At 63.1% G+C, this 53,637-nt stretch carries 63 protein-coding genes, 1 tRNA gene and 1 pseudogene (1 of these 65 only partly in view); 24 read left to right on the top strand and 41 right to left on the bottom strand.

Going from position 1 to position 53,637, the window contains the following annotated elements:
• Nucleotides 1-12 precede the first annotated feature (12 nt).
• The 5 genes from L6D89_RS25065 to L6D89_RS25045 are packed head-to-tail and all read left to right on the top strand — an operon-like array spanning nt 13 to nt 4,633.
• Complete coding sequence (locus tag L6D89_RS25065) at nt 13-441, top strand: TIGR03757 family integrating conjugative element protein (protein WP_051879419.1); 429 nt, start codon at nt 13-15, stop codon at nt 439-441.
• Nucleotides 438-1,373, top strand: coding sequence for a TIGR03756 family integrating conjugative element protein (locus tag L6D89_RS25060; protein ID WP_043273878.1), 936 nt, complete (start codon nt 438-440; stop codon nt 1,371-1,373). The genes L6D89_RS25065 and L6D89_RS25060 overlap by 4 nt, the downstream gene beginning before the upstream one ends.
• Nucleotides 1,374-1,395: 22 nt before the next feature.
• Complete coding sequence (locus L6D89_RS25055; RefSeq protein ID WP_043273877.1) at nt 1,396-2,751, top strand: integrating conjugative element protein; 1,356 nt, start codon at nt 1,396-1,398, stop codon at nt 2,749-2,751.
• 5 nt (nt 2,752-2,756) lie between these two features.
• Nucleotides 2,757-3,113 (top strand): hypothetical protein, encoded by a 357-nt coding sequence (locus L6D89_RS25050; RefSeq protein WP_043273876.1) that lies wholly within the window; start codon nt 2,757-2,759, stop codon nt 3,111-3,113.
• Nucleotides 3,110-4,633, top strand: a complete 1,524-nt coding sequence (locus L6D89_RS25045) for a conjugal transfer protein TraG N-terminal domain-containing protein (protein ID WP_043273875.1) — start codon at nt 3,110-3,112, stop codon at nt 4,631-4,633. Before L6D89_RS25050 ends, L6D89_RS25045 begins: the two co-directional genes overlap by 4 nt.
• A gap of 57 nt (nt 4,634-4,690) precedes the next feature.
• Here L6D89_RS25045 and L6D89_RS25040 read toward each other — a convergent pair whose 3' ends face one another.
• The gene (locus L6D89_RS25040) at nt 4,691-5,041 is read right to left on the bottom strand and encodes a hypothetical protein (RefSeq protein ID WP_043273874.1); all 351 of its coding nucleotides are present in this window, start codon (nt 5,039-5,041) and stop codon (nt 4,691-4,693) included.
• A gap of 114 nt (nt 5,042-5,155) precedes the next feature.
• Between L6D89_RS25040 and L6D89_RS25035 the strand changes: the two genes are divergently transcribed.
• Both L6D89_RS25035 and L6D89_RS25030 read left to right on the top strand, forming a co-directional pair.
• Nucleotides 5,156-5,437, top strand: coding sequence for a type II toxin-antitoxin system ParD family antitoxin (locus tag L6D89_RS25035; RefSeq protein WP_043273872.1), 282 nt, complete (start codon nt 5,156-5,158; stop codon nt 5,435-5,437).
• Nucleotides 5,434-5,799: a type II toxin-antitoxin system RelE/ParE family toxin gene (locus L6D89_RS25030; protein ID WP_043273871.1), complete on the top strand. Its 366-nt coding sequence runs from the start codon at nt 5,434-5,436 to the stop codon at nt 5,797-5,799. The genes L6D89_RS25035 and L6D89_RS25030 overlap by 4 nt, the downstream gene beginning before the upstream one ends.
• Before the next feature lie 118 nt (nt 5,800-5,917).
• On the opposite strand, the gene L6D89_RS25025 is transcribed toward L6D89_RS25030, so the two are convergent.
• A complete protein-coding gene (locus L6D89_RS25025) occupies nt 5,918-6,205 on the bottom strand; it encodes a hypothetical protein (RefSeq protein ID WP_141678358.1) in 288 nt (95 codons plus the stop codon).
• Between the two features lie 145 nt (nt 6,206-6,350).
• Between L6D89_RS25025 and mobH the strand changes: the two genes are divergently transcribed.
• Together mobH and L6D89_RS25015 are read left to right on the top strand one after the other, a co-directional pair.
• Nucleotides 6,351-8,252, top strand: a complete 1,902-nt coding sequence (mobH, locus tag L6D89_RS25020; RefSeq protein ID WP_141766084.1) for a MobH family relaxase — start codon at nt 6,351-6,353, stop codon at nt 8,250-8,252.
• On the top strand, nt 8,249-9,505 hold the full coding sequence (locus L6D89_RS25015; protein ID WP_236201522.1) for a site-specific integrase: 1,257 nt from the start codon (nt 8,249-8,251) through the stop codon (nt 9,503-9,505). The genes mobH and L6D89_RS25015 overlap by 4 nt, the downstream gene beginning before the upstream one ends.
• A 346-nt stretch (nt 9,506-9,851) precedes the next feature.
• On the opposite strand, the gene L6D89_RS25010 is transcribed toward L6D89_RS25015, so the two are convergent.
• From L6D89_RS25010 to L6D89_RS24935, 16 genes are all read right to left on the bottom strand, one after another.
• A tRNA-Lys gene (locus L6D89_RS25010) sits at nt 9,852-9,927 on the bottom strand.
• 59 nt (nt 9,928-9,986) lie between these two features.
• A complete protein-coding gene (gene queC, locus L6D89_RS25005; protein WP_236171983.1) occupies nt 9,987-10,661 on the bottom strand; it encodes a 7-cyano-7-deazaguanine synthase QueC in 675 nt (224 codons plus the stop codon).
• A gap of 38 nt (nt 10,662-10,699) precedes the next feature.
• Nucleotides 10,700-11,347, bottom strand: a complete 648-nt coding sequence (gene queE / locus L6D89_RS25000; protein ID WP_236201521.1) for a 7-carboxy-7-deazaguanine synthase QueE — start codon at nt 11,345-11,347, stop codon at nt 10,700-10,702.
• A gap of 194 nt (nt 11,348-11,541) precedes the next feature.
• Nucleotides 11,542-12,384, bottom strand: coding sequence for a tol-pal system protein YbgF (gene ybgF, locus L6D89_RS24995; RefSeq protein ID WP_236171597.1), 843 nt, complete (start codon nt 12,382-12,384; stop codon nt 11,542-11,544).
• Nucleotides 12,385-12,390: 6 nt separating this feature from the next.
• Nucleotides 12,391-12,897: a peptidoglycan-associated lipoprotein Pal gene (gene pal / locus L6D89_RS24990; protein ID WP_017522099.1), complete on the bottom strand. Its 507-nt coding sequence runs from the start codon at nt 12,895-12,897 to the stop codon at nt 12,391-12,393.
• A gap of 52 nt (nt 12,898-12,949) precedes the next feature.
• Nucleotides 12,950-14,248, bottom strand: coding sequence for a Tol-Pal system beta propeller repeat protein TolB (gene tolB, locus L6D89_RS24985; protein WP_236171599.1), 1,299 nt, complete (start codon nt 14,246-14,248; stop codon nt 12,950-12,952).
• On the bottom strand, nt 14,245-15,300 hold the full coding sequence (gene tolA, locus L6D89_RS24980) for a cell envelope integrity protein TolA (protein WP_236171600.1): 1,056 nt from the start codon (nt 15,298-15,300) through the stop codon (nt 14,245-14,247). The genes tolB and tolA overlap by 4 nt, the downstream gene beginning before the upstream one ends.
• Entirely contained in the window at nt 15,297-15,761 is a 465-nt protein-coding gene (gene tolR, locus L6D89_RS24975) for a protein TolR (protein ID WP_024763368.1), read from the bottom strand. The genes tolA and tolR overlap by 4 nt, the downstream gene beginning before the upstream one ends.
• A gap of 23 nt (nt 15,762-15,784) precedes the next feature.
• Nucleotides 15,785-16,480 (bottom strand): protein TolQ, encoded by a 696-nt coding sequence (tolQ, locus tag L6D89_RS24970; protein WP_045210353.1) that lies wholly within the window; start codon nt 16,478-16,480, stop codon nt 15,785-15,787.
• Nucleotide 16,481: 1 nt separating this feature from the next.
• Nucleotides 16,482-16,928, bottom strand: coding sequence for a tol-pal system-associated acyl-CoA thioesterase (ybgC, locus tag L6D89_RS24965; protein ID WP_192430549.1), 447 nt, complete (start codon nt 16,926-16,928; stop codon nt 16,482-16,484).
• A 52-nt stretch (nt 16,929-16,980) separates the two neighbouring features.
• Nucleotides 16,981-18,039 carry a Holliday junction branch migration DNA helicase RuvB gene (gene ruvB, locus L6D89_RS24960; RefSeq protein WP_236201520.1) on the bottom strand — a complete coding sequence of 353 codons (1,059 nt, stop codon included), beginning with the start codon at nt 18,037-18,039 and terminating at the stop codon, nt 16,981-16,983.
• Nucleotides 18,040-18,049: 10 nt separating this feature from the next.
• Entirely contained in the window at nt 18,050-18,655 is a 606-nt protein-coding gene (gene ruvA, locus L6D89_RS24955) for a Holliday junction branch migration protein RuvA (RefSeq protein WP_236171604.1), read from the bottom strand.
• A gap of 34 nt (nt 18,656-18,689) precedes the next feature.
• Nucleotides 18,690-19,214, bottom strand: a complete 525-nt coding sequence (gene ruvC, locus L6D89_RS24950; protein ID WP_236201519.1) for a crossover junction endodeoxyribonuclease RuvC — start codon at nt 19,212-19,214, stop codon at nt 18,690-18,692.
• A 116-nt stretch (nt 19,215-19,330) separates the two neighbouring features.
• Nucleotides 19,331-20,077, bottom strand: a complete 747-nt coding sequence (locus L6D89_RS24945; protein WP_236171606.1) for a YebC/PmpR family DNA-binding transcriptional regulator — start codon at nt 20,075-20,077, stop codon at nt 19,331-19,333.
• Nucleotides 20,078-20,150: 73 nt separating this feature from the next.
• Nucleotides 20,151-21,929: an aspartate--tRNA ligase gene (gene aspS, locus L6D89_RS24940; protein WP_139092983.1), complete on the bottom strand. Its 1,779-nt coding sequence runs from the start codon at nt 21,927-21,929 to the stop codon at nt 20,151-20,153.
• Between the two features lie 43 nt (nt 21,930-21,972).
• Complete coding sequence (locus tag L6D89_RS24935) at nt 21,973-22,242, bottom strand: FmdB family zinc ribbon protein (RefSeq protein WP_017522110.1); 270 nt, start codon at nt 22,240-22,242, stop codon at nt 21,973-21,975.
• A 240-nt stretch (nt 22,243-22,482) separates the two neighbouring features.
• Between L6D89_RS24935 and L6D89_RS24930 the strand changes: the two genes are divergently transcribed.
• The 3 genes and pseudogenes from L6D89_RS24930 to L6D89_RS24925 all read left to right on the top strand — a co-directional run bounded on the left by L6D89_RS24930 (nt 22,483) and on the right by L6D89_RS24925 (nt 23,764).
• Complete coding sequence (locus tag L6D89_RS24930; RefSeq protein ID WP_236201518.1) at nt 22,483-22,953, top strand: Dps family protein; 471 nt, start codon at nt 22,483-22,485, stop codon at nt 22,951-22,953.
• Nucleotides 22,954-23,167: 214 nt separating this feature from the next.
• Nucleotides 23,168-23,431: pseudogene (locus L6D89_RS32700) on the top strand (cold shock domain-containing protein membrane protein); the annotation flags it as partial.
• Between the two features lie 93 nt (nt 23,432-23,524).
• Complete coding sequence (locus L6D89_RS24925) at nt 23,525-23,764, top strand: cold-shock protein (RefSeq protein WP_192430913.1); 240 nt, start codon at nt 23,525-23,527, stop codon at nt 23,762-23,764.
• 67 nt (nt 23,765-23,831) lie between these two features.
• On the opposite strand, the gene L6D89_RS24920 is transcribed toward L6D89_RS24925, so the two are convergent.
• Together L6D89_RS24920 and L6D89_RS24915 are read right to left on the bottom strand one after the other, a co-directional pair.
• Complete coding sequence (locus tag L6D89_RS24920; RefSeq protein ID WP_236171610.1) at nt 23,832-24,038, bottom strand: SlyX family protein; 207 nt, start codon at nt 24,036-24,038, stop codon at nt 23,832-23,834.
• A 3-nt stretch (nt 24,039-24,041) separates the two neighbouring features.
• Complete coding sequence (locus L6D89_RS24915) at nt 24,042-24,467, bottom strand: HIT family protein (RefSeq protein ID WP_236171612.1); 426 nt, start codon at nt 24,465-24,467, stop codon at nt 24,042-24,044.
• A gap of 713 nt (nt 24,468-25,180) precedes the next feature.
• Here L6D89_RS24915 and L6D89_RS24910 point away from each other — a divergent pair.
• Nucleotides 25,181-26,527 carry an OprD family porin gene (locus L6D89_RS24910; RefSeq protein ID WP_236171613.1) on the top strand — a complete coding sequence of 449 codons (1,347 nt, stop codon included), beginning with the start codon at nt 25,181-25,183 and terminating at the stop codon, nt 26,525-26,527.
• Between the two features lie 84 nt (nt 26,528-26,611).
• Here the strand turns inward: L6D89_RS24910 and L6D89_RS24905 are convergent, their stop codons facing one another.
• Nucleotides 26,612-26,974 (bottom strand): PaaI family thioesterase, encoded by a 363-nt coding sequence (locus L6D89_RS24905; protein ID WP_089285724.1) that lies wholly within the window; start codon nt 26,972-26,974, stop codon nt 26,612-26,614.
• Between the two features lie 156 nt (nt 26,975-27,130).
• Between L6D89_RS24905 and L6D89_RS24900 the strand changes: the two genes are divergently transcribed.
• Nucleotides 27,131-28,846, top strand: a complete 1,716-nt coding sequence (locus L6D89_RS24900) for a proline--tRNA ligase (protein ID WP_236201517.1) — start codon at nt 27,131-27,133, stop codon at nt 28,844-28,846.
• A gap of 8 nt (nt 28,847-28,854) precedes the next feature.
• Nucleotides 28,855-29,811 carry a YceB family lipoprotein gene (locus L6D89_RS24895; protein ID WP_236171615.1) on the top strand — a complete coding sequence of 319 codons (957 nt, stop codon included), beginning with the start codon at nt 28,855-28,857 and terminating at the stop codon, nt 29,809-29,811.
• Nucleotides 29,812-29,814: 3 nt separating this feature from the next.
• On the opposite strand, the gene L6D89_RS24890 is transcribed toward L6D89_RS24895, so the two are convergent.
• The gene (locus tag L6D89_RS24890; protein ID WP_236171616.1) at nt 29,815-30,090 is read right to left on the bottom strand and encodes an acylphosphatase; all 276 of its coding nucleotides are present in this window, start codon (nt 30,088-30,090) and stop codon (nt 29,815-29,817) included.
• Nucleotides 30,090-30,560, bottom strand: a complete 471-nt coding sequence (locus L6D89_RS24885; RefSeq protein ID WP_236171618.1) for a TlpA disulfide reductase family protein — start codon at nt 30,558-30,560, stop codon at nt 30,090-30,092. Before L6D89_RS24885 ends, L6D89_RS24890 begins: the two co-directional genes overlap by 1 nt.
• A gap of 30 nt (nt 30,561-30,590) precedes the next feature.
• Between L6D89_RS24885 and L6D89_RS24880 the strand changes: the two genes are divergently transcribed.
• A complete protein-coding gene (locus L6D89_RS24880) occupies nt 30,591-32,000 on the top strand; it encodes a PilZ domain-containing protein (RefSeq protein WP_236201516.1) in 1,410 nt (469 codons plus the stop codon).
• A gap of 186 nt (nt 32,001-32,186) precedes the next feature.
• Nucleotides 32,187-32,582: a hypothetical protein gene (locus L6D89_RS24875; protein WP_236201515.1), complete on the top strand. Its 396-nt coding sequence runs from the start codon at nt 32,187-32,189 to the stop codon at nt 32,580-32,582.
• Nucleotides 32,583-32,586: 4 nt separating this feature from the next.
• On the opposite strand, the gene L6D89_RS24870 is transcribed toward L6D89_RS24875, so the two are convergent.
• Together L6D89_RS24870 and L6D89_RS24865 are read right to left on the bottom strand one after the other, a co-directional pair.
• Nucleotides 32,587-32,781 (bottom strand): hypothetical protein, encoded by a 195-nt coding sequence (locus tag L6D89_RS24870; RefSeq protein WP_236201514.1) that lies wholly within the window; start codon nt 32,779-32,781, stop codon nt 32,587-32,589.
• Between the two features lie 157 nt (nt 32,782-32,938).
• Entirely contained in the window at nt 32,939-34,168 is a 1,230-nt protein-coding gene (locus L6D89_RS24865; RefSeq protein WP_236171625.1) for a YihY family inner membrane protein, read from the bottom strand.
• A 124-nt stretch (nt 34,169-34,292) separates the two neighbouring features.
• Between L6D89_RS24865 and arsC the strand changes: the two genes are divergently transcribed.
• From arsC to L6D89_RS24850, 3 genes are read left to right on the top strand one after another with little or no spacing between them, the layout of a single operon-like run.
• Nucleotides 34,293-34,646: an arsenate reductase (glutaredoxin) gene (gene arsC, locus L6D89_RS24860; protein WP_236201513.1), complete on the top strand. Its 354-nt coding sequence runs from the start codon at nt 34,293-34,295 to the stop codon at nt 34,644-34,646.
• Nucleotides 34,643-35,239 carry an NAD(P)H:quinone oxidoreductase gene (gene wrbA / locus L6D89_RS24855; RefSeq protein WP_236201512.1) on the top strand — a complete coding sequence of 199 codons (597 nt, stop codon included), beginning with the start codon at nt 34,643-34,645 and terminating at the stop codon, nt 35,237-35,239. Before arsC ends, wrbA begins: the two co-directional genes overlap by 4 nt.
• A complete protein-coding gene (locus tag L6D89_RS24850) occupies nt 35,240-35,689 on the top strand; it encodes a DUF2069 domain-containing protein (protein WP_236201511.1) in 450 nt (149 codons plus the stop codon).
• A 27-nt stretch (nt 35,690-35,716) separates the two neighbouring features.
• Here L6D89_RS24850 and hda read toward each other — a convergent pair whose 3' ends face one another.
• Together hda and L6D89_RS24840 are read right to left on the bottom strand one after the other, a co-directional pair.
• On the bottom strand, nt 35,717-36,421 hold the full coding sequence (gene hda, locus L6D89_RS24845) for a DnaA regulatory inactivator Hda (protein WP_024764559.1): 705 nt from the start codon (nt 36,419-36,421) through the stop codon (nt 35,717-35,719).
• 145 nt (nt 36,422-36,566) lie between these two features.
• Nucleotides 36,567-37,607, bottom strand: coding sequence for a DUF2066 domain-containing protein (locus tag L6D89_RS24840; protein WP_236201510.1), 1,041 nt, complete (start codon nt 37,605-37,607; stop codon nt 36,567-36,569).
• Nucleotides 37,608-37,818: 211 nt separating this feature from the next.
• Here L6D89_RS24840 and purM point away from each other — a divergent pair, with 211 nt between their 5' ends.
• The 3 genes from purM to L6D89_RS24825 are packed head-to-tail and all read left to right on the top strand — an operon-like array spanning nt 37,819 to nt 40,257.
• On the top strand, nt 37,819-38,880 hold the full coding sequence (gene purM / locus L6D89_RS24835) for a phosphoribosylformylglycinamidine cyclo-ligase (RefSeq protein WP_236201509.1): 1,062 nt from the start codon (nt 37,819-37,821) through the stop codon (nt 38,878-38,880).
• Nucleotides 38,880-39,530: a phosphoribosylglycinamide formyltransferase gene (purN, locus tag L6D89_RS24830; RefSeq protein WP_236201508.1), complete on the top strand. Its 651-nt coding sequence runs from the start codon at nt 38,880-38,882 to the stop codon at nt 39,528-39,530. Before purM ends, purN begins: the two co-directional genes overlap by 1 nt.
• 10 nt (nt 39,531-39,540) lie before the next feature.
• A complete protein-coding gene (locus tag L6D89_RS24825; RefSeq protein WP_236171636.1) occupies nt 39,541-40,257 on the top strand; it encodes a DUF3108 domain-containing protein in 717 nt (238 codons plus the stop codon).
• Between the two features lie 160 nt (nt 40,258-40,417).
• Here L6D89_RS24825 and L6D89_RS24820 read toward each other — a convergent pair whose 3' ends face one another.
• The 5 genes from L6D89_RS24820 to L6D89_RS24805 form a co-directional block, all read right to left on the bottom strand.
• Complete coding sequence (locus L6D89_RS24820) at nt 40,418-41,347, bottom strand: DUF2167 domain-containing protein (protein WP_236201507.1); 930 nt, start codon at nt 41,345-41,347, stop codon at nt 40,418-40,420.
• A gap of 273 nt (nt 41,348-41,620) precedes the next feature.
• Nucleotides 41,621-42,172, bottom strand: coding sequence for a glutathione peroxidase (locus tag L6D89_RS24815; protein WP_236201506.1), 552 nt, complete (start codon nt 42,170-42,172; stop codon nt 41,621-41,623).
• A 48-nt stretch (nt 42,173-42,220) separates the two neighbouring features.
• The gene (locus tag L6D89_RS32650) at nt 42,221-42,343 is read right to left on the bottom strand and encodes a hypothetical protein (RefSeq protein WP_275094689.1); all 123 of its coding nucleotides are present in this window, start codon (nt 42,341-42,343) and stop codon (nt 42,221-42,223) included.
• The gene (locus L6D89_RS24810) at nt 42,340-43,533 is read right to left on the bottom strand and encodes an MFS transporter (RefSeq protein ID WP_236201527.1); all 1,194 of its coding nucleotides are present in this window, start codon (nt 43,531-43,533) and stop codon (nt 42,340-42,342) included. The genes L6D89_RS32650 and L6D89_RS24810 overlap by 4 nt, the downstream gene beginning before the upstream one ends.
• A gap of 89 nt (nt 43,534-43,622) precedes the next feature.
• Complete coding sequence (locus L6D89_RS24805) at nt 43,623-44,039, bottom strand: MarR family winged helix-turn-helix transcriptional regulator (protein WP_236171641.1); 417 nt, start codon at nt 44,037-44,039, stop codon at nt 43,623-43,625.
• Nucleotides 44,040-44,213: 174 nt separating this feature from the next.
• Here L6D89_RS24805 and L6D89_RS24800 point away from each other — a divergent pair, with 174 nt between their 5' ends.
• The gene (locus L6D89_RS24800; RefSeq protein WP_236201505.1) at nt 44,214-46,034 is read left to right on the top strand and encodes an acyl-CoA dehydrogenase C-terminal domain-containing protein; all 1,821 of its coding nucleotides are present in this window, start codon (nt 44,214-44,216) and stop codon (nt 46,032-46,034) included.
• A gap of 174 nt (nt 46,035-46,208) precedes the next feature.
• Here the strand turns inward: L6D89_RS24800 and L6D89_RS24795 are convergent, their stop codons facing one another.
• From L6D89_RS24795 to L6D89_RS24755, 9 genes are all read right to left on the bottom strand, one after another.
• Nucleotides 46,209-47,027: an adenosylcobinamide-GDP ribazoletransferase gene (locus tag L6D89_RS24795; RefSeq protein WP_276574839.1), complete on the bottom strand. Its 819-nt coding sequence runs from the start codon at nt 47,025-47,027 to the stop codon at nt 46,209-46,211.
• 11 nt (nt 47,028-47,038) lie between these two features.
• Complete coding sequence (cobC, locus tag L6D89_RS24790; protein ID WP_236201504.1) at nt 47,039-47,626, bottom strand: alpha-ribazole phosphatase family protein; 588 nt, start codon at nt 47,624-47,626, stop codon at nt 47,039-47,041.
• Entirely contained in the window at nt 47,623-48,678 is a 1,056-nt protein-coding gene (gene cobT, locus L6D89_RS24785; RefSeq protein ID WP_236201503.1) for a nicotinate-nucleotide--dimethylbenzimidazole phosphoribosyltransferase, read from the bottom strand. The genes cobC and cobT overlap by 4 nt, the downstream gene beginning before the upstream one ends.
• Entirely contained in the window at nt 48,675-49,196 is a 522-nt protein-coding gene (gene cobU, locus L6D89_RS24780) for a bifunctional adenosylcobinamide kinase/adenosylcobinamide-phosphate guanylyltransferase (protein WP_236201502.1), read from the bottom strand. Before cobU ends, cobT begins: the two co-directional genes overlap by 4 nt.
• Before the next feature lie 169 nt (nt 49,197-49,365).
• Complete coding sequence (locus L6D89_RS24775; protein WP_236201525.1) at nt 49,366-50,805, bottom strand: cobyric acid synthase; 1,440 nt, start codon at nt 50,803-50,805, stop codon at nt 49,366-49,368.
• Between the two features lie 23 nt (nt 50,806-50,828).
• Nucleotides 50,829-51,830, bottom strand: a complete 1,002-nt coding sequence (cobD, locus tag L6D89_RS24770; RefSeq protein WP_236171647.1) for a threonine-phosphate decarboxylase CobD — start codon at nt 51,828-51,830, stop codon at nt 50,829-50,831.
• Nucleotides 51,830-52,759, bottom strand: a complete 930-nt coding sequence (gene cbiB, locus L6D89_RS24765; protein WP_236201501.1) for an adenosylcobinamide-phosphate synthase CbiB — start codon at nt 52,757-52,759, stop codon at nt 51,830-51,832. Before cbiB ends, cobD begins: the two co-directional genes overlap by 1 nt.
• Nucleotides 52,756-53,406: a 5,6-dimethylbenzimidazole synthase gene (gene bluB, locus L6D89_RS24760; protein WP_236201500.1), complete on the bottom strand. Its 651-nt coding sequence runs from the start codon at nt 53,404-53,406 to the stop codon at nt 52,756-52,758. The genes cbiB and bluB overlap by 4 nt, the downstream gene beginning before the upstream one ends.
• Nucleotides 53,403-53,637, bottom strand: partial view of a cobyrinic acid a,c-diamide synthase CobB gene (locus L6D89_RS24755; protein ID WP_236201499.1) — the end only. Its footprint extends 1,061 nt past the window's final position; only the last 235 of its 1,296 coding nucleotides appear in the window; the start codon falls outside the window, past its right edge; it ends in the stop codon at nt 53,403-53,405. The genes bluB and L6D89_RS24755 overlap by 4 nt, the downstream gene beginning before the upstream one ends.

Genomic DNA, 53,637 nt, shown 5'->3' with positions numbered 1-53,637 from the left:
AGGTGCAGCACCATGTTCAACTTCTACTCGACCGGCCTGTGGCGCGCTGTGGCGGTGCTCTGCGGAGCGATCGCCTCTGCCACCTCTCACGCCGAAACCTGGGTCATCACCGACTCAGCGCATCCAGTCAACCTTCCTGCAGGCGTCGGAATTCGGCTAATTCAGCTGGATGAACAGCATCGCCTCGAGGAGCAGCTTTCCCACCTGCTGCCGGCCAACCCTCAGATGGCCGCAGTAGCTGCGCAGAAAGTTCTGAATGGCCCGGAAGGCGCACGTATTCAGCAGGACCTGATCAAGGCCCAACAAGGCCTCACCGATGCCTGGAGTGTGGGAGTCGAGAAGCTGCCTGCAGTGGTTGTCGACCGCAAATACGTCGTGTATGGCCAACCGAATGTTGCCCTAGCCCTGCAGGCCATCGAACACTCGAGGGAGACGCGATGAAAAACTCCCCTATTCGCCTCTTGGCTGCGGCAATCGCTGCCTGTGCATCGTTTTCCACGTCGGCCGCGATCAACTCAGCAGCGATCATCAGCTCGTCGCTATCTCCCGACTGCCTCGAGTACAAAGTCGTTGGGATTTGCTACTGGCTGTTCTGCACCCCCTACGGCTGTAAGGTCAGAACCTCCACCAAGGTCCGTCACTACATCCCTGACGTCGTGGTCTCTGCTTACGCCAACACTGGCGACAACCCCTGGACGGAGATGAGTTCGCTCGGCGCGCCCAATGCGTCTGCGCAGGCCGGTAACGATGGCACCACGAACCACAACAACGAGAACAACAACATCAAGTTCAAGGAGGCAGATGTCATCGGCCACCCAGGTGGCTCCCTCTTCAGCCGATTTGCCAGCGCCTCGGGATACGCATGCAAGGGGGCAACCACTCCGTTCATGCCCTACATGCTCAGCACGCTGGATACGATTGCCTGGCGATACGGCATTCCAGAGTCGGTCTATCCGGAATCGCTCACTCCGGGGATGCGTGAGGTCGGCGGAATGCTTTCTGGGGACCTCTGGGGCAGTGTCTATCCACGCAGCGGCTTCCTACACCAGAGCGACGACCACAAGGCCGGCGCGGTAATCGCTCAGCGAGCAGGCGATGTCACCACGCGCTACGGCCAACCTCATCTGTACATGCCTATCCGAGCCACACCAGAGGAAGGCTACTGGCCCGCCGGCGAGCTCCTCGAGGGCGACGCCACCACTGGCAAGTGGCAGGAACTGACTCCGACGCTGTCGACGACGTGCGCGGTGTTCCCCAACGGCGGTCCGCAAGTTCAGGCCGAAGACGAAGCCTACGCCTGGGCGCTGTGGCGCCCCTACTCCTGCTGTCAGCGTCGCGGCCAGACATTCCTGGGCAGCACCGATTTCCAATGAGCATCAGTCACTGGAGCACCATATGAAACACATCACCAAAGCAATTGGAATCGCCCTCAGCTTGAGCAGTACCGCAGCACTCGCCGTTGACCCCATCAAGGTTGAATCGCAGGGCAGCGTGATCGGAGACGACGTGCTTTACAGCATCGGCGGCGGAAGCGCGGTGACAATGGGTAGCGCCGGTCAGATGGAGAGCATCACGGTCGGCGCCGGCTGGCAGAACAACCTGGTCTGCGGAAACATGAGCCTGAACAACACTCTGGAGAACCAGCTGAACGGCGCTACTCAAGGCTTCCAGAACATCATGGGCTCCGTCATTCAGAACGCTACCGGAGCAGTTTCATCGCTACCTGCACTCATCCTGCAACGCGCCAATCCGGCCCTCTACAACCTGCTCACTAACGGTATCCTGCAGGCCCGCCTCGACTACGACAGATCGAAGGGCAGTTGCCGTGCCTTAGCCGAAAGCATGGCCGACATTGCAGGTAACCAGATGGGGTGGGGCAAAGTCGCCGAAGGCCAAAAGATGGGCCAGGAACTGACTGCAAACTCCGACGCCGTCGCCGTCATGGAGAAGACCGAGAGCGCTTACGGCAATTCCGGAGTCACTTGGGTTGGAGGATCTCAGGCTGGCGGCTCGGGCCAGCAGCCTATCCGGGTTGTAAGCGATGTAACCAAAGCTGGCTACAACCTGCTCAACAGTCGGTCGGTAACCGATACCTCAAGCATTCCGAAGGATGCCTGCTCCAATGGGCTGGTCTGCGGCTCCTGGGAATCCCCGGCCAAAGCCGCAGAGTTCGCCACACGCGTACTCGGTGAGCAGCAGATCCAGACCTGTGAAAACTGCTCCAGCGCATCTTCGCCTGGTGTCGGACTTGCCCCCCTGATTCAGGAAACCTACGAGACCAAAATCCAGGCCCTGCAGGAGTTGCTCAAACCAGGGGCAACGATCACTGCTGAGAAATTGCGTGATGCTGGCAGCGATTCCTTGCCTGTCACACGCGGCGTAATCATGGCGCTGCGCGACGAACGCGACCAGTCGGTATTGGCCCAACGCCTGGCTTCAGAGGTCGCCCTTGCGGACGTACTCGAAAAGAGCCTGCTGCTCCAGCGAATGCTGATCACCGGCAGCAAGGAACCCAACGTCAATATGAACAAGCTAGCGGTGGATGCTGTTCTCGGAAGCACGGACACGTTGCAACAGCTGATCACCAACTTGAAGACAGAACTCGATATGAGGCAGCAACTCGCCAAGAACTCGCCGATGGCCATCGTCGAGCGCGGCCAATCTCGCGCCGAGAACTCCAGAGCGGTGCTTCCTGGAGCTCCTGAAACCGATCGCCTGCAGCAGTTGCAGAAACCCGCGACCAAGGAGTGAGCCCGATGGACCAGCAAATCACCAAAAAGGCCGGACTGCTCAAGGGGGTGGCCATCAGTCTGGCGTTCACCTTGGGCCTCGTCCTGGTGAGCATCGTGCTCAGCATGATCGTCATCAACCACCTGGGCGGTGTAGAGCTCTGGCTGAACTGGCGACAAGACAACTACCTGTGGCTGCTGGCCTGGAGGATCTGTCTATACGTGATGCTCGCCACCTTCTGGTTGAAGTTGAAAAGCCGAATGCCCCCTCTTGAGGATGGCCAAACAAAGAACCGCATGCTTCGCATCGAGCTCCTGGTAGTGTTCCTTGCTGTGATCATCGAGCTCGTCAAAGCCCCGGTAAGCTGGGGTGACCTGCTATGACCCTCTACACCAACGATTACCTTGAGTATTACCTCACGCTGGTCGGCTGGATCATAAACAACGGCATCTGGAACATGATCTCGGACACCGGCCTGTTTGCCCTTCCCTTTCTGATCATCATCGTCCGGGAATGGCTGAAGGTTCGTGGGGAAGGGGCCGACGAAGGCAACAAGGGTGTCCTGTCCCTCGCCCGCATCGAGACGCAGATCTACGTCGGATACGTGGTGGTCTGCCTCGGGGGGATTCCCACGGTGTCGGTGGGGCTGGACACCATCCAGTTCGACCAGGAACGCGCCCAGCAGTGCCAAGTCACCTTGCCGAAGCCAACTGACACCGGCTGGAACACCACATTCAGTTCGATAGCTGGCAAGAGCGCGGAGCTCCCAATCTGGTGGGCTTTCATGCACGCGCTCTCCAAGGGCTTCACGAACGGCGCTATCGCTGCCATTCCCTGTGGCACAGACCTTCGCCAGATGCGCATGGATGTCGACTCGACGCGGATCAACAACCCACTCCTCGCCCAGGAGGTGGCGGACTTCACCCATGACTGCTTCGGCCCCTCGCGCGCGCGGCTGTTCATGAGGCAGCCAGACTTAGGCTCGATGGCCGAAGACAAGAAAGCGCTCCAGGACCTCAACTGGATCGGTTCGCACTACTTCCTGAACAACAGTGGTTACTACGACACCGATTACTCGAGGACGCCCCGGGCTGCGTGGCCTTATGATTCTCAGCGTGATGCCGGCATGCCGGAGGTCACAGGCGGAGGCGGCTATCCCAAATGTAAGCAGTGGTGGTCCGACAGTAGCATCGGCCTGCGCGATCGGCTGAAGGCCCAGGTCGATCCGGACCTTCTGACCCAGTTTCTCGGATGGGCAAAGTGGCTATCGCAGGAAGAGGTAACTGACTCGCTGATTCGACAGTTGGTGTCACCATCCAACCAAGTTAACGGCGACGTCTATACGGACTATGGCGGCCAGGTAGGAGGGACACTCTGGAACGGACTCTCACGTGCAGGCGGAACCTTGGGTATAGCAGTCGGCTCGTTAGCCTACTTCCCAGGAATGGATATGGTTCGTCAAGCGTTACCGATGGCCATGGCGTTCTTGAAGATGGCCTTGGTTATTTGCATCCCTATAGTTCTAGTAATTGGCTCATACCAGTTACAAGTCGCCATGACAGTCTCAGTCATTTTCTTCGCAATGATATTCGTTGATTTCTGGTTTCAACTTGCCAGATGGATCGATAGCACCATTATTGATGCTATGTATGGCTCCGGCTCACCCCATCTATCGTTTGACCCAGTGATGGGAATAAACACGGCAACTCAAGATACCATCTTGAACTTTGTTATGGGGGCAATGTTCCTCATACTTCCTGCCTTCTGGATTGCGGCAATTGGTTGGGCCGGAGTGAAAGCGAGCGGTGCTTTAGATGGCCTGGCGAGCGCCACTAGGGACGTCAAGAAATCAGGAGAGAACGCGGGGGGAATCGCCCAAGACGGAATCAAATCCTTTAAATAGGGAACTGAAGATAGCTAGCCTTGGAGATCAGGCCAGAGCCCCCTCTAGGGCTAGATATCAGTCATCACTGCTGTGCAGATACTCGCCATCGATGTTCCCCCAGCTGTCCAGCTCCCGACCAAAGACATCGCGACCGTAAGGGGCATCTTTATCTTCAGAAAAGACACCTTTGAGGACGTCAGCATCACCCCTCACCAAGGCATACAGAGCAAGACCAAGACAGCCAACAGTCAACAATGAGCCGAGAAGCCAGCTGAAGGAGTTCACAAGAACCACCAGCAGCGCCGTTACGAGGAAAGCCCTTTTTACCCAACGAAGACCGACTTTCCGATCGTTCATGAAGAACCGCAGGGTGCGTCCAACACCGAAGCCAAGGCGGCTGGCAAATCCTTTGGTCACTGCAGTCATGGTCGTTCTCCTCGCCTTCGGGAAGGCACCGTGATATCAGATATACGCCGTTTTTTGCATTTCCGCAAGCATCATGGCATAAAACGCCATACCAATCTTTACCCGGAGATCGTCATGGCCACCCATAACGTCGTACTGCCTCAGCCCATGGAGAAATCCATCGATGACCTCGTGAGCGAAGGTCGGTACCAGAATTTCAGCGAAGTCGTCCGCGCCGGCTTACGTCTGCTCCTCGAGCGCGAGGCGGAAGAGTCAGCCAAGCTCGTTGCGCTACGCAACGCAACGTCAAGCGGCATCATGCAACTAGATGCCGGCCAGTTCGTCGAGATTGCATCCGATACTGAGCTCGAGCAGTACCTGGAAGAACTGGGCCAGCTGGCGAGCACGAAGCAGTGAGCTCGCCCGCATTTCGCCTATCTCTCGACGCTCAAACTGACCTGATCGACATCCTCCGATACACCCAAGCGAAGTTTGGCGAGAACGCTCGGCGTCGCTACCAAGGGCTAATCCAGGCTGCCTTCGTCTCAGTTGCTGCAGAGCCTGAGCGAATCGGCAGCCTTGATCGCAAGCAGTTAGCAGCAGGCTTGCGCAGCTTGCACCTACTCTACTGCCGCACCGAGTCGCAGAGCGGCCGTGTAGATAGGCCACGGCATGTCGTCTTCTATAGGCTAGGCAACGACCAGGTCGTCGAGATCGTCCGCATTCTCCACGATGCCATGGAGGTTGAAAGGCACCTGCAGCAGGTTCCCGCAAGCTAAATGGCCCAAAGGGGAAATGGGTTGGAATAGATAATGGAATGGTTCAGAAGGGTAAAAGCCCTACCCGAAAGGGCGACCTCCGGCCGGGAAGGGCTTTTCAGAGTGGATCTATTATTTACTATGAGAAGCTAATTAGCTCACCAATCCGCAGCCCTGTTTCAACAGGGAATACTTTCAAATTGTACACGACATTATTTTCAATCGTGACAAACCCAACCATTTCTATATGCTCAGACCTTTCAACTTTAAAGCTAAGACTGCCATAGACTGGAGCTCCAGTATCTTTATCTACAAGCTGCCAAGCTCGGCCATCAGACGCTGGAACTCTCTTGACATACAACGTATGCCGTAGTCCATTGTCACCGCATATTAAAACTTTTGTCGGCTGATCCTTCGTTAGTTCCATAAACCTCTCCTTACATGAGCTCAACTGGCCACGGTGATGGCATTTTGCCTCAAAATCACCGAGAAAGGAGAATACGCTTTTCTATGGATAACCCGCTGTCAGTTGGTAGAAAACCCTGCTCCATGCATATGCCTTGGAGCCCCGCATGCCCCTCCTCGCCTGGTTCAGCCGGAAACCAAAATCCGCTGAGCCACCGTCAGAAGCCTCCCCGCAGGGCTTCCACTTACCCGCGCGCGCCTCTGACCTCTTGAGCCTGCCTCGTCGACAGCAGCTTCTGGAGAACATCTGGCGCCGCGCTTCGCTGTCACGCCAGCAGTATGACGCCCTCTACCGACAACCGCTCGAGCGCTTCGCCGAACTGGTCCAGTTACTCCCTGCCTCGGAGAATCACCACCATGCCCATCTTGGCGGCCTACTGGATCACGGCCTGGAAATCGTCGCATACGCCCTGAAGATCAGGCAGACCTATCTCCTCCCGATCGGAGCTCCGCCGGAGTCCCAGTCAGCTCAAGCGGAAGCCTGGTCTGCAGCAGCGGCCTACGGGGCGTTGATCCACGACCTCGGGAAGATCGCCGTCGACGTGATCGTCGAACTGCAGGGCGGCGGGACGTGGCACCCCTGGCACGGCCCGATCACCAAGCCTTACCGTTTCAGATATGTGAAAGGCCGTGAATACCAGCTGCACGGAGCTGCCTCCGCACTCATCTACGCGCAGATCCTCGACAAGGGCATCTTGGACTGGCTCAGCGGATTTCCCGAACTCTGGAAGCCACTGATCTACCTGCTCGCTGGCCAATACGAGAACGCTGGCATCCTGGGAGAAATCGTCGTGAAGGCTGACTCAGCCTCCGTCGCGCAGGAACTCGGCGGCAATCCCGACCGCGCGCTGGCAGCGCCCAAACAGTCACTGCAGCGGCAACTGGCGGAAGGACTGCGCTACCTGGTGCGTGAGAAATTCAAGCTGAACCACCCTGATGGCCCTGCCGATGGCTGGCTGGCCCAGGATGCGTTGTGGCTCGTCAGCAAACCTGCGGCTGATCAGCTTCGAGCTTACCTTCTGGCCCAGGGCATTGAGGGAATCCCCAGTTCGAATGCCCCATTCTTCAACATGCTCCAGGACCAGGCTGTTATTCAGACAAACTCCCAGGACAAGGCAATCTGGAAGGCTACCGTCGACAACGGGCGTGGCTGGAAGAACACCTTCACGATGCTGAAAATCGCGCCCGCCTTGATCTGGCCAGACGCAAAAGAACGGCCAGAGCCCTACGTGGGAAGCCTCACCCTGGAACACGAGGACAGCAGCTCCGCTACCGCGGAGGAAACTACCTGCAGGATCCCTGACGAACCACTCCAGCCTGCTACCGAAGGCGATGTAACTGGCGAGCAATCCCCTCCGCCGGCACCCCGTAGAAAAACGTTACAGCCGGCTCCCAACGATGCGTCAAATATCCGTCCATCAGAAGTAGACGAATTATTGTCACTATTTGGTAATATCACCGCGCCATCAGAAGAGCTAGACAATAGCCCCGGCCGAACGGCCGCTCCAACCATGCCAATGGAAGACCAGGAGCAGGCTCAAGACTCTTCCGAGACCCCTGCTGGGTCTCCTGCACCAGAAGACACGACTGCAATGCCTACCAGTAGCCACTCACTGGGACAGGGATTCGTTGCCTGGCTGAAAGCAGGGATCGCTTCCCACCGAATCATCATCAACGATGCCAAGGCCCTCGTTCACACGGCCGATGGCACCGCAATGCTCGTCACACCGGGGATATTCAAACGCTATGTGCTCGAGCACCCCGACCTGGAAAGGCAGGCGACAGCGCAAGGAGTGAAGTCCTGGCAGCTGGTCCAACGCGCATTTGAGAAAGAGAAGCTGCACCGAAAGACCGCGAAGAGCCTGAACATCTGGACCTTCGATGTAGTCGGCCCGCGCAAATCCAAGCAGCTGCGCGGGTATCTTCTCCGGGATCCGCATGCAGTTTTCAATGAGGTCCCTTTCGACAACCCGAGCCTGGCCCTTCAAGCTGACGGAGCCACGCAATGAAGCCTATCGAACTGGTCGAGGAGTACATCCTCGACCACGATCTGCGCGAAGCCAGCGCAAAGATCTACAAAGCGGCCATGAAGGCGCTAGAGCGCTTCTTCGGGCCGGCAGTCGACGTCACAACCATTGAGCGCCGGCAGATCCTGGCCTGGCGCAACAAAGTCATCGATGGCGGGCTATCCAAAAGAAGCTGGAATACATACTCCAACCACCTGCGTACCGTGTGGGGCTACGCTATCGAACACAGCATCCTGCCTCAGGCGATGGTCAATCCCTTCAAGAAGACCACTGTCGTGGCGCCAAAGCGCCCAAGCAAAATCGTCGCTGGCGAGGCGATACACCGAGCGCGGCGCTGGCTGATGTCTCTTGCGGATGAAGAGCACTGCACGAACCAGCGCAGCCGGATCACCCCGGCCTGGTTCTGGCTCGCCACCTTTGAGATGTTCTACTACACCGGGATCCGCCTGAACGCCCTCCTCTGCCTGCGCCTGCAGGATGTCGACTGGAACAACCAGCTGATCCTGGTCCGAGGCGAGACCGAGAAGACGCACCGTGAATTCCGAGTGCCGATTGTGGAAGGCCTGGCTCCACATATTGAACGCCTCCTGCTCGAGGCCGAGAGGCTCGGCTTCTCGCAGAAGGATCAGTTGTTCAACGTCAACAGATTCTCCCCGCATTACAAACGCGCAGAGATGAACTCCGACCAAGTCGAAGCGATGTATAAAAAGCTGATCGACAAGCTCGGCGTCAGGATGACTCCGCACAGATTCAGGCACACGCTAGCCACCGATTTGATGAAGCAGCCTGAAAGGAACATCCACCTAACGAAGAGCTTGCTGAACCACTCGAATATCGCCACCACGATGAGCTACATCGAGGCCGACTACGACCACATGCGAGAGGTACTGCACGAACGCAGCCTGCATCAAGGTGCTCTGCAGTTGGTTCGGCACGCCGAGGAAACCGGAGCACCAGGAACCTGCGAACCTCAGGTGCGAGAGCTGCGCTCGACAGAGCAGCTGCAGCTCGAACATGGCCGAGCCGTTCTCGCGGATCCTGCTACCCAGGAGATGGCGGCCGCGCTGATGCAGCTGCAGTTCGACCGAGCAGGTACAGAGCCATCCTTGCCTCCCGAGGAATTGTTCACGCCCAGCTTGCTCTTCACCATCATGTCGAGCACTGCTACAACGCCCTATTCTCGAACTGGATCAGCAGGAAGCTCTACGCGTTTCGCGGCAAGAGCCTCGCCATAGCGCAACGAACCGACGAATGGCAAAGCGCCATCACCGGCATCCACTCGCGACATCCTCATAGGGAAAATCTGATGCAGCTCCTGGTGCTTGAATTCTGGCGCCAGGCCTCTGGCTGCGCGGATTCCACCCAGCTAGACCGCCTGCGGCATTGTCGCACCAGCGGCGCTGTCCTACGCCCAAATAGCTGATTTCACTGGCCCAGAAACGAAAAAGCCCGCCTTGGAAGGCGGGCTATTTCATATTGACATCACAAGGGAGCGAGCCTAAGGTTCGCTCCAGACGGCTGCAAGACTAGAAATCTGGCTGGCAAGCCCCCCTTCCTAGTACCGCACAACCGCTGCGATAGTGGTGGGTCGTGTAGGATTCGAACCTACGACCAATTGGTTAAAAGCCAACTGCTCTACCGACTGAGCTAACGACCCGACGTGGTGCGTATAATACTGATTTCTAACGCAAAAACAACACCCCGCGAAAACTTTTTTCAGAAATATCGCGTCGGGTCGGAAATTCCGGCGGCAGAAAAGCCCTCGGAACGCAGTCGACAGCTGTCACATTTACCACAGGCACGCCCGTCATCATCGGCCTGATAGCAGGAAACGGTCAGGCTGTAGTCCACTCCCTGCGCGATACCCGCTTCGATGATCTGCGCCTTGGACAGGAACTGCAGCGGCGCCTGGATACGGAAGCCGTCGCCCTCAACACCAGCCTTGGTCGCCAGGTTGGCCATACGCTCGAAGGCCTCGACGAACTCCGGGCGACAGTCCGGGTAGCCGGAGTAATCCACAGCGTTCACACCAATGAAGATGTCCCGTGCGCCCAGCACTTCCGCCCAACCCAGGGCAAGTGACAGGAACACGGTGTTACGCGCGGGCACATAGGTGACCGGGATACCCTCGCTAGGCCCCTCGGGCACATCGATGCTGCTGTCGGTCAGGGCCGAGCCGCCGATACCGTTCAGGTTCAGGCCGATCACCTTGTGCTCGATCACGCCCTGCTGGCGAGCGACGCGCGCAGCTGCCTGCAGCTCGGCGCGATGGCGCTGGCCATAGTCGAAGCTCATGGTGTAGCAGGCATAGCCTTCGGCCTTGGCCAGGGCGACCACGGTGGCAGAATCCAGGCCACCAGAGAGCAGGATCACGGCTTTCTTGTCATTCACGACTGTCTTATCGGACATCAACAGGGTCTCCTCCGCGCTCAGTGGCCCGGCTCATCGTTCCAGAGAATCTTGTGCAATTGCAGCTGCAGACGCACCGGCAGGTTGTCGCTGACGATCCAGTCGGCCAGCGCACGCGCATCCACCTGGCGGTGACTGGGCGAGAACAGCACTTCGCCGGCGCGCTGCTCGAGGCGATACTCGATCAGCTTGGAGACCGCCCAGTCATAGTCCTCGCGGGAGCAGATGACGAACTTCACCTGATCGTTGGCCGTCAGCTCGCCGATGTTCTCGTAACGATTGCGCGCCACTTCCCCGGAGCCCGGAGTCTTCAAGTCAAGCACCCGACTGACGCGGCGGTCGCTGGTAGAGATGTCGAGCGCGCCACTGGTTTCCAGCGACACGTCATAGCCGGCATCGCACAGTCGCTGGAGCAGCGGAATGCAGTTGGGCTGAGCCAGCGGCTCGCCACCGGTTACGCAGACATGACGCGGGCGATAGCGGGCTACCTGATCGAGGATGGCGTCGAGGCTATGAATCTCGCCACCACTGAAGGCGTAGGCGGTATCGCAGTAATTGCAGCGCAGGGGACAGCCGGTCAGGCGTACGAACACGGTCGGCAAGCCGGCGGTGCGCGTCTCCCCCTGCAACGAGTAGAAAATCTCGGTAATGCGCAGGGTCTGTTGCATATCAGCCACGGGCGTGACGGCTATACAGGCCATCCGCCTCCGTTGCGTTGAAGTCGTGGGCACACTCGGGTGCCCGGCAAGCCCGGAACGCTGCAGACATCAGCCGAGCTGAAACCACTGGCGGTTTCCGGGGGCGGCAATTCTAACGAAAAAACCCGCGACGAGCGCGGGTTTCAGACTGCGGGACAGGAAGCTTACTTCAGATTCTTCAGGTCACGCTGGGACAGCTGGGCAGCGGAAGAGCCCGGATACTGGGCCACGACCTGTTGCAGGATGCCACGGGCCTTGTCGGTATTACCAAGGCGGCGCTCGACATCAGCGAGCTTGTACAGCGAGTCCGGAACCTTGGTACTGCTCGGATAAGCCTGGCTGACGCGGGCGAAAGCCTGGCCGGCGCCCTGCAGGTCACCCTTGGCGAGGTTCACCTCACCCAGCCAATACTGTGCATTGCCTGCGTACTGGCTGTTCGGGTACTTGCGCAGGAAGGCCCCGAAGGCCTGGCTGGCCTTGTCGAAGTCCTTGGCCTTGACCAGGTCGAAGGACGCGTCGTAGTACAGCTTCTCTTTTGCCGGGTCACCCGGCTCGTTGCTGGCGGCGGGCTGCTGTTGCTGGGCGGCGGCAACGCCTGCTCCTGCGGCAGCTCCGGCACTGGCGCCGGCAGCGGGGGAATTGGGTTGAACAGCAGCACCGGCCGCTCCTGCACCTGCACCGCTGGAAAGGCGGCTGTCGATGTCCTGGAAGCGTTCCTGGTTTTCCTGCTTCATTTGCTGGATCTGGTTCTGCTGCTCTTCGAGCATGCCGCGCAGACGGGACAGCTCGTCCTGCATCTGCTGCAGCTGCATGAACAGCTGAGCCTGACCGGAGACGGGGGTAACGACCCCGCCTCCGGCGTAGGCGCCATCCGCGCCTGCGGTGCCATAACCTGAGGGCGGTGTGCTGGCATAGCCACCATTACCGTCCTGTACCGGAACAGCGGCTGCCGCCATGAGCGGCAGTCCGCATGCGATCAAGGTCAGAAAACGCAGGCGCATCGGCATCACGTCTTACTTCTTCAGCTCAACGCGACGGTTCTGGGCCCAGGACTGCTCGTCATGGCCAGTGGCAACCGGACGCTCTTTGCCGTAGGAAACCAGTTCCAGCTGAGCCGGGGACACGCCCTGCAGCACCAGGTAGCGCTGAACGGCCTTGGCACGACGCTCGCCCAGAGCCATGTTGTACTCGCGGGTGCCGCGCTCGTCAGTGTGACCTTCCAGGACTACGCGCTGGCCGGAACCTTTCAGGTCCTTGGCGTGTACGTCCAGGGCACGCATGGCTTCCGGCTTCAGGTCGGAGCTGTCGTACTCGAAGTAGAAGGTGGTGATAGCGCGCAGAGCGGCTTCGTCGCTCAGGGAGCCGTCAACGGCACCACTGTTGGCGCCGTAGCCAGCGTTCGGATCAACGCCGCCATTGGCGCCTTCACCAGTAGCATCGCCTTTCTTGGACGAGCAGCCTACGGCAACAGCCATGGCGAGGGCGATAACGGCAAATTTGCCGAATTTCAGCATTTCCATCATGTAACTCCTAATGAACCCCAGTGTATAAGTTTGAAACAGTTGGCAACCGTCAGTTCAGGTAAGGGGACCAGGAAGGCTCTCGCACGTCGCCTTGAGCGGTGGGTAGCGGTAACCGAACACGTCCGTTGATGCTCACGAGCATCAACACGCCCCGGTCCTGCTGGCGGGTGGCGTATATTAGCATCGTGCCATTTGGCGCAACAGTGGGCGAGTCATCCAGGTTGGTATTGGAAAGTACCCGGAGATTACCGCGCTGAAGGTCCTGCGCTGCGATCTGGAAGTTGGTGAAACCGTCCTGGCGGTGAACCATGACCAGGGTCTTCTCATCCGCCGACAGTTTCGGGTTGGCGTTGTAGTTGCCGATGAAGGTAACGCGGTCGGTAGCGCCCGAGTTCACATTCATCTTGTAGATCTGCGGCTTGCCGCCACGATCCGAGGTGAAGTACAGGGTCGAGCCATCCGCCCCCCAGAAGGGTTCGGTGTCGATCGCCGAGTTGTTGGTCAGGCGACGCAGTTGGCGGCTGCCCAGGTCCATCACGTAGATCTCCGGGTTGCCATCGCGCGACAGCACGAAAGCCAGGCGGTTGCCATCCGGCGAGAAGGCCGGGGCGCCATTGAGGCCTTCGAAGTTGGAGATCTGCTCGCGGCGGCCAGTGTCGACGTACTGCATGAAGATGCGCGGACGCTTCTGCTCGAAGGACACATAGGCAATGCGACGGCCATCAGGCGAGAAGCGCGGCGAGAGGATCGGCTCGCGCGACTGCAGCAGGGTCACCGGACGGGCACCGTCATAGTCGGAGCGCTGCAGGGTGTAGCGGGTGTTGTCCACCGAGAAGCGCTCCGCGGTCACGTAGAGCAGCTTGGTGGAGAATGCCCCCTTGATGCCGGTGAGCTTCTCGAACGACTGGTCGGCGATGTAGTGCGACATGTCGCGAAGCTGGTCGGTGGTGCCACCCACGCTCCCGGTCAGGACCTGCTCCTGGGTCGCCACGTTGAGCAGGGCGTACTGGATCTGCAGGCGGCCACCATTGGGCACGATGCTGCCGACCAGCACGTACTGCGCTCCGAGGGCCTGCCAGTCGCGGTAGATCACCTCACTGGCCTGGGCCGGCTGGCTGATCATGTTCTGGCGCGGAATCGGTTCGAAGTAACCGGAGTTGCGCAGGTCATTGCCGATGATGTTCGACATGTCTTCCGGCAGGACGTTACCGCCCTGCCAGCCGAACGGAACCACGGCAATCGGGACGGCCGAGTCACGACCACTGGAGATCACCAGCGGGTCGGCGGCCTGCGCTGCGCCGGCCACCAGGGCCAGGGCGAAGAGCGCGAAGCGAATCAGGGTACTCACAGATCTAAATCCTCCGGTTTGAAGACCATTCGGCGCTGACGATACAGGCTATCGAACGTGGCGCGATCCAGTTTTTGCAGTTCGGGAATACGGCCCACATTTCGGACCGCAGCCACCGCCGAATCGTCGAACGGCTTGTCACCGCTGGAGCGGGTCACACTCACATTGGTGATGGCGCCGCTCGGCAGCATCTGAATCAGCACTTCTACGCTCATTCCGTTACGAGCTGAAGGAGGACGGCTCCACTGCTGGCTTACCAGGCTGACGATCAGATCGTCAAAGTTACCCGCCACCTCGTCACCTTGCTCGTCAGCCAGGGCCTGCTGCCGTTGCGTGTCGTTGGACAGCAGATCGGCCAGGGCCTGGGCCTTCTTGTCTTCCGTCGCCTTGCGCGCTGCGGCGGCGGCTGCCGCGGCAGCCTTCTTCTTCGCAGCCTCGACCGCGGCAGCCTTCTTCTTGGCTTCATCCGCGGCGGCTTTTTTCTTCGCGTCCTCGGCGGCCTTCTTCTTGGCCTCCTCGGCAGCTTTCTTCTTCGCCTCGTCAGCGGCCTCTTTCTTGGCCTCTTCCTCAGCTTTCTTCTTGGCTATGTCAGCCTGCTGTTTCTGCTCGGCAGCCTTGGCCTCGGCCGCCTTCTTGGCGGCTGCGGCGGCATCGGCGGCCTTCTTGGCGTCATCTGCCTTCTTCGCTTCAGCCGCTTTCTCAGCGGCATCTGCAGCCTTTTGAGCCGCATCAGCCTTCTTTTGTTCCTCGGCTTTCGCAGCAGCCAATGCCTGCTGCTCAGCCTTCTTCTGCTCGAGCTGCTCCTGCTCGTATTGCTTGGCCGAAGTCTTCTTCGCCTCGCCGGCTATCTTCTGGTTGGTCTGCTGGGTTGCCTGGCTCTTGGACTTCAGCTGGTACAGGGTAGCCTGGACGATCGGCCGCGAAGGCGGCAGTTCAGGCGTACTGGCCCAGCTGACGAACAGCATGGCGAAAATCAACACATGCAGGGCCACGGCCAGGACCGTTGGCCAGAAGTAGCCTTCCGATTGAGAGCGCTCGAGCTGGTGCATCAACTACCTGGTGCCTCGGTAATCAGACCGACGTTGCCGACTCCGGCTTTCTGCAGACCGCCCATGACGGCCATGACCGAGCCATAGTCGACTGCCTTGTCCCCACGGACGAAGACCTGGACTTTCTTACCCTGGCGGCTGTTCTCGGCCATGATCCCAGTGGCAGCGTTGACCAGTTGATCGAGGTCCACGGCAGTCTGGCTGCCCTTGCCCTGATCCGGGTCCACTTCCGAGCCCATGTTCCAGTAGTAGGTCTTGTCGGCCTTGATGGAGATGGTGAGCACGCGGGAATCGTTATCCTGCGGCAGCGCTTCGCTGGAAACCTTGGGCAGGTCGACCTTGACCCCCTGGTTGAGCATGGGCGCGGTCACCATGAAAATGACCAGCAGTACCAACATCACGTCGATGTAGGGCACCACGTTCATTTCCGCGACCGGCTTGCGCTTGTGACGAACTCTTGCCATGACGGCTTACCTCTTGGTCGTCTTCAATCGTCGCTGGTGTGCACTTTGCGGTGCAGGATGGCCTGGAACTCGTCGGCGAAGGTGTAGTAGCGGCCGATGAGCATTTCCGAGCGAGCGGCGAAACGGTTGTAGGCGATGACCGCGGGAATCGCCGCGAACAGGCCGATTGCAGTGGCGATCAGCGCTTCGGCGATACCCGGCGCCACGGTGGCGAGGGTGGCCTGCTGCACGGTGGCCAGGCCACGGAAGGAGTTCATGATGCCCCACACGGTGCCGAACAGACCGATGTACGGGCTGGTGGAACCGACGGTGGCGAGGAACGGCAGGCTGGTTTCCAGCTTCTCTTCCTCACGGGAAATGGCAACGCGCATGGCGCGGGAAACGCCTTCCATCACTGCATCCGGATCGACGCCGGCCTGCTGGCGCAGACGCGAGAATTCCTTGAAGCCGGCACGGAAGATCTGCTCGACCCCCGAATCCGGATCGGGGTTGCTGCCCGCCTGACGATAGAGCTTGGACAGGTCGATGCCCGACCAGAAGCGCTCTTCGAAAGTTTCCAGGGCCTTCTTCGCCGAGCGCATCATGTTGCTGCGCTGGAAAATCATGATCCAGGAAGTGACCGATGCGGCCACCAGGGTCAGCATCACCAGCTGTACCACGACGCTGGCGTTACTGATCAAGCTCCACATGGAAGTATGGTCGACGACGTTCGGTTCCACGTTAATCTCCTGCTGAAAGGGTGTCCGGACTGCCGGCAAATGCCGCACGCAACACATCTGGGATAGCGCGGGGTTTCAGGTTGTCCGCCCGCACGCACGCCACCAGGAATCGCCCCTCGCAGAGCAAGGTCGAATCCGACGCCCGCCGAACCTGTTGACGAAACTTCAGGCTCGCGCGGTTCAATTCCTCGACTTCGGCGCTGACGAGCAGCTCATCGTCCAGGCGGGCCGGTGCGTGATAACGCGCCTCGGCCGAATGAACGACGAAAAGCAGGTTCTCCCCCGCCAGCTGTGACTGGGCGAAGCCCAGATCACGCAGCCGCTCGGTACGAGCCCGCTCCATGAACTTGAGGTAATTGACGTAGTAGACGATGCCGCCGGCATCGGTGTCCTCGTAATAGACCCGATACCGCTGCTGGAACGGCTGACCCCCGTGTTGCGCGCGCATACTCTAGAACCAAGTAGAGACTTTGCCAATCGGCAATCGTCTACAAATGCAATTAATTACCATCTTCAGGGGCGAACAGATCCGGCGTCGCCCCCTCCCCCATCCGCTTCGGCACGTTCAGGCCGAAATGCAGGTACGCGTGCCGGGTCACGACACGGCCGCGCGGTGTGCGCATGATATAGCCTTGCTGGATCAGATAGGGCTCCAGCACATCTTCAATCGTGTGTCTTTCTTCGCTGATGGCCGCCGCCAGGTTGTCGATACCCACCGGGCCGCCATCGAACTTGTCGATCATCGTCAGCAGCAGGCGGCGATCCTGGTGATCGAAGCCTCGTTCGTCCACGTCCAGCAGGTTCAGCGCCTTGTCGGCGATGTCACTGCTGATATGTCCGGTGCCGCGCACCTCGGCGAAATCCCGCACACGGCGCAGCAGACGGTTGGCGATCCGCGGCGTGCCACGTGCACGCCGGGCGATTTCGTAGGCGCCCGCAGGCTCGATTTCCAGCCCGAGGATGCTCGCCGAGCGCGCGACGATACTGGAAAGATCGTCCACACCATAGAACTCGAGACGCTGGACGATACCGAAGCGGTCACGCAGCGGATTGGTCAGCATGCCGGCACGAGTCGTCGCGCCAACCAGAGTGAAGGGTGGCAAGTCGAGCTTGATCGAGCGTGCAGCCGGGCCTTCGCCAATCATGATATCCAGCTGGAAGTCTTCCATGGCCGGGTACAACACTTCCTCGACGATGGGCGACAGGCGATGGATCTCATCCACGAACAGCACGTCGTTGGGCTCGAGGTTGGTCAGGATTGCCGCCAGGTCGCCGGGGCGCTCCAGCACCGGGCCGGAGGTGCTCTTGATCGAAACGCCCATCTCCTGGGCGATGATGTTCGCCAGGGTGGTCTTGCCCAATCCGGGCGGGCCGAAGATCAGCGTGTGATCCAGCGCTTCCTGACGCCCACGGGCCGCCTGGATGAACAACTCCATCTGCTCGCGCACCACCGGCTGACCGACGTAGTCCGCCAGCTTGAGCGGGCGGATGGCGCGGTCGAACTGCTCTTCGCGGTCGCGAGTGGAAGCGGAGGAAATCAGGCGATCGGCTTCGATCATCAGTGTCTACCTAGACCATGCCCTTGAGGGAACGGCGGATGAGTTCTTCGCTGGACAAGCCTTCCTCCTGCACGGCGGCCACGGCGCGGCTCGCCTCCTGGGGTTTGAAGCCCAGGGCGATCAGCGCGCTGACCGCATCGGACTCGGCGCTTGAGACTGCGGCTACCCGCAGGGGTTCCACCACCAATGGTGCGATGGAAGGAATATTCTCCCACGCCTTGAAGCGATCCTTGAGCTCTACCAGCAGGCGCTCGGCGGTTTTCTTGCCGACACCGGGAATCTTCACCAGGGTGGAAGTATCCTGGGCCTGCACGCAACGCACCAGCTCATCGACTTCCAGCCCGGACATCAACGCCAGCGCCAGCTTCGGCCCCACGCCATTGAGGCGGATCAGCTCGCGAAACAGCTCACGCTCACGCTTCTCGGCAAAGCCATAGAGCAGGTGGGCATCCTCGCGCACCACCAAATGGGTGTGCAGGGTCACCGGCTCGCCCAGGCTCGGCAGGCGATACAGGGTGGTCATCGGCACTTCCAGCTCGTAGCCCACGCCATTCACATCGACGATGAGGTGCGGCGGCTGCTTTTCCGCCAGGGTGCCACGCAAGCGTCCAATCACGAGTCAAAGTCCTTGAAGAAAGTTTGTCTGGATATCACAGGCGCAGGCGACCGCCGCGACGGCGGGCGCCCATCAGGCCATGTGGCACCAGGCTCTGCCGGGTATGCGCATGGCACAGGGCGATGGCCAGTGCATCGGAGGCATCGATCTGCGGCTTCTGCGTCAGCTTGAGCAGATGCATGACCATCATCTGCACCTGCTGCTTGTCCGCGCCGCCGGTGCCGGCAATCGCCTGCTTGACCTGGCTGGCGGTGTACTCGGCGATCTGCAGCCCCTCTTCCGCCGCCGCGACTATGGCCGCGCCACGCGCCTGCCCCAGCTTCAGCGCCGAGTCGGCGTTGCGCGCCATGAACACCTGCTCGATGCCCATCATGGTCGGCTGGTAGGTCTGGATGACCTCACGCACACCACGAAAGACGATCTGCAGGCGTTCGAACAGCTCGCCATTGCCGGTGCGGATGCAGCCCGAAGCCACGTATTCACAACCACGGCCGGTGTCGCGCACCACGCCGAAGCCGGTAATCCGTGAGCCTGGGTCGATACCGAGAATCAGGGTCATGTCCGTTCGATCACACCTAGTCTGCAACGCGCATTTCAGATAACAAAAACCGGAAGCGGGAGGCGCCGCTGACGACCACTCCCGCTTCCGGCTTCAGCACATCGCCGGTGGTGGGATCAGCCCAACTGGGCCATCACCTCGTCCGGGATGTCCGCATTGGAGTAGACGTTCTGTACGTCATCCAGGTCTTCCAGCATGTCGATCAGCTTGAGGACCTTCTGCGCGGTGTCCAGGTCCAGGGTCGCCACGGTCGACGGGATCATGGTGATCTCCGCCTCTTCGCCCTTGAAGCCCGCTTCGGTCAGCGCTTCGTTGACCGAGATGAAGTCGGCGAAGGTGGTGAAGACGTCGATGGAGCCATCGTCATTGACCACTACATCGTCGGCGCCGGCTTCCAGCGCGGCATCCATCAGGGCCTCTTCGTTCACGCCCGGCGCATAGCTGATCTGCCCCTTGCGCTCGAACATGTAGGCCACCGAACCATCGGTCCCGAGGTTGCCGCCGCACTTGCTGAAGGCATGGCGCACTTCGGCCGCGGTGCGGTTGCGGTTGTCGGTCATAGCCTCGACGATGATCGCCACGCCGCTGGGCGCGTAGCCTTCGTAGGTCAGCTCAGCCATGTTGTCGGCTTCGCTGGAGCCCACGCCGCGCTGGATGGCGCGGTCGATGGTGTCGCGGGTCATGTTGGCGGTCAGCGCCTTGTCCACGGCCAGGCGCAGGCGCGGGTTGTCCGCCGGAATCCCGCCACCCTGCTTGGCAGCAACGGTCAGCTCACGAATGAGCTTGGTGAAGATCTTGCCCTTCTTGGCGTCCTGACGTTCCTTGCGGTGCTTGATGTTGGCCCATTTGGAATGACCAGCCATAACTCACTCCGTATCACTTGTTTGCTTCGCACGCGGCGCCCGGTTTGCGGGCGCCGCTGCAATCCGAATCGACTTACTCGGCGGCCTTCTGCTGCTCGCGCAGGCGGATGTTCAGCTCGCGCAGAGCCTTGGCATCTACAGTGCCCGGCGCCTGGGTCATGACGTCGCCGGCGCTCTGGGTTTTCGGGAAGGCGATGACTTCGCGGATCGAGGCCGCGCCGGTCATCAGCATCACCAGACGGTCCAGGCCGAAGGCCAGGCCACCGTGCGGCGGTGCGCCGTACTTCAGGGCGTCCAGCAGGAAGCCGAACTTCTCTTCCTGCTCCGCATCGTCGATGCCCAGCACGCGGAACACCGCCTGCTGCATGGCCTTGTCGTGGATACGGATGGAACCGCCGCCCAGCTCGGTGCCGTTGAGCACCATGTCGTAGGCACGGGACAGCTTGCCGGCCGGGTTGGCCTCCAGCTCTTCCGGGGTGCACTTGGGTGCGGTGAACGGGTGGTGCAGCGAAGTCAGGCTGCCGTCGTCGTTCTCTTCGAACATCGGGAAGTCCACGACCCACATCGGTGCCCACTCCTTGGTGAGCAGGTTGAGGTCATGGCCGACCTTGATGCGCAGCGCGCCCAGGGCGTCGCAGACGATCTTGGCCTTGTCGGCGCCGAAGAACACGATGTCGCCATCGACCGCACCGACGCGATCGAGGATCTCGTTCAGGTTCGGCTCGGCGATGTTCTTCACGATCGGCGACTGCAGGCCTTCCACGCCCTTGGCGCGCTCGTTGACCTTGATGTAGGCCAGGCCCTTGGCGCCGTAGATGCCGACGAACTTGGTGTAGTCGTCGATCTGCTTGCGCGGCATGCTCGCACCGCCCGGAACGCGCAGGGCGGCAACGCGACCCTTCGGATCATTGGCCGGGCCGGAGAAGACCTTGAACTCGACATCCTTCAACTGATCGGCGACGTCGACCAATTCCAGCGGGATACGCAGGTCAGGCTTGTCCGAACCGTAGCGGCGCATGGCCTCCTCGAAGGGCATGTGCGGGAATTCGTCGAACTCGACGTTCAGTACTTCCTTGAACAGCTGGCGCACCATCTTCTCGGTGATCTCGATGATGTCGCTTTCTTCGAGGAAGCTGGTCTCGATGTCGATCTGGGTGAATTCCGGCTGGCGGTCGGCACGCAGGTCTTCGTCGCGGAAGCACTTGGCGATCTGGTAGTAACGGTCGAAGCCGGCCACCATCAGCAGTTGCTTGAACAACTGGGGCGACTGCGGCAGGGCGAAGAAGTGGCCCGGGTAGGTGCGGCTCGGCACCAGGTAGTCACGCGCGCCTTCCGGCGTCGGGCGACCGAGGATCGGGGTTTCCACGTCGAGGAAGCCGTTGTCGTCCAGGTAGCGGCGGATGCTGCTGGTGATGCGCGCGCGCAGCTTCAGCTTGGCGGCCATTTCCGGGCGACGCAGGTCGATGAAGCGGTAGCGCAGGCGGGTTTCCTCGCCCACGTCGGAGTATTCGTCCAGCGGGAACGGCGGGGTTTCCGCCTGGTTCAGCACTTCCAGCTCGTGGCCCAGCACTTCGATGGCGCCCGAAGCCATGTTCGAGTTGCGCGCACCTTCGGGGCGCAGGCGCACCTTGCCGGTGATCTTCACCACGTACTCGCTGCGCACGCGGTCGGCCTTGGCGAAGGTCTCGACGCGATCCGGGTCAAACACCACCTGGGCCAGACCCTCACGATCACGCACGTCGAGGAAGATCACCCCGCCGTGGTCGCGGCGACGGTGTACCCAACCGCAAAGAGTGACTACCTGGCCGTCCAGGCTCTCGTTCAACTGGCCGCAATAGTGGCTGCGCATCATGGTGTGTTTCGCTTCTCGAAAGTCTTGAATTCTAGGGAACCGCTCATTCGCTGGCGGAGCAGGCGCCGGCACCGCAACCGGTGGCCGGACAGGCCGCTGGGGCATCGCCGGAGGCCAGGTTCTTCTTCGCTCCGGTCTTGAAGTCGGTCTCGTACCAACCGCTGCCGCCCAGGCGGAAGCCCGGAGCCGACAACATCTTCTTCAATTCGGGAGCCTTGCAGGCCGGACAATCGACCAACGGCGCATCGCTGATCTTCTGCAGCGATTCCAGCTGATGCGCGCAGGACTGGCATTGGTACTCGTAAATCGGCATGGAACACCTTGGCTGTGTAACGCCACGGGTCCGCGTCCCGCGGCAAAGAGGCCGATTATAGCCTGAAAAATCCGCAGGTTGCAGCCGGGCTCCGGTGGCGGAAAAGCCTGCCGGGCGCACAGCCCTTTAATAGAAAAACTCAATCGATTGCCTTGATATAGACCAAGAGCTTCACACCTGCCCCGATGGTAGCCTCGAATCCAGCGTTTTAAATCATTCATGCACGATGAGGAGATCGCCATGGACATCGATATCGGAATCGCCAAAGAAGATCGCGCCGCCATCGCCGACGGCCTGTCCCGCCTGCTGGCCGATACCTACACCCTGTACCTGAAGACCCATAACTTCCACTGGAACGTCACCGGGCCGATGTTCAATACCCTGCACCTGATGTTCGAAGGGCAGTACACCGAACTGGCGCTGGCCGTGGACAGCATTGCCGAGCGCATCCGCGCCCTGGGCTTCCCGGCGCCGGGCACCTATGCCGCCTACGCTCGCCTGTCCTCCATCAAGGAAGAGGAAGGCGTGCCGGATGCCCAGGAAATGATCAGGCTGCTGGTTCAGGGGCAAGAAGCCGTGGTACGCACCGCACGCAGCATCTTCCCGCTGGCCGACAAGGTGGCGGACGAGCCCACTGCCGACTTGCTCACCCAGCGCATGCAAGTCCACGAGAAGACCGCCTGGATGCTGCGCAGCCTGCTCGCCGAGTAATCCTTCCTTTATATAGGAGGTCCGCCTTCCAGCAGGCCTCCCCCCCTACGAATGAGCTAAGCGGTTGATTTGAGAAGGCAAGTGGTTTGCTGTTAAATAACTGCCGTGCGCTTCGCGCATAGGCCGTCCGGCACGCTTTCATTTTCTTTTCCGGCGTCGCACCCAGGGACGGCTACTTCTTTTTTCGTTACCCGCTCAAGGTGAATCCGTAGCCATGTTGAAGATCGTCCATCTCGTGACGGGCGTCGCTGCACTCGTGCTGTCCCTTTTCCCGAGTCTGCGCAATGATGCCCTGCCCTACCTGCAACAAAGCGATGCTGTCTATCTGGCCTTGCTCGGCCTGACCAGCCTCCTGCTCACCCCGAGCAGCCAGCTGAAACACCCTTCAGCCCTGCAAGGCCTGGCCACCGCCCTGGTGGTACTGGCCGTTGTTCTGCAGATCCTGATCCTGCTCGCCCCGCTGCCCTTCATCGGCGATCAACCGGCCATCGTGCTGCCGCTGCTGAGCCTGGCCGGCGCCGTCGTTCTGCAGTGGATTGCCAGCCTCAACAAACCAAGCACCAGCGCTGCCATCGAAACCTTCGCCGGCGTCGACCGCGAAACCGGCACCGTGAAGTGGTTCAACACCTCCAAGGGTTTCGGCTTCATCTCCCGCGACTCGGGCGAGGACATCTTCGTCCACTTCCGCGCCATCCGCGGCGAAGGCCACCGCATCCTGATCGAAGGACAGCGCGTGGAGTTCTCGGTGGTCCAGCGCGACAAGGGGCTGCAGGCCGAGGACGTGATCGCCGCCCTGCCCAACCGCCGCTGATCGCCAGCACCATGAAAAAGCCCGCCAATTGGCGGGCTTTTTCATGGGCGCATCACTCACTCCGGCATCAATAGTGCGGCGGTGGCGCGTCATCTTCGGCGATGCCGACCTGCCCTTGCAGATCCTCCAGACGCTTGAGCAACGCCTGCATCTGCAGGCGCAGACGCTCGATCACGCGCTCCTGCTCATAGACCACATCGCTCAGGGTCTGCAGCGTGTCATCCTGGAAGGCCAGCCGGCTCTCCAGGTCGGTCACCCGGTTATCCAGTTCCATCATTCACTCCTGGCTGAAGCGAAAGCCATCGCCCAGCGCCATGCGCAGTTTCTCGCGCACCCGCGCCAATTCTTCATCTTTATAGGGAACGGCCGGATGCTTGCCCCAGACCGGGCCCGGCCAGGCGACATCATCCTGCTTGCGCACGATCACATGCACATGCAACTGACTGACGACGTTGCCGAGATTGGCCACGTTCATCTTGTCCGCATCGAAGGTGTCCTTGAGCACCTCTGCCAATTGGGTAGCCTCACGCCAGAGTTGCTGCTGATCGGCGGAGTCCAGCTGGAAGATCTCACTGACGTCTTCGCGACGCGGAACGAGGATGAACCACGGATATTGCGAGTCGTTCATCAATAGCAGGCTGCTGAGCGGGAAATCACCCACCGCGACGGTGTCCTGCTGGAGGCGGGAATCCAGGGCGAACATAAGACCTCTCCTGTTCGACGAGCCATGTTTAAGCCTAGCCCCACGAAGGAGCCGAAGGCCGCGAAGAATACTAGAGCGCCCTGCAAACGAACACGCCCAGCCGGCGCCCCGTCCCGGCGCACGCCATTTTGCCCGCCGCCCCAGCGTGGGGCATGGCGCGGATTGGCATATGCCTACAATAGGCGCGTGCAGGAATCTGCACGGCAACCACGGCCATCAGCAGCGAAAAATCGTTTAAACAGCCATATCTGTGGGATGCCGGAAAACGACATCCATGCGCGCCCATGTTGCAAATCGCCAACAGAAGCCGTGAAATGCGTCAACGCGTCGCAAGACGAACACTGTGAAAGCAGCTCCGGGCATTTGTGCACGGTTGTTGCTAGAGGCAAGGACATCGCACCGACGGCCACCCTATTCGAAGAAGTGGACGCGGAGGCGGGAGAACTTAAGAAGTGGTCAATGGAATAGAGAACCACAAAGGCTGAAGCATCAATGAAGCAATCAGGGGGCCATCTCTTTTTGCAACATGAGAACTGCTTGAATGCGACATGCGTCATGCAGCTTCGCGACAGTCCCGTAAAGTTTTTGCGCGTTTATTTGGGCAACTATCGCCAACTGAACACGCGTGCTATAAGTTAGCGCCGACAAAAAGAATGAGCCGTCACCGTTGCACTGTGATGGCAGATAACTTCAAAACCAAAGGAGCAATCACAATGAAAGTGATGAAGTGGAGCGCCATCGCCCTGGCGGTTTCTGCAACAACATCGCAACTGGCCATGGCCGAAGCCTTCGTCAGCGATCAAGCGGAATCCAAAGGATTCCTCGAAGATAGCCACCTGACCATCACTAACAAGATGGCCTACTTCAACCGCATGACTGGCGGTGACGGCCACAACGCCGAAGCGAACAACGCTCGCGATCCGCGCGACACCACCTGGGCCATCCTGACCAACTACTCGTCCGGCTTCACCCAGGGCACAGTAGGCTTCGGTGTTGATGCCTTTGGTTATCTGTCGCTGAAACTGGACGGCGGTAACGGCCACATCGGCAGCGGTTACACCCAGGTCGACAACAAAGGCGACATGCAGGACGACTTCGGCAAAGCCGGTGGCGCCGTCAAGGTCCGCATCTCCAAGACCGAGCTGAAGTATGGCGACATGCAGCCCACCGCTCCGGTGTTTGCCGCAGGTGGTACTCGCCTGGTTCCGCAAGTAGCCACTGGCTTCAACCTGCTGAGCAGCGAGATCGCCGGCCTCGACCTGGAAGCCGGTCGCTTCACCAGCTCCAGCGGCGTGACCAGCACCAACCGCGACGGTGAAATCTGGGCAACCTACGCCAACCGCCAAACCAACGCAGCCAGCTTCATCGGCGGCAAATACGCCATTACCGATAACGCCAGCGTTTCCCTGTACGGTTCCGAGTTCGAAGACCTGTGGCGCCAGTACTACATGAACGCCAACTACACCCTGCCGCTGGCTGACAGCCAGTCCCTGGGCTTCGACTTCAACATCTATCGCACCAACGACGAAGGTCGCGCCGAAGCGGGCAACATCAGCAACACCACCTACTCGCTGGCCGCTGCCTACACCCTCAGCGCCCACACCTTCACCCTCTCCTACCAGAAAGTCCACGGCGACGAGCCGTTCGACTACGCTGGCTTCGGTGACAACGGTGCCGGTGACGGTGGTGATTCGATCTTCCTCGCCAACTCCGTGCAGTGGTCCGACTTCAACGGCCCGGGCGAGAAGTCCTGGCAAGCTCGCTACGACCTGAACATGGCCGAATACGGCGTACCCGGCCTGAGCTTCATGACTCGCTACATCCACGGTGACGACATCGACGGCACCAAGGCTGACGCGACCGGCGCCTATGCTGGCAAGTACGGCAAAGACGACAGCGAGCACGAAACCAACATCGAAGCCAAGTACGTCATCCAGGAAGGCCCTGCCAAGGACCTGTCCCTGCGCGTACGCCAGGCGTTCCACTATGGCGACGACTCCACTGGCGGCCGCCAGAACGAGTTCCGCCTGATCGCCGAGTACCCGCTGTCGATCATGTAATCGACCCGCGCGCTCAAGCGAGAAAAAGCCCGGCATCCGCCGGGCTTTTTTATTGCAACTTAACTACAACTTCGAACGTATTCGTTACATCGGCAATACATAAGTCCCGGTCACATGAGCGACCAACTCCTCGGGATTACTGACCGAGTAGACAGCTACTTCGCAAACCACCTGCCGGCGCCCCAGCTTCAATATCTTCGCTTCCGCCAACAAGTCCTCCGGCTTCGGCTTGCTGAGAAAGTTGATATTGAGATTCGAAGTAACGGCCATCTCGACGTTATCCAGCTGCGCCAGGATCACCGCATACATCGCCGCATCTGCCAGCGACATGATGGTCGGCCCGGACACCGTGCCCCCCGGACGAACCATCCGCCCGTGGAACGGAACCCGCACGAAGGCGCTGCGCCCTTCCAGTGCATCGATGCGCAAATCCATGTCGTCCGCCATGGGCAATCCCGCGCGAATGAACGCCTGTACCTGCGCCGCAGTTAAACGACTCACGCCACTCCTCCCCCTCCGTCCGCCGCGCCCTGTACGCAGCCAGACCTGCACCGTACAATGCCCAGCCTATATTCCCCTTCGCAACCGACAAAACGGCCAAAGATGCGTACCAGTCAGTACCTGCTGTCCACCCTGAAAGAAACCCCTTCCGATGCGGTCGTGATCAGCCATCAGCTGATGCTGCGCGCCGGCATGATCCGCAAGCTGGCATCCGGTCTGTATACCTGGCTGCCAATGGGTCTGCGGGTGCTGCGCAAGGTGGAGACCATCGTTCGCGAAGAGATGAACGCCGCCGGCGCCCTGGAAGTGCTGATGCCAGCCATCCAGCCCGCCGAGCTGTGGCAGGAGTCCGGTCGCTGGCAACAGTATGGCCCCGAGCTGCTGCGCCTGAAGGACCGCCATGACCGCGACTTCTGCGTCGGCCCGACCCACGAGGAGGTCATCACCGACCTCGCGCGCAACGAGCTGAACAGCTACAAGCAGCTGCCGATCAACATGTACCAGATCCAGACCAAGTTCCGTGACGAGATCCGTCCGCGCTTCGGCCTGATGCGTGGCCGCGAGTTCATCATGAAGGATGCCTACTCCTTCCACACCAGCCAGGACTCGCTGCAGGCGACCTACGACGTCATGTACGGCGCGTACAGCAAGATCTTCACCCGCCTGGGCCTGGATTTCCGCGCTGTGCAGGCCGACAACGGCTCCATCGGCGGCAGCGGCTCCCACGAGTTCCACGTACTGGCCGGCTCCGGTGAGGACGACATCGTCTTCGGCGAGTCCACCGACTACGCCGCCAACATCGAGAAGGCCGAGGCCCTGCCCCGCGAAACCGTTCGCGGCGCCGCCACTGAAGAACTGCGCCTGGTCGACACGCCCGAGACCAAGACCATCGCCGCCCTGGTGGAAAAGTTCGGCCTGCCGATCGAGAAGACCATCAAGACCCTGGTGGTGCACGCCGCCGAGGAAGGCAAACTGGTCGCCCTGATCGTCCGTGGCGACCACGAACTCAACGAGATCAAGGCCGGCAACCATCCGCTGGTAGCCGCACCGTTGCAGATGGCCAGCGAAGCAGACATCAAGGCCGCCATTGGTGCCGCCCCCGGCTCCCTCGGCCCGCTGAACCTGCCGCTGCCGTGCATCATCGACCGCTCCGTTGCCCTGATGAGCGACTTCGCCGCCGGCGCCAACGTCGACGACAAGCACTACTTCGGCGTGAACTGGGAACGCGACCTGCAGGTACCGGAAGTCGCCGACCTGCGCAATGTCGTCGAAGGCGACCCGAGCCCCGATGGCAAAGGCACCCTGATCATCCGTCGCGGCATCGAAGTCGGCCATATCTTCCAGCTCGGCACCAAATACAGCGACGCAATGAAGCTCTCCGTGCTGGGCGAGAGCGGCAAGCCGGTCACCCTGATCATGGGCTGCTACGGCATCGGCGTGTCCCGCGTGGTCGCCGCGGCCATCGAGCAGAACTACGACGACCGCGGCATCCTCTGGCCGGCCGCCCTGGCGCCGTTCCAGATCGCCATCGTACCGATGAAGTACGAGAACGAAGCCGTGCGCGCCGCCACTGACAAGCTCTATGCGGACCTCACCGCCGCCGGCTTCGAGGTGCTGCTGGATGACCGCGACAAGAAGACCAGCCCCGGCGTGAAGTTCGCCGACATGGAGCTGATCGGCATCCCGCACCGCATCGTGGTCAGCGAACGCGGCCTGGACGAAGGTACCCTGGAGTACAAGGGTCGCCGTGACGCCGAGTCGCAGCCGGTCGCCCTGTCCGACCTGCAAGCCTTCATCACGGCCAAGATCCGCAACTGAGCAGAGCGATGTCCACCCGAAGTACCTCCAGCCTCGCGGCTGCCGCCCTGTGCGGCAGCCTCCTGCTGAGCGGCTGCGCGAACCAGCTGCCGCAACGCAGCGAGCATGAAGAGCGTGTCGAGCGCAAACTGCTCGACCACAGCCTGCAGATCGACGTAGGCACGCCGGGCACCCTGGAACTGCCGCAGCGTCGCATCCGCGTGCAGGAGCAGAAGACCTTCGAAGTCACCGAGTTCGAGGTCACCCGCCGCTATGATCGCTACACGCCGTACCAGGGCTGGCGCAAGGTGTACGAAATGCCGCTGGGCATCGTCGCCTTCGTCGGCGGTATCGGCGCCAACGTGGTCAACGTGTTCGCCCTGGGCAACCTGCCCGAGAGCGTCACCCGCGGCTGGATCCGTTACGGCGTCGACGGCATGAATCCGTTCATGAACGTCCAGTCCAACGGCCGCGCCGAGCAGAACCTGGCTGCGATCGACGAGCGTCAGCGCGACAAGCGTACCGAGTACTCCAGCCTGCCCTGGTCGGAGCGCCCGGTTACCGTCACCGCGGGCAAGAACTCCCAGGAACTGCTGACCGACCGCCACGGCGTGCTGCGTCTGAACCTGCTGGAAGGTCCTTTCAGCGACGACGAAGTCAGCCGTATTGGCCGCCTGCAGTTCAGCGTCCAGGACCCTTCGGACGACACCCGCGCCGACGCCAGCCTGCTGGTCAGCCGCTCGCTGCGCGGCAAGCTGCAGGAAGCCCACGCGCTGATCTATGACGACCTGGAAGGTGACGACGTGCACCATTGGGTACACCGGGTCAAGCGCCTCTCCGACCTCGGTCTGGAAGAGGAAGCCAGCGAACTGGAACAGAGCCTGATCGAGCTGACCCGCAACGATCCGGAACTGCAGAAGGAATTCCTCCACAGCCTCATGACCGACGCCGGTCGCCTGGCTGCGGACCCCGGCGCCAGCAACTGACGTCTAGCGGCGAACGATGAAACCGGTGATGCCCTGGGGCGTCATCGGCTGCAGCTCCACCGCCGCCACCTTGGCCTTTACCGGGCCACGCGCCAGCCACTTTTCCAGCTCGCGCAGCGCATCTTCCTCGCCCTCGATCAGCAGCTCCACACGGCCGTCATCGAGATTGCGCACCCAACCGTCGATATCCAGGCGCTCAGCCTGCTCCTGGGCGCTCTGCCGGAAATAGACGCCCTGCACCTTGCCGCTGATATAGCCGTGCAGACATATCCTCGCCATCACTGCTTCTCCCCGCGCAATGCGCTCAGGCGCGCCTGCAGGCCGGCGGCGGTCTGCTCGCCGAGCAGTTGCTCGCGCATCTTGCCCTCAGGATCGATGATGTAGGTTACAGGCAGCGCTTCGCTGCGGGGCAGGCTGTAGCGCGGCGCAGGGTCGTCGGCCAGCACGGTGTACTGCACGCCCAGGGCCTGCGAGGCCTTCGCCAGGTCCGCGTCGCGCAGCCCATCGAAGTTCACCCCCAGCACCCGATACCCGTTCGCCTCGCCTTGCTGCGCCAGATGATTCAGCTCGGGAATTTCCTTGCGGCACGGCGCACACCACTCCGCCCAGTAATTAATAACTAGCCACTGGCCATCCACACTCGCAGCGGGTACTTTCCGTCCGTGCTGATCGGTGCCATAGTCCGCCGAGCAGCCGGCCAGGATCAGGCCAGCCATCAAGCCCATTACAATACGGAGCCGCACTCCCATGCCTTCAATCCTCGTGTATGCGGGGTGGTCATGATGCTCGATGCCCTGCGCCTGGAGGTGCCGGACATTCTCGAAGAAGACTCCGAGGCAATGAGCAATCTGGCGGTCAGGCTCCAGGAATCGCGGCAGCAGCCCCTGCAGGAAGGTTTGCAGAAGGCCCTGGGCACGCTGTTCCGCCTCAACCGATGCGCGCTGACCTTACTGGAAAGACAACGCGCCCTGCAAAGTCTCAGCGAAGAATACCGGCATTACGAACGGCTGATACGCCAGGAACGGACGCCGCCTGCGCTGTTCGTGCACTTCTGCAGCGAGTTGGCCGCCGGCTTCAAGCGTCTGCTGCTGCAGATCCTGCACGGGCACAAGCCCGCGCGACCGCATATGGCCTGGTGCCTGTACATGGCCCAGCATTTCCTCGCCCAGGCCCTGCTGCGCCACTACCAGCAGTACCAGCAACCGCCGGGCAGCCTGTGGCGCGACAGCCACCTGCTGTATTGGATCGGCGAGCACCAGGAGTGCCTGGACGAACCGGTCGCCGCCGCTTTCGACCCGGTTCCAGCCGGCACCCTGCGTGGGCTTTACCAGCAGATACTGTTGCTGGCCCTGAGCAACCCTTTCCACCTTACCGAGGGGGAAGCGCCGCAACTGTTCAGCGCGCTGGCACCACTGGCCGCACTGGGTCGCCTGCTGCCCTGGGATGATGAGGAACAGGAAGGCTTCGTCGTCGACCTTGGCTCGGACCAGCCCTGCCTCGCAGCCGAGCAGGCCGCCGATGCCCCCGCCGAGCAATTGCGCCGCCTGGAACTGGGCGCCCTGCTGATCGCCCTGCACGACCCCGCACCGTTGCGTCGACTGGAGCAGGGTGCGTTGCTCGAGCGCGTCCGTCACCACTGGCTTGGGCACCAGGCACGCCGCCACGAGCGGGCCGAACAGAACGGCACCTGCCGTCTGGTAGTCGGTCTTGCGGCGATTCAGCAGCACCTGCTGGACAGCTCAGCCACGCCCTGCAGGGAAGCCGCACTGATGGACGCCAGCGCCGGTGGCGCGCGCATTCTGTGTCCGGGTCAACAGGCCGGGCAGCTTCCGGTCGGCCAGTTGCTGCTGATCCCCGGCAACGGCGGCACCCCGACCCTGGCCGTGGTGCGCTGGCGGCACCTCAACAGCGAAGGGCTGCATCTGGGCCTGCGCTACCTGAAGGGCCTGCCCCGTCCGGTCTGGTTGCGCCGCGCACCTGACGCGCAACGTCACCCTGGAGTCCTGCAGAGTACCCCGGAGCCAGGTAATGGCTGGTACCACGGGCTCTGGGTACCGCAGGGGAACTTCGTCGAAGGCGAGAATCTCTGGCTGCAACTGGCCAGCTTCGACAACCAGACCATCTTGCCGCTGCCCGCCGCCAACCTGGTTACGCCGCTGGTAGCGCGCCACCCTCTGCGCCTGGCCTGATTATCGATTTTGGGAGAGAAGTCACAGGCAAGATCGGCAGTAGGCCCGGAATGCCAGGTACCCGCCTCTCTATAATTCGAACGTTCGTTCTGACTTTCGGGACGATTCTCGCTCGCCGATCATTCAGCGGCCTTCAGAACGCGGCCGGCGCCATGCACGCCGGCCAACCATCGACAGGACAGCCAGATGCAGCCTACAGACCAGCTTGTCAGCAAGGTTCCCAGCCATATTGTCGCCAGCGCAAGGCCGGCCAATGCGGCCAACGGAGGACGGCTGGCGGACTTCAATGTCGCGGTCTGGCTGCATCTCCCGGGTATTGCGGATTTGCCAGTGACGCTGCTGCTCAGCTACCGCGATGGGGAGCGCCAGCGGGAAGTCGTGATCGACCACGGCACCATCAACAAACAGAGCCGCATCCTGCTGTCGGGCGTGGCTCGCCTGGCGTTTTCTCAGCGTATCGAGGATGCACAGATCAAGCTGCGCGCAGCCGTTGCGCTGTCGCGGGTAATCGCCGAGGAAGTCTTCATGCAGGCCGTGGAACAGCAAGCCGGCGCGACGCGCCCGCTGGCCACCAGCCTTTGAGCGATCAACCCAGCTGACGCACCAGGGTTTCTTCCGACGGCTCAGCCGCAACGGGCTGGGCGCAGTCCTGCACTACGGACGGCAGGAGCGATTCAGGCCAGCTGCTGAATTGCAGACCAGTAATTCTATTCAACCGCTCCAGGGCGCTCGTCAGATCGCGCTGATGCAGGTGCACTACGTTGTTCTGGTCTTTTTTCATGGTTTCGCTGGCCCTGGAGGAACTTCTGAAGGACATCTGTGTCCTGCTACCTCCATAGCCAGAACTGTGCCAATTCTGAAATAGCGAGAATTGGCGCATTTCTGAAGTGATACAAAGCGCAGACAGAATCAGAATCGCCGCAAACTGACGTTTTGCGTCACTCGGAATGTGACGGCCTCAACCATTTCGCCAGACTGTCACCAAACAACGCCTGTCGATCCGCCTGATAACGCGCCAGCGTCTCACGCAGCTCGGGGTACCAGGGCTCATCCAGCTCCGCCGGCAATGCCTCGAGACACGGCAGTGGCCACGGGCTGCGATTGAGCAGGTGATGCAGGCTGTAGCTGCCCAGGTCGCGGCACAGCACCCACGCCGCGGTGGTCGAGCCTGCGCGACAGACCAGTTGCTCGCCTTCAAGGAAATCCAGCACCTCTTCCCATTCGTCTTCCGGCAGCAGCCAGCCGGCACGATGCAGATGCGCCAGGCGCGTCGGCAGGCCGTGACGCTGGCGGTCGAAGAACACCCGCAGCACACCAAGGATCACCAGCAGACGCGGCATCGCACGGCGACGCCAGAGACGGGTCGAGGACAGGTTGCAGACCAGCTCCGCACCGAACAGCACGATCAGCCATGACAGGTAGATCCACAGCAGGAACAGCGGCACCGTGGCGAAGGCCCCGTAGATGAGCTTGTAGCCGGGGAAGAAGCTCACATAGAAGCCGAACAGCGACTTGGCCGCCTCGAACAGGATCGAAGTGAAGACACCGCCCGCCAGCGCATGCAGGAATGGCACCCGTGCGTTGGGCACCGCGGCGTAGATCAGGGTAAAGGCCGCCACGCTGGCCAGTAGCGGCATGAACTTCAGCAGCATCGCCGCCCCCGGCAGCGCATGCGGGCCGGAAAGCAGCGACAGTGACGTGATGTAGGTGGACACGGCGAAACCGGTGCCCAGCAGCAGAGGGCCCAGGCTGAGAATTGCCCAGTACAGCAGGAAGCGAGTCACACCCCGGCGCGGCTGGCGCACGCGCCAGATGGCATTGAAGGCCTTCTCGATAGTCACCAGCATGGTGAAGGCGGTCACCGCCAGGAAGGCCACGCCCAGCCAGGTCAGGTGGCGCGCCTGCACGGTGAAGTTGCGCAGGTAGGCCTCGACCGCTTCGCCGGTGGACGGCACGAAGTTGCGGAACACGAACAGCTGGATACGCTCGCCCATGCCCTCGAAGGCCGGCACGGCCGAGAGCATGGCGAAGGTCACGGTCATCATCGGCACGACCGCGAACAGCGTGGTGTAGGTCAGGGCCGCGGCGCTGTTGGGCGCTTTGTCGGCAAGGAAACGCTGGACCAGATAGCGGCCGAATTCGACCAGGCCCTGCAAGCGATCGTGCATGAAATGTCCTTTGGCTGCACTGAATAACCGTCCTCGTAGAGCACGGCGAACGACAGCGGTTCAGTCCAGTCCGAGGAGGCGGTTAGAATAGCCGCCACTTCATCGGCCTTGCGAGTCCCGGCACATGAGCCAGATTTCACTGTTTCACAATCCGCGCTGCTCCAAATCCCGTGGCGCCCTCGAACTGCTCGAAGAACGCGGCATCCAGCCAGACATCGTACGCTACCTGGAAACTCCGCCCAGCGCTGCCGAACTCAAGGCACTGCTCGGCAAGCTGGGCATCGGTGCGCGCCAGCTGCTGCGCACCGGCGAGGACGAGTACAAGGAGCTGGAGCTCGCCAACCCGGCGCTCAGCGACGAGCAACTGATCCAGGCCATGGCCAGCCACCCCAGGCTGATCGAGCGGCCGATCCTCATCGTCGGCGACAAGGCGGTGATCGGCCGTCCGCCGGAAAAGGTGCTGGAGATCCTGCCTTGAGCGCGCCATACGTCCTCGTTCTGTATTACAGCCGCCACGGCGCCACCGCCGAAATGGCCCGGCAGATCGCCCGCGGCGTCGAGGCGGGCGGCCTGGAAGCACGCGTGCGAACGGTGCCGGCGATCTCCACCGAGTGTGAAGCCGTCGCCCCGGACATCCCGGCCGAAGGTGCGCTCTACGCCACCCTGGATGACCTGAAGGACTGTTCCGGCCTGATCCTCGGCAGTCCGACCCGCTTCGGCAACATGGCCGCGCCGCTCAAGTACTTCCTCGATGGCACCAGCAGCCTGTGGCTGACCGGTGGCCTGGTCGGCAAGCCTGCAGCCGTCTTCACCTCCACCGCCAGCCTGCACGGCGGCCAGGAGACCACCCAGCTGTCGATGATGCTGCCACTGTTGCACCACGGCATGCTCATCACCGGCATCCCCTACAGCGAGCCCGCCCTGCTGGAGACCCGCGGCGGCGGCACACCCTATGGCGCCAGCCACTTCGCCACTGCCGATGGCAAGCGCAGCCTGGACGAACACGAGATCACCCTGTGCCGCGCGCTGGGCAAGCGCCTGGCCGAAGTCGCCCGCAAACTGGAGAGTTGAATGGCCCGCAAGAACAAACCGCTGCCGTCCGTGGAATGGCTCAGACCCCGGCTGGCCGCCAGCCGCGCGGTCGCCCTCGGCAGCTTCATCGGGCTGATCCTGCTCATCGTCGTCTGGGACCTGCTGTTCGCTGATGCCCACGGCGGCGCACGCTGGGTACCCTGGGTGTTCCTGGGCTTCAAGCTGCTGCCGCTGCTGGTGGTGGCGCCGGGCATCCTGATCGGCAGCGCACGTGGGCATGCCTGGGCGTGCTACGTGATCAACCTGTACTTCATCCTCGGCGTGCTCAACGCCTTCGATCCCAACCACGCCATCTTCGGCTGGGCGGAGATCATCCTCAGCGTGTCGCTGTTCTGTTCGGCGCTGATGTACACGCGCTGGCGCTTCCAGTACGACCGCAAGCTGGCCGGCGAAGGCCAGGAACCGCAGCAGGAAGCGACAAGCGCCTGACGATGGAATCAGGGGAACCTGGGCGGCTTACCAGCCCATGGTTTCCTTGAGGAAGGGAATGGTCAGCTTGCGCTGCGCCTGCAGCGAGGCCTTGTCCAGCTCATCCAGCAGGTCGAAGAGGAACTGCATGCTGCGCGCGCCGCGGGTGAGGATGAAGCGCCCGACTTCGTCGGTCAGATGCAGGCCACGGCGCGAGGCGCGCAGCTGAAGAGCGCGCAGCTTCTCATCGTCAGTCAGCGGGTGCAGCTGGAAGATCAGCGAGAGGGTCAGGCGGGATTTCAGGTCCGGCAGCTTCACCCCCAGCTCGCGCGGCGACACCGAGGCCGACAGCAGCAGCTTGCGGCCGGAATCGCGCAGGCGGTTGAACAGGTGGAACAGTGCCTCTTCCCATTCGCGCTTGCCGGCCAGGGCGTCGAGATCGTCCAGACAGACCAGCTCGCGCTGTTCGAGGTTGTCGAAGATTTCCGGACCGTAGGCCACCAGGTCGGCCATCGGCAGGTAGACGGACGGCTCACCCAGTTGCTCGGAGCGAATGCAGGCGGCCTGCAGCAGGTGGCTGCGACCCACGCCTTCGGCGCCCCAGAGATAGATCAGGCTTTCCGTCCACCCCGCCTCGGGCTCGCACAGACGCTCGACATAGCCGAGCGCCGCGGCGTTGGCACCGGGGTAGTAGTTGGCGAACGTTGCGTCATCGCGCAGACGTACGCTGAGTGGGAGCTGCATAGGAGTCATGCCGGGCCGGGCGTTTCTTCAATCGCTTGGGGTGGGCCTTGGTGACTGAAAGTTTATCCAAATCAGAAGGATAACGCAGCTACCACGTGCGACTCAGAGCCACCTAGGCCGGGAAGCGGGACCTGGCCCGCACCCGGAACGTCAATCACCAGTGGAAACGCAGGGCGTTCTGCTGCGGCACGGCCGGGTTCGGCACCGGCTGGCCGTTGGCGTCGACCGCCGCTTGCGCCGGTTCGGCCGGGGCTTCCTGCAGGCGCGCCAGCGCCAGTTGCGCACGCAGTTGTTCGGGGCTGGCGGTCACGCGATAGACGAGATTGCTGCCCTGGACCTCCACCAGCTTGGCGCCCATCGGCTCCAGCAGGCGCGAGACTTCGGCGTAACGGGCCAGGTCGGCGCCCTCGATCTGCAGCACCTGGGCCGAAGCCGAGCCCGCCGAACCGACGAAACGCTGCGACAGGCGCTGGGACACGCCGAGCATCACCGCATCGGCCAGCGCGTCCGGGGTATCGCCCTGGGCCTGGCCCTGTTCACGGCTGTCGCCCATCCACACGCGCCAGGTGGCGGTCCATTTGCCATCGGCTTCCTTGGCGTCCACCGCCAGCAGGGCATCGGCGCCATAGCGCTCGGAGGCGGCTTTCAGCGTGTCGGGCTGGGCGGCGTTGAGGTTTTCCGCGGTACCGACCTGCTGTTCGCTGAGGTCCGCCATCGGCAGACGCAGCGGCAGGCCACGGCGCTGGGCAGCACGGTTCAGCGGGGCGGAGGCTTCCTGACTATCACCCACCAGGCCACTGCCGTTGGCGCTTTCGTTCAGCCACCAGGCCAGCACGCTCGGACGGCTGGCGCCCCAGACCGGCAGGCCGGCCTGGCGCAGGGCGTTGTCGGTGGCGGTCGGGTCGAAGTCCACGACCAGCGCCATGGGCGGGCCGTTCTCGAAGCCGTACTGGCTGATCAGTTGCTGCGGGTCCTTGAAGTAGCCGGCCAGGGCGGGATTCTGCGCAGCGCCGGCATTGCCGGTCAGGCGCAGCACCAGGGTCTGCAGGGCGCGGGTCAGGCCGGCATTGCGTTCGTCCGGCTGCTGGGATGCGACCGGTTCGTGCACCTGGTACAGGTTGCCCAGCGTTTCAGCAAAAGACGGCAGGCTGAACAGCGACAGGCAGAGGATCAACAGGCGGGCGGTCAGGCGCATGGCGGGCTCTCGCGGAAAAATCAGAAAAACCGGCTGCTACGAGTCGGCAAGGAAGACCTATACCTTAAACAGCCGTCCGGCCAGCAGCAACAGCGCGAGATGGCCGCTGCCGGGCAAGCCTGATAAAATCCCGCGCCTCCCGCGCAGGCCGGGAAGCGCGAACGGCGCACCCGGCGGCAAGACGAATCATCCCTTCTATAGGCCTGGATTTATGAGCAACAAGCAACCCTCGTTGAGCTACAAGGACGCCGGTGTGGACATCGACGCCGGCGAAGCCCTGGTCGAACGCATCAAAGGCGTCGCCAAGCGCACCGCACGTCCTGAAGTGATGGGCGGCCTGGGTGGTTTTGGCGCTCTGTGCGAAATCCCGGCCGGCTACAAGCAGCCCGTACTGGTCTCCGGTACCGACGGCGTCGGCACCAAGCTGCGCCTGGCGCTGAACCTGAACAAGCACGACAGCATCGGCCAGGACCTGGTCGCCATGTGCGTGAACGACCTGGTCGTGTGCGGCGCCGAGCCGCTGTTCTTCCTCGATTACTACGCTACCGGCAAGCTCAACGTCGACGTCGCCGCCACCGTGGTCACCGGCATCGGCGCCGGTTGCGAACTGGCCGGCTGCTCCCTGGTCGGTGGTGAAACCGCCGAGATGCCGGGCATGTACGAAGGCGAAGACTACGACCTGGCCGGCTTCTGCGTCGGCGTGGTGGAAAAGTCCGAGATCATCGACGGCTCGAAAGTGGTCGCCGGCGACGCCCTGATCGCCCTGCCCTCCTCCGGCCCGCACTCCAACGGCTACTCGCTGATCCGCAAGATCATCGAGGTCTCCGGCGCCGACATCGAGTCCACCCAGCTGAACGGCAAGCCCCTGGCCGACCTGCTGATGGCCCCGACCCGCATCTACGTGAAGCCGCTGCTGCAGCTGATCAAGCAGACCGGCGCGGTCAAGGCCATGGCCCACATCACCGGCGGCGGCCTGCTGGACAACATTCCGCGCGTGCTGCCGGACAACGCCCAGGCGGTGGTCGACGTGGCCAGCTGGCAGCGCCCGGCGGTCTTCGACTGGCTGCAGGAAAAAGGCAACGTCGACGAGACCGAGATGCACCGCGTACTCAACTGCGGCGTCGGCATGGTCATCTGCGTCGCCCAGGATCAGATCGAGGCTTCCCTCAAAGCCCTGCGTGACGCCGGCGAGCAGCCGTGGGTCATCGGCCGCATCGACGCTTGCGCCGCCGACGCCGAGCGCGTGGTCCTGAACAACCTGAAAGGCCACTGATGTCCAAATCTTGCAATGTCGTGGTGCTGATTTCCGGCTCCGGCAGCAACCTGCAAGCCCTGATCGACAGTCTCGCCGGCGCTGACACGCCGGTGGTGATCCGCGCGGTGCTGTCCAACCGCGTGGACGCCTACGGCCTGGAGCGTGCGCGCCAGGCCGGCATCGAGACGCGCTTCCTCGACCACAAGTCCTACGCCGATCGCGAAAGCTTCGATGCCGCGCTGATCCAGGCCATCGACGGCTTCGACGCTGATCTGGTCCTGCTTGCCGGCTTCATGCGCATCCTCAGCGCGGACTTCGTGCGTCACTACCAGGGTCGCCTGCTGAACATCCATCCGTCCCTGCTGCCCAAGTACAAGGGCCTGCATACCCACCAGCGTGCGCTGGAGGCCGGCGACGCCGAGCACGGCTGCAGCGTGCACTTCGTCACCGAGGAACTTGATGGCGGTCCTCTGGTCGTACAGGCGGCAATCCCGGTAGAGTCTGACGACACGCCGGAAACGCTGGCGCAGCGCGTTCACGTGCAGGAACATGTGATCTATCCGCTGGCCATGCGCTGGTTCGCCGAAGGCCGAGTAAGGCTGAGCGAACATGGCGCCACGCTGGATGGCGAGCTTCTGCCCGCTTCCGGCTATTCGTACCGAACCTAGGAGATTCGCGATGCGTAGAGCTCTGTTATTCCTGATGGCCGTGCTGACCCTGCCGGCCCAGGCTTATGAGCTGGAACCGTTCGACGCCAGCTACACCGCCGACTGGAAACAGATGCCCATCAGCGGTACCGCCTCCCGCAGCCTCAAGCAAGGCGACGGTGGCCGCTGGGAGCTGAATTTCAAGGCCTCCATGCTGCTTGCCAGCCTGACCGAAAACAGCACGTTCAAGGTCGAAAACGACACCTACCTGCCACTGACCTACCGCTGGGCCCGCGAAGGCCTGGGCAAGAACAAGCAGACCGAGCTCGATTTCGACTGGGCCGAGAAGCAGGTGCTGGGCAGCGACCGCGGCGACCAGGTGCGCCAGCCGCTGAACAAGGGCCAACTGGACAAGTCCACCTACCAGCTCGCGCTGCAGCATGACGTGGCCGTTGGCAAGAAGGCCATGAGCTACCAGGTGATCGAGGGTACCGACGTCGATACCTACGACTTCCGCGTGCTCGGCGAGGAGAAGGTGCGCACCCAGGCCGGCCTGATCACCGCGATCAAGGTGGAGCGCGTGCGCGACCCCACCAAGAGCAACCGCAAGACCATCCTCTGGTTCGCCAAGGATTGGGATTTCCTCCTCGTGCGCCTGTACCAGCAGGAGTCCGACGGCAAGGAATACCAGATCATGCTCAAGGAAGGCAGCGTGAACGGCAAGACCGTACAGGGCGAGAAAGGCTGATCCTTCCGCACCAAGAAAAGCCGGGCATCTGCCCGGCTTTTTCTTGTCCGCTTGCGCTGTTGCCATGACCCTGTAGGAGCGAGCTTGCTCGCGAACCGCATGGCACCGATGCGGCCGATAAATCCGTTCGCGAGCAAGCTCGCTCCTACAGAACAGCCAATCAGCCTTCGTTCGACGGCTTGCGCTTGAAGCGACGGGCGATCCAGCCGATGGCCAGGGCCGGGACGATCCAGAGCTTCTTCAGCAGCACCAGCAGGGTCGCGAACAGACCGACCTTGGCGGCAACCTTGCCGGCGATCAGCGCGCCCAGGCCATAGGCCGCGACCTTGTCGACGCTGGGGTTGAAGTCGACGTAGCGATTGCCCGGGTTGAACTCGGTCATCGCCAGCACCTTGCCGACGTTCTTCTCGATCTCCGGCAACTGCTCCATGCCCGCAACGAAGTTCAGCACCAGCACGCCTTTGCGGCCCAGCGCGCGGATGTTGTAGTTCAGCGTGTGCTCCTTGGCGTCACCGAACTGCAGTTCCTTGGCCCAGTAGAGCTTCTTCTCGGCGGCATCATAGCGCGGCGGCGCGGCCCAGCCGATCAGCTGGATGGCCTCGAAGCCCTGCTGCTCGCGCTGCGGGTTGGCCTGCTTGAGGTCGTCCTGCATGTCCTTGAGCATCTCGGCGTAATCGATCTTCGCCGCATCCTCGTCGGACACATAGCCGCTCTCTTCGTATTGCACGGTCACCGCCCAGGACTCGGCAGCGAAGGGCGAGACGCCAGCCGGCATCAGCATGCCCAGCGGCGGATCGGAGGGCGGATTGCCCCAGGCTTCGAGAACGCGCTCAGCATCGGCGCTACCGAGGAAGACGAAGCTATCCGGCAGGTCGAAGGTGGCGAGGTTGTCGCCGACCACCACCTTGCCCTTCTGGAAATGCAGGCTGGCGACGAAAGTCTCGGGCGACATCTCTTCGTCGGACTCGGCGGCGGGAACTGCGGCAGCCGCGGGGGCTTCGCTCTGGTTGGAAGTGGCGGGAGCTGCGAACGCCGGGGCAGCGACGGCCTGGGCGAGCAAGGCAACGAGGAAGAGGGCTTTGCCATCCATAGGGGTGAATCTCCTGAATCGAATCCGTGACATTGGCGGCCCACTGGCGTGGCGCCGGGCGCGAATTGTCGCACTGACCCAGTCGGTCTGTAACAGGAAATTTCTGCAACCTTCGAGCGCACGCACAAAAAAGCCGGGCATCAGCCCGGCTTCGATACGCACGCAAGCGAGGTTTCTGTAGGAGCGAGCTTGCTCGCGAACAAATCAGCCGGCAGCACCAGTGCCAAGCGGTTCGCGAGCAAGCTCGCTCCTACGAAGAGCTGCTTCGCACGCTCACGGCTGGCTGGCGATGGCCTTTTCGATTGCCGCTTGCAGCTCCGGATCATCCGGCTTGGTCAGGCTGGAAAACTCCGCCACTACCTTGCCCTGGCGGTCCACCACGTACTTGAAGAAGTTCCAGCGCGGCACCTGGTCGGCCTGCTGGGCGAGGTCCTTGAACAACGGGATCGCCTCGTCGCCGCTGACGTGCTGCACCGACGTCATGTTGAAGGTCACGCCGTAGTTGCCGTAGCAGATCTTCGCGGTTTCGGCGGCATCGGCATCTTCCTGCTTGAAGTCGTCGGAAGGTACGCCGAGCACTTCCAGCCCCTGCCCTTTGTACTTCTGGTAGACGGCTTCGAGCCCCTTGAATTGCGGGGTGAAACCGCAATGGCTGGCGGTATTCACAATCACCAGCGGCTTGCCGGCGTACAGCTCGCACAGGTCGAGCACATCCTTGGAGCGCAACTTGGGCAGCTCGCCCTGGGTCTTGAGCAGCGCCGGGCAGTCGGCGGCTTGCGCAGCCAGGGGCAATAGCAGGGTCAGGGCGAGCAGGGAAAGACGCATGGCAGTGATCCTCGAGTTATCCCGTCACGCTACCCCGCACGCCCGGCATCAGCAACTGCCCATGCCCAACTGCATCAGCGCCAGCCCACCACGCTGCCAGCCCCACCAGGCAAGGCCGGCCACTACCAGGCCGAGGCCCAGCAGCAGGGTGATCAGCACCGGACGCTTCACGCCGCCCCCAGCACAGGGCGCTCGACCGGGCGCTCGCGCACCGGCCAGTTGAGCAGGCCGGCGAGCAGGCTGAGGAGGATGGAAATCTGCCAGACCAGGTCGTAGTTGCCGGTGTGGTCATACACGTAGCCACCCAGCCAGCCGCCGAGGAAGGCACCGATCTGGTGGAACAGGAAGGTGATGCCACCGAGCATCGACAGGTTGCGCACACCGAACAGCGTGGCAACCGTGCCGTTGGTGAGCGGCACGGTGGAGAGCCAGAGCAGGCCCATGGCGATGCCGAAGGCGTAGGCTGTCCAGACGCTAAGTGGCGCCCAGATGAAGGCGACGATCACCACCGCGCGCAGCAGGTACAGGCCGGTGAGCAGCTTGGGCTTGCTCATCCGCCCACCAAGCCAGCCGGCAAAGTAGGTACCGAACACGTTGAACAGGCCCACCAGCGCCAGCACCGTGGTGCCAACCGTGGCCGGCAGATGGCGGTCCACCAGATAGGCCGGCAGGTGTACGCCGATGAACACTACCTGGAAGCCACAGACGAAGAAGCCCAGGGACAACAGCCAGAAACCGGAATGCCCGGCCGCCTCGCGCAGCGCCTCGCCAAGGGTCTGCTCATGGCCCTGCAGGGGCAGCGGCTTGTCCTTCATCAGCGCAGCCAGCGGCACGATCAGCGCGACCATCAGGCCGAGGGCGAGCAGCGCGGCGGACCACCCGAGCCAGCTGATCAGCCCGAGTGTGCCGGGCAGCATGGCGAACTGACCGAACGAGCCCGCCGCCGCCGAAATGCCCATCGCCATGCTGCGCTGCTCCAGCGGCACCGCGCGACCGACCGCACCGAGGATCACCGAGAACGAGGTGCCCGACAGACCGATGCCGATCAGCAGGCCGGCGCTCATGGACAGGCTGAACGCCGAATCGGCATAGCCCATCAGTACCAGGCCGATCGCGTAGAGGATGCCGCCCAGCACCACTGTACGCATCGCGCCGAAGCGATCGGCAATGGCGCCGGTGAACGGCTGGGCAATGCCCCAGATCAGGTTCTGCAGGGCGATGGCGAAGGCGAAAGTCTCGCGCCCCCAGCCGAATTCGGCGCTCATCGGTGCCAGGAACAGGCCGAAGCCATGGCGAGTGCCCAGGGACAGGGCGAGAATCAGGGCGCCGGATAGCAGTATCCAGAACCCCGTACGCGACAGCTTCGACATCATTTGCTCCTGCACGGGTATATGCCCGCTTCTTATCTGTCTTCCAGAGGGAAGAGTTCAACGCTGCACGCCGGCCTGCACTAGTTTTCCAGCGCGGCCAATTCATCCAGTAAGGCTTCCAGCTGGCGGCGCTTTTCATCGCCCAGGTGACAAGCCACGTCATGCTGAGCGGCGTCCCAGGCTTCGCCGCCGCGAACGATGCGCTCCAGCCCCTCGGGAGTCAGCGCCACGATACGGTTGCGCAGGTCCTCACCCTCTTCCAGCTTCACCAGGCCGTCGGCTTCCAGCGGCTTGAGATTGCGCCCCAGGGTGCTGCGGTCCAGCCCCATGGCCTCGGCCAGCTCGGAAATGCTCGGCTGCTCCAGCCGCGACAGATGCCGCAACAGGGAAAACTGCGCAGTCGTCAGCCCGACGCCTTTCAAGGCATCGTCGTAGACGCGGGTCACGGCACGGGCCGAGCGGCGCAGTTTGGTACAGAGGCATTGGGTGGTCAGCATGGGATACGTGTATATACCCGCATTCCATCGAACGCAATGGCCGATGCGGCCGATTGTCCCATCTGCCAGCACCCCGCGTTGGCGCAGCCAAGGGCACCACGCCGCCCCAACCGTATAACTGCGGGCATCCAGCCCCGCGCTTTCGACGGGGCGCATCACGCTCCGAGGTCCCCGATGCCCGTCTACAAAGCTCCGCTGCGCGACACCCGCTTCCTGCTCAACGAAGTCTTCGATTTCCCCCGCCACTACCAGAACCTGGTCAACGGCGGCGAAGCCACGCCGGACATGGTCGATGCGATCCTCGGCGAATGCGCCAGGCTATGCGAAGAGGTGATCGCCCCGCTCTACCACAGCGGTGACGAAGAAGGCTGCCACCTGGAGAACGGCGAGGTACGCACGCCCAAGGGCTTCAAGGAAGCCTACGATGCCTACGTGGCCGGCGGCTGGCAGGGCCTGTCGCACCCGGTGGAATATGGCGGCCAGGGCCTGCCGATGAGCCTGGGAGCGCTCAAGCAGGAGATGATGGGTACCGCCAACTGGCCCTTCTCCATGTACCCGGGCCTGTCGCTGGGCGCGATGAACACCGTGATGCAGCACGGCACCGAGGAGCAGAAACAAACCTACCTCACCCCGCTCACCGAAGGCCGCTGGGGCGGCACCATGTGCCTCACCGAGCCGCAGTGCGGCACCGACCTCGGCCAGGTGAAGACCCGCGCGGAAACCAACGCCGACGGCAGCTACGCCATCACCGGCACGAAGATCTTCATCTCCTCGGGCGAGCACGATCTCACCGAGAACATCGTGCACATCGTCCTCGCCCGCCTGCCGGATGCGCCCAAGGGCACGCGCGGCATCTCGCTGTTCATCGTGCCGAAGTTTCTGCCGGCCGACGGAGGCAGCCTCGGCCCGCGCAACGGCGTGACCTGCGGTGCGCTGGAAAAGAAGATGGGCATCAAGGCCTCGGCCACCTGCGTGATGAACTTCGACGGCGCCACCGGCTACCTGATCGGCGAGCCCAACAAGGGCCTGGAATGCATGTTCACCTTCATGAACAGCGCGCGCATCGGCACCGCCATCCAGGGCGTGGCCACCGCTGAGCTGGCTTACCAGGGCGCATTGGCCTATGCCCGCGAGCGTCGCTCCATGCGTGCCCTTTCCGGCACCAAGGAGCCGGGCGAGATTGCCGACACGCTGATGCACCACGGCGATGTGCGCCGCATGCTGCTGACCCAGAAGGCCGTGGCCGAGGGCGGCCGCGCGCTGATCTACCTGGCCACCCAGTACGCCGACAAGATGATCCAGGGCCTGCTGACCAACGACAATGCCGAGTACGACCGCTGGGACGACAAGCTCGGCTTCCTCACGCCGATCCTCAAGGGCTGCCTGACTGAACTGGGCCTGGAGAGCGCCAACCTCGGCATGCAGGTGTTCGGCGGCCACGGCTACATCAAGGAACACGGCATGGAGCAGATCGTCCGCGATGCGCGGATCGCCACCCTCTACGAGGGCACCACCGGCATCCAGGCGCTGGACCTGCTCGGCCGCAAGGTGTTGTTGATGACCCAGGGCAAGGCCGTGCGCGACTTCACCGCACAGGTGGCAAAGTTTGCCGTCGACCTGCTCAAGCAGGAGCCGGCCATGCGCGGCCGCGCCCTGACACTGCTCAAGCTCTGCGCACAGTGGAACATCCTCACAATGCGCATCGCCCTCACCGCCCGCAAACAACGCGACCTGGTCAGCACCGCCAGCCACGACTACCTGATGTTCTCCGGCTACGCCGCGCTGGCCTACTCCTGGGCGCTGCAGGAGGCCGCCGCACGCAAGCGCCTGCGCCAGGGCGGCAGCGAGTCGAGCGACTTCTACAAGGCCAAGATCGCCACCAGTGACTTCTACTTCGCCCGCCTGCTGCCACGCGCCAAGGGCCACGCGTCAGCGATGGCCAAGCCGGTACGGTCGATCATGGGGTTGAAGACGGAGCATTTCGCGTTCGATTGATTGCAGGAGCGCGCCTGCCTTTCTGCTGCGGGAGAGGTCCAGCCTGTGCGTAAACGTAGGATGGGTGGAGCCTAAGCGATACCCATGCTGTGGCGACAATGCGTGATGGGTATCGCTGCGCTCCACGCCATCCTACAAAAGCGTCCAGGCCATATCTGCGGCTCCGCAGTGAAATCAGAGCGCCAACGCCACCAGCACCGCGCACTCGATCATCTCCAGCATCGCCCCGGCGGTATCCCCGGTGGTGCCACCGAGGCGGGCGATGAAGCGGCTGCGCAGCCAGGCGAACAGCACCAGCGCAACCACCAGCGCCAGCAGGCCGGTCAGGCCCGCCAGCAGCATCAGCGCCGCGTTGGCCGCGAGCATCCAGGGCATGGCGCGGCGCGGCAGGTGATCGGCCAGCGCCTGGCCCAACCCGCCCTTGCGCGCGTAATCGGTGGTGTAGAACAGCAGCGGCAACGCGCAGCGCCCCAGCCAGGGCGCCAGCAGCAAACCCCAGTGCTGGTGGTTGCCGAGAATGGCGGTGATTGCCGCGAACTTCAGCAGCAGCAACAGCACCAGGGCGACCACCGCGGCCGGGCCGCAGCGCGGGTCCTTCATGATCGCCAGCGTGCGTTCGCGATCGCCCAGCCCACCGATCCAGGCATCCGCGGTGTCGGCGAGGCCATCGAGGTGCAGCGCACCGGTGAACGCCACCCAGACCAGCAGCACCAGCGCCGCCTGCAACAGCAGGTGCACGCCGCTGAGCAATTCACCCATGGCGAACAGCACCGCACCGATCAGCAGGCCCACCAGCGGGTAATACAGCGTGGCGCGGCCGAACTGCTGCGGCGTCGGCATGTGCCCCAGGCGTACCGGCAAGCGCGTCAGGAACTGCAACGCCACCAGCGGCAGGCACCAGTCACTGAGCTGGGCGGCGCGCGAGTCATCACCACGCTCTTCAGCCGGCGGCTCGGGGTTTTCCTGGTCGCGTTCCGGGTGCAGGTTGCTCATCAGGTGTCGACTTATGGTTGCGCTATTCGGATACGCCAGCCGTCACCCTCGCGGGTCACGTCCAGCAGCATGCATTCGCCGTGGGCCACCACCACTTCCAGCAGGCGCCTGGCCGGCAGGCCGCTGGCCAGGGCGCCGAACAGGCGCATCACACCGCCATGGGTGACGACCAGTACGGACGAGCCGGCATAGGCCTGGTAGAGCCGCTCCAGCGCCGCAAAGACGCGGGATTCGAAATCGCCCATGGCCTCGCCGCCAGGTGGAGGGAAAGCGTAGGGATCGTCCCAGAAGCGCCCGAGCGCCTGAGCATCGGTCTCCATCAGCTTAGCTGGAGAAATGCCTTCCCACTCACCGAAGTCCAGCTCCTGCAAGCCCGCCTCGAAGCCCAGCGGCAGGCCGTGACGCGCCGACAGTTCCTCGGCAAACGCCGCGCAACGCTGCAACGGCGAACTGACCAGCGCCGACCAGCGACACTCCTCGCCCACCGCCGCGCGCATCTGCGCCCAACCGGCCTCGGTCAGCGCATCGTCCAGTCGTCCGCGAAAGCCACCGCCGCGCTCGGTCTCGCCATGGCGCAACAGTTCCAGGCGCAGCGTCATGCCGGGCGATCCGATACCGCCGCCTCGGCGAAGGTCGCCATCTCGCTGTGCAGCCGGCAGGCCTGGCGCAGCAGTGGCACCGCCAGCGCCGCGCCACTGCCCTCGCCCAGGCGCAAGCCGAGATCGAGCAACGGCTGCGCGTCGAGTGCCGCGAGCACACGGTTGTGCCCCGGCTCCGCGCCAGCGTGGGCGAACAGCAGCCAGTCACGGCAACCGGGATTGAGGTGCGTGGCACAAAGCGCAGCGGTGCTGCAGATGAAGCCGTCCACCAGCGCCGGGATACCTTTCTGCGCACAGGCCAGGTAGGCACCTACCAGTGCGGCGATCTCGAAGCCGCCGAGGCGGCAAAGCGCCTCGAAGGGCTCGTCGCAATGCATGCGATGCAGCGCCAGCGCGCGGTCGATCACCTCGACTTTGCGCGCCACGCCCTGTGCATCCAGCCCGGTGCCGGGGCCGACCAGCGTCCGCGCCGGCTCGTCCAGCAAGGCGCAGGCGAGCGCCGCCGCCGAACTGGTGTTGCCAATGCCCATCTCGCCACCGATGAACAACTCCGTGCCAGCCTGCTGCGCGCGGCGCACGGACTCGCGGCCAGCCTCCAGGGCGATCAGGCATTGCGCGGCGGTCATCGCCGGCTCCCTGGTGAAGTTCGCCGTACCGGCGCCGACCATCACATGCAGCACGCCCGGCAACGGCTCCAGCGGCGTCGCCGTGCCGAGGTCGATGACCTCCAGGCGCGCATCGAGGTTGCGCGCCAGCACGCTGATCGCCGCGCCGCCGCGCACGAAGTTGCGCAGCATCTCCACGGTCACTGCCTGCGGATATGCCGACACCCCCTCGGCGACCACACCGTGATCACCGGCGAACAGGGCGATCCAGATGTGTTCCAGGCCTGGCCGCTCGCGCCCCTGCAGGCCGGCCAGGCGGATGGTTTCCTCTTCCAGCCGACCCAGGGCGCCGCGCGGCTTGGTCAGCTGGTCCTGGCGCGCGGCGGCCTTGCCCTGCGCCACGCGGTCGATCGGTTGGGTGCCTTGCAGCCACCATTGCAGACTCATAACGCTTCCCCCTTCAACACCATGGGCAGGCCGGCGACGGTGAACACCACGCGCTCGCTGACCTCGGCCAGGGACTGGTGCAGCCAGCCGGCCTCGTCGACATAACGGCGGCTGAGTTCGCCCATCGGCACCACCCCCAGCCCGGTTTCGTTGCTCACCAGGATGATCCGCCCCGGCAATTGCGGCAGCGTTTCCAGCAGCGCGTCGATCTCGCCGCGCAGGCGCCAGCCGTCTTCATGGATCAGCAGATTGGTGACCCACAGGGTCAGGCAGTCCACCAGCACGCAGTGGCCGGGGGCGGCCAGGCGCTCCAGTGCGTCGGCCAGGGCCAGCGGCTCTTCCACCAGCCCCCAGTGTTCCGGGCGGCGCTCGCGGTGCTGGAGGATGCGTGCGGACATCTCGCCGTCGCCGGCCTGTGCCGTGGCGACGTAGGTGACCGGCAGGCCGCTTTCCAGCGCCAGACGCTCGGCCAGGCGGCTCTTGCCCGAGCGGGCGCCACCGAGGATCAGTTCAAGCATGGTTTCTCCATCTGTAGGAGCGAGCTTGCTCGCGAACAGAGGTTTCCGGGCACGCCAGAGTCATGCGCTTCGCGAGCAAGCTCGCTCCTACAAAAAAGCGCGGCTCCGGCGTTAATCGTCGGCATCGAGGCACAGAGAGACGGCGGATAACCGCGAACGGCTATGCGCCCTACAGTCCGCACAGCGCTCTCAATTTTTCGGTATCCAGATGCGCCTCGACCTGGTCGGCCAGGCGCTCGATGTCGCGTTCGCGCAGGGCGTGGTAATCGATGTGCTGCACCTCGCGCAGCCCCGCCCAGCGCAGTAGTGCGGCGCTGGAAGCGGAGGACTCGAAAAGCCCGTGCAGATAGGTGCCCATCACCTGGCCATCGTCGCTCAACGCACCATCGGCACGGCCATCGCTCAGGCGCACGGCGGGATTGGCCAGCGCCGGGCCTTCGGTGACGCCGGCATGAATCTCGTAGCCGCTCACCGGCGCGTCCTCCAGTACCAGCCGGCCGCTGACGTTGCGCAGTTGCTTCTCCGGCTCCAGCACGGTGCGCAGGTCCAGCAGGCCGAGCCCGACGCTTTCCCCCGCCGCACCTTCCAGGCCATGCGGGTCGGCTAGCGTATGACCGAGCATCTGCAAGCCGCCGCAGATGCCCAGCACCTTGCCGCCATAGCGCAGATGGCGCTGGATCGCCGCGTCCCAGCCCTGCTCACGGAGGAAGGCCAGGTCCGGCCGCACGCTCTTGGAGCCGGGCAGGATGATCAGGTCCGCCGGCGGAATCGGCTGCCCGGGACCGACGAAGGTCAGCTCCACCTGCGGGTGCAGGCGCAGCGGGTCGAAGTCGGTGTGGTTGCTGATGCGCGGCAGCACTGGCACCACCACGCGCAGACGCTCGCCGGTCTTGGCGGCCTGGCGGGTGTCGATGGCGTCCTCGGCTTCCAGATGGAAATCCATCAGGTACGGCAGCACGCCGAGCACCGGTACGCCGGTGCGTTCCTCCAGCCAGTCGAGACCGTTTTGCAGCAGTGCGATGTCGCCGCGGAATCGGTTGATGACAAAGCCCTTCACCCGCGCCCGCTCGGACTCGCAGAGCAGCTCCAGGGTGCCGACCAGGTGGGCGAACACCCCACCGCGGTCGATATCGGCAATCAGGATCACCGGGCAGTCCACCGCCTCGGCGAAGCCCATGTTGGCAATGTCGTTGGCGCGCAGGTTGATCTCCGCCGGCGAGCCCGCACCTTCCACCATCACCACCGGGTACTGCGCGCTCAGGCGCTGGTGGGATTCGAGTACCGCCTGCAGCGCCACGCGCTTGTAGTCGTGGTAGGCCACGGCGTTCATGCTGGTGACCGCGCGGCCATGGATGATCACCTGGGCGCCAGTATCGCTGTTGGGCTTGAGCAGTACCGGGTTCATGTCGGTGTGCGGTGCCAGGTGGCAGGCCTGGGCCTGCACCGCCTGGGCACGACCGATCTCGCCGCCGTCGGCGGTCACCGCGCTGTTGAGCGCCATGTTCTGCGGCTTGAACGGCACCACCGCCACGCCCTGGCGACGCAGCCAGCGGCACAGCGCCGTCACCAGCGTGCTCTTGCCGGCATCCGAAGTAGTGCCCTGCACCATCAGCGTCGCGCTTTTCAGGGCACTCACCGCAGACTCTCCATCTGGTTGAAGGTACGCAGGCCGTGCTCCAGGCGCTCCCAGCCGTTCTCGTCCGGCGGCAGGCCGAAGCGCAGGCTGCCTGGGGTTTCGAACAGGCGCACGAGAATGCCCTGGCGCGCCAGGTGGTCGCGCAGCGCATGGGCGCGCATCGACACCACCCACTGGAACAGTCCCGTGCCGCCTTGCGGGGCGAACCCGTGCTCGCCGAGCAGCCCGGCCAGGCGCCGGCTGGCGTCATGCAGGTCACGGCGGCGCTGGATCTGCTCCTGGAACTCGCCGAGCACCGCCTGCGCCACCCAGCGCGTGGGGCCGTTCACCGCCCAGGGGCCGAGCAGTTTCGCCAGGCTTTCCAGTAGGCGCGGTTCGGCGAAGGCAAAGCCCAGGCGTGCACCAGCCAGGCCGAAAAACTTGCCGAAGGAGCGCAGCACGATCAGCCCCGGACGACTGGCACAACTGGGCGCCAGGCTGTGCTCGGGGGTGCAGTCCATGAAGGCTTCGTCCACCACCAGCCAACCGCCGCGCTCCTGCAGGCGCGCGTGCCATTCCAGCAGCACGCCGGCCTCGATACGCTTGCCCGTGGGGTTGTTCGGGTTGACCACCACCAGCACGTCGAAACGCTCCAGGTGATGGGGCACTTCCTGGTCACTGACTTCCCGCAGGATGTGCCCGGCAGCACGCCAGGATTCGGCGTGCTCGGCATAACAGGGCGAGACCACGCCGACCTTGCCGGGCCGGCGCAGGCGCGGCAGCAACTGGATCGCCGCCTGGCTGCCGGGTAATGGCAGCAGCTTCTCGGCGCCGTAGTAGCGCCGTGCGGCGGCTTCCAGGCCATCGCTGTCTTCGGGCAGGCGCATCCAGGCGGCCGCCGGCACGCTGGGCAGCGCCCAGGGCCAGGGCGAAATGCCGGTGGACAGGTCCAGCCACTCGGAGAGCGGAATTCCGTACTGCTGCGCCGCTTTGCGCAACCGTCCGCCATGTTCGAGCATCAGAGCACTCCCAGAATCAGGATGATCAGCAACCACAACAACACGCCCTGACGCACCAGGGCCAGCGCGCGCCAGACGTCCACGGCGGTCGGCGCCGGGCCGTCGCCCAGTTGCGGGCGCTCGTGGAGCTCACCGTGGTAACGGGCGCAGCCGCCGAGCGAAACGCCCAGCGCTCCCGCACCGGCAGCCATCACCGGGCCGGCGTTGGGACTGTCCCATTTTGGCGCCTGAGTGCGCCAGCAACGCAGGGCCAGCCGGGTATGGCCAAGCAACGCGTAGGTAAAGGCCACCAGCCGCGCCGGAATGTAGTTGAGCACATCGTCGATCTTCGCCGCTGCCCAGCCAAAGCGCTCGAAGCGAGCGTTGCGATAGCCCCACATGGCGTCGAGGGTATTGCTCAGGCGGTAGAGCACCACGCCGGGCGCCCCTGCCACGGCGAACCAGAACAGCGCCGCAAAGACCGCATCGCTGCCATTCTCCAGCACTGATTCGGTGGCGGCCCGGGCCACCGCAGTTTCGTCCAGCTCGGTTGTTTCGCGGCTGACCACGTAACCCACGCGCAGCCGCGCCTCATTCAGGTCACCACTGCGCAGCGCCAGCACCACCGGATCTGCGTGTTCGCCCAGGCTGCGCAGACCCAGTGCGGCGTACAGCGCCAGCACCTGGACGATCCAGCCGACGTAGGGCAGCAGGCTGAGCAGCAGCGCGATGAGGGTCAGCGGGATGACCGCGATGACCCAGGCGGTGACGCCGTGGCTGCGCCAGCCGAGGCCGGGGGTGTCCGTGCCGGCATCGGTGCGGGAACGGTTGAAACGTCGCTCCAGGCGATCCGCCAGGCGCCCGAAGGCCACCAGCGGATGCCCGCGTTTCGGCTCGCCCAGCAGAGCGTCCAGCGCCACGCCGAGGACGCTCAGCAGCGCCAGGCTCATGGCTGCTCTCCCCAGTGATTCTCGAACAGCAGTTCGCGGAGCGCGCGCGGCTGGCGCCAGCCTTCCAGGGCCAGCATCGGCGCCGGGTAGAACTCGCTGACCGGGCCCAGGCAGATCACCGCCACGGCCTCGGCCCCCACCGGCAGCCCGAGCAGGTCGCCCAGTGCGACAGGGTCGAACAGCGACACCCAGCCCATGCCCAGGCCTTCGGCGCGCGAGGCCAGCCAGAGGTTCTGGATGGCACAGGACAGCGAAGCGAGGTCCATGTTCGGCAGCGTGCGGCGACCGAAGACGTGCGCCTCGCGGCCATCCATCAGGGCCGCCACCAGCACCTCGGCGCAATCGAGCACGCCCTCGACCTTCAGCTTCATGAATTCATCGGAGCGCTCGCCCAGGGCTTCGGCGGTACGAATGCGCTCCTCTTCGATCAGGCCATGGATCGACTGGCGCAGCTCCCGCGAGGTGACGCGAATGAACCGCCATGGCTGCATCAAGCCGACGCTGGGCGCCTGGTGCGCCGCTTCGAGCAGGCGCGCGAGCAACTCGGGCGCCACCTCGCCGCCACTGAAGTGGCGCATGTCGCGGCGTTCGGCGATGGCGCGGTAAAGCGCGGCGCGTTCCTCGGGGCTATAGGCGTGCTCGGTCATGGTCTCAGCAGGGCCGCTGCCGCATCCGGATCGGACGGCAGGTAGAAATGGATATAGGACGCGGTAAGACGACCACGGCGGAACACCGCCTCGGCCACCGGTTTGTCGTTCGGGCATACGCCACGGGCCAGCGGTACTTCTGCGCTGTCGAGCAACGAGTGATGGAAGGTGTGCCCGCGCAGGGTGCCTTCGGGCAGCGTCACCGCCTGCAATGCCAGGGCGGCGAGACGC

Source organism: Pseudomonas pseudonitroreducens, from assembly GCF_021603645.1.
Taxonomy (GTDB): Bacteria; Pseudomonadota; Gammaproteobacteria; order Pseudomonadales; family Pseudomonadaceae; genus Pseudomonas; species Pseudomonas pseudonitroreducens.
This window is presented reverse-complemented; position numbering and strand designations above follow the sequence as displayed.

Excerpts from the sequence above, each read along its gene's own strand:
- L6D89_RS25065 (WP_051879419.1), top strand. The coding sequence starts at position 13 with ATGTTCAACTTCTACTCGACCGGCCTGTGGCGCGCTGTGGCGGTGCTC.
- L6D89_RS25060 (WP_043273878.1), top strand. The coding sequence starts at position 438 with ATGAAAAACTCCCCTATTCGCCTCTTGGCTGCGGCAATCGCTGCCTGT.
- L6D89_RS25055 (WP_043273877.1), top strand. The coding sequence starts at position 1,396 with ATGAAACACATCACCAAAGCAATTGGAATCGCCCTCAGCTTGAGCAGT.
- L6D89_RS25050 (WP_043273876.1), top strand. The coding sequence starts at position 2,757 with ATGGACCAGCAAATCACCAAAAAGGCCGGACTGCTCAAGGGGGTGGCC.
- L6D89_RS25045 (WP_043273875.1), top strand. The coding sequence starts at position 3,110 with ATGACCCTCTACACCAACGATTACCTTGAGTATTACCTCACGCTGGTC.
- L6D89_RS25040 (WP_043273874.1), bottom strand. The coding sequence starts at position 5,041 with ATGACTGCAGTGACCAAAGGATTTGCCAGCCGCCTTGGCTTCGGTGTT.
- L6D89_RS25035 (WP_043273872.1), top strand. The coding sequence starts at position 5,156 with ATGGCCACCCATAACGTCGTACTGCCTCAGCCCATGGAGAAATCCATC.
- L6D89_RS25025 (WP_141678358.1), bottom strand. The coding sequence starts at position 6,205 with ATGGAACTAACGAAGGATCAGCCGACAAAAGTTTTAATATGCGGTGAC.
- mobH (WP_141766084.1), top strand. The coding sequence starts at position 6,351 with ATGCCCCTCCTCGCCTGGTTCAGCCGGAAACCAAAATCCGCTGAGCCA.
- L6D89_RS25015 (WP_236201522.1), top strand. The coding sequence starts at position 8,249 with ATGAAGCCTATCGAACTGGTCGAGGAGTACATCCTCGACCACGATCTG.
- queE (WP_236201521.1), bottom strand. The coding sequence starts at position 11,347 with ATGCAACAGACCCTGCGCATTACCGAGATTTTCTACTCGTTGCAGGGG.
- ybgF (WP_236171597.1), bottom strand. The coding sequence starts at position 12,384 with ATGCCGATGCGCCTGCGTTTTCTGACCTTGATCGCATGCGGACTGCCG.
- pal (WP_017522099.1), bottom strand. The coding sequence starts at position 12,897 with ATGGAAATGCTGAAATTCGGCAAATTTGCCGTTATCGCCCTCGCCATG.
- tolR (WP_024763368.1), bottom strand. The coding sequence starts at position 15,761 with ATGGCAAGAGTTCGTCACAAGCGCAAGCCGGTCGCGGAAATGAACGTG.
- ybgC (WP_192430549.1), bottom strand. The coding sequence starts at position 16,928 with ATGCGCGCGCAACACGGGGGTCAGCCGTTCCAGCAGCGGTATCGGGTC.
- ruvB (WP_236201520.1), bottom strand. The coding sequence starts at position 18,039 with ATGATCGAAGCCGATCGCCTGATTTCCTCCGCTTCCACTCGCGACCGC.
- ruvC (WP_236201519.1), bottom strand. The coding sequence starts at position 19,214 with ATGACCCTGATTCTCGGTATCGACCCAGGCTCACGGATTACCGGCTTC.
- L6D89_RS24945 (WP_236171606.1), bottom strand. The coding sequence starts at position 20,077 with ATGGCTGGTCATTCCAAATGGGCCAACATCAAGCACCGCAAGGAACGT.
- aspS (WP_139092983.1), bottom strand. The coding sequence starts at position 21,929 with ATGATGCGCAGCCACTATTGCGGCCAGTTGAACGAGAGCCTGGACGGC.
- L6D89_RS24935 (WP_017522110.1), bottom strand. The coding sequence starts at position 22,242 with ATGCCGATTTACGAGTACCAATGCCAGTCCTGCGCGCATCAGCTGGAA.
- L6D89_RS24930 (WP_236201518.1), top strand. The coding sequence starts at position 22,483 with ATGGACATCGATATCGGAATCGCCAAAGAAGATCGCGCCGCCATCGCC.
- L6D89_RS24920 (WP_236171610.1), bottom strand. The coding sequence starts at position 24,038 with ATGGAACTGGATAACCGGGTGACCGACCTGGAGAGCCGGCTGGCCTTC.
- L6D89_RS24915 (WP_236171612.1), bottom strand. The coding sequence starts at position 24,467 with ATGTTCGCCCTGGATTCCCGCCTCCAGCAGGACACCGTCGCGGTGGGT.
- L6D89_RS24910 (WP_236171613.1), top strand. The coding sequence starts at position 25,181 with ATGAAAGTGATGAAGTGGAGCGCCATCGCCCTGGCGGTTTCTGCAACA.
- L6D89_RS24905 (WP_089285724.1), bottom strand. The coding sequence starts at position 26,974 with ATGGCGGACGACATGGATTTGCGCATCGATGCACTGGAAGGGCGCAGC.
- L6D89_RS24900 (WP_236201517.1), top strand. The coding sequence starts at position 27,131 with ATGCGTACCAGTCAGTACCTGCTGTCCACCCTGAAAGAAACCCCTTCC.
- L6D89_RS24895 (WP_236171615.1), top strand. The coding sequence starts at position 28,855 with ATGTCCACCCGAAGTACCTCCAGCCTCGCGGCTGCCGCCCTGTGCGGC.
- L6D89_RS24890 (WP_236171616.1), bottom strand. The coding sequence starts at position 30,090 with ATGGCGAGGATATGTCTGCACGGCTATATCAGCGGCAAGGTGCAGGGC.
- L6D89_RS24885 (WP_236171618.1), bottom strand. The coding sequence starts at position 30,560 with ATGGGAGTGCGGCTCCGTATTGTAATGGGCTTGATGGCTGGCCTGATC.
- L6D89_RS24880 (WP_236201516.1), top strand. The coding sequence starts at position 30,591 with ATGATGCTCGATGCCCTGCGCCTGGAGGTGCCGGACATTCTCGAAGAA.
- L6D89_RS24875 (WP_236201515.1), top strand. The coding sequence starts at position 32,187 with ATGCAGCCTACAGACCAGCTTGTCAGCAAGGTTCCCAGCCATATTGTC.
- L6D89_RS24870 (WP_236201514.1), bottom strand. The coding sequence starts at position 32,781 with ATGAAAAAAGACCAGAACAACGTAGTGCACCTGCATCAGCGCGATCTG.
- L6D89_RS24865 (WP_236171625.1), bottom strand. The coding sequence starts at position 34,168 with ATGCACGATCGCTTGCAGGGCCTGGTCGAATTCGGCCGCTATCTGGTC.
- arsC (WP_236201513.1), top strand. The coding sequence starts at position 34,293 with ATGAGCCAGATTTCACTGTTTCACAATCCGCGCTGCTCCAAATCCCGT.
- L6D89_RS24850 (WP_236201511.1), top strand. The coding sequence starts at position 35,240 with ATGGCCCGCAAGAACAAACCGCTGCCGTCCGTGGAATGGCTCAGACCC.
- hda (WP_024764559.1), bottom strand. The coding sequence starts at position 36,421 with ATGACTCCTATGCAGCTCCCACTCAGCGTACGTCTGCGCGATGACGCA.
- L6D89_RS24840 (WP_236201510.1), bottom strand. The coding sequence starts at position 37,607 with ATGCGCCTGACCGCCCGCCTGTTGATCCTCTGCCTGTCGCTGTTCAGC.
- purM (WP_236201509.1), top strand. The coding sequence starts at position 37,819 with ATGAGCAACAAGCAACCCTCGTTGAGCTACAAGGACGCCGGTGTGGAC.
- purN (WP_236201508.1), top strand. The coding sequence starts at position 38,880 with ATGTCCAAATCTTGCAATGTCGTGGTGCTGATTTCCGGCTCCGGCAGC.
- L6D89_RS24825 (WP_236171636.1), top strand. The coding sequence starts at position 39,541 with ATGCGTAGAGCTCTGTTATTCCTGATGGCCGTGCTGACCCTGCCGGCC.
- L6D89_RS24820 (WP_236201507.1), bottom strand. The coding sequence starts at position 41,347 with ATGGATGGCAAAGCCCTCTTCCTCGTTGCCTTGCTCGCCCAGGCCGTC.
- L6D89_RS24815 (WP_236201506.1), bottom strand. The coding sequence starts at position 42,172 with ATGCGTCTTTCCCTGCTCGCCCTGACCCTGCTATTGCCCCTGGCTGCG.
- L6D89_RS24805 (WP_236171641.1), bottom strand. The coding sequence starts at position 44,039 with ATGCTGACCACCCAATGCCTCTGTACCAAACTGCGCCGCTCGGCCCGT.
- L6D89_RS24800 (WP_236201505.1), top strand. The coding sequence starts at position 44,214 with ATGCCCGTCTACAAAGCTCCGCTGCGCGACACCCGCTTCCTGCTCAAC.
- L6D89_RS24795 (WP_276574839.1), bottom strand. The coding sequence starts at position 47,027 with ATGAGCAACCTGCACCCGGAACGCGACCAGGAAAACCCCGAGCCGCCG.
- cobC (WP_236201504.1), bottom strand. The coding sequence starts at position 47,626 with ATGACGCTGCGCCTGGAACTGTTGCGCCATGGCGAGACCGAGCGCGGC.
- cobT (WP_236201503.1), bottom strand. The coding sequence starts at position 48,678 with ATGAGTCTGCAATGGTGGCTGCAAGGCACCCAACCGATCGACCGCGTG.
- cobU (WP_236201502.1), bottom strand. The coding sequence starts at position 49,196 with ATGCTTGAACTGATCCTCGGTGGCGCCCGCTCGGGCAAGAGCCGCCTG.
- L6D89_RS24775 (WP_236201525.1), bottom strand. The coding sequence starts at position 50,805 with ATGGTGCAGGGCACTACTTCGGATGCCGGCAAGAGCACGCTGGTGACG.
- cobD (WP_236171647.1), bottom strand. The coding sequence starts at position 51,830 with ATGCTCGAACATGGCGGACGGTTGCGCAAAGCGGCGCAGCAGTACGGA.
- cbiB (WP_236201501.1), bottom strand. The coding sequence starts at position 52,759 with ATGAGCCTGGCGCTGCTGAGCGTCCTCGGCGTGGCGCTGGACGCTCTG.
- bluB (WP_236201500.1), bottom strand. The coding sequence starts at position 53,406 with ATGACCGAGCACGCCTATAGCCCCGAGGAACGCGCCGCGCTTTACCGC.